The sequence below is a fragment of the Bifidobacterium moraviense genome (genome assembly GCF_012932365.1).
Classification (GTDB): Bacteria; Actinomycetota; Actinomycetes; order Actinomycetales; family Bifidobacteriaceae; genus Bifidobacterium; species Bifidobacterium moraviense.
Genome location: NZ_JAAIIH010000008.1, coordinates 1 through 57,671, shown reverse-complemented (window position 1 = coordinate 57,671; position 57,671 = coordinate 1). Strand labels below are relative to the sequence as shown.

General features: G+C 67.8%; 40 protein-coding genes and 4 tRNA genes. 17 read left to right on the top strand and 27 right to left on the bottom strand.

Going from position 1 to position 57,671, the window contains the following annotated elements:
- Positions 1 to 107 precede the first annotated feature (107 nt).
- On the top strand, positions 108 to 1,541 hold the full coding sequence (locus G1C96_RS06220) for an FAD-binding oxidoreductase (protein WP_169275786.1): 1,434 nt from the start codon (positions 108 to 110) through the stop codon (positions 1,539 to 1,541).
- A 1,456-nt stretch (positions 1,542 to 2,997) separates the two neighbouring features.
- Here G1C96_RS06220 and leuD read toward each other — a convergent pair.
- On the bottom strand, positions 2,998 to 3,684 hold the full coding sequence (gene leuD, locus G1C96_RS06215; protein ID WP_169275785.1) for a 3-isopropylmalate dehydratase small subunit: 687 nt from the start codon (positions 3,682 to 3,684) through the stop codon (positions 2,998 to 3,000).
- 73 nt (positions 3,685 to 3,757) lie between these two features.
- Positions 3,758 to 5,161, bottom strand: coding sequence for a 3-isopropylmalate dehydratase large subunit (leuC, locus tag G1C96_RS06210; protein ID WP_169275784.1), 1,404 nt, complete (start codon positions 5,159 to 5,161; stop codon positions 3,758 to 3,760).
- Positions 5,162 to 5,446: 285 nt separating this feature from the next.
- Here leuC and G1C96_RS06205 point away from each other — a divergent pair, with 285 nt between their 5' ends.
- Entirely contained in the window at positions 5,447 to 6,265 is an 819-nt protein-coding gene (locus G1C96_RS06205; RefSeq protein ID WP_169275783.1) for an IclR family transcriptional regulator, read from the top strand.
- Between the two features lie 358 nt (positions 6,266 to 6,623).
- Here the strand turns inward: G1C96_RS06205 and G1C96_RS10220 are convergent, their stop codons facing one another.
- From G1C96_RS10220 to G1C96_RS06190, 3 genes are all read right to left on the bottom strand, one after another.
- Positions 6,624 to 8,048: a metallophosphoesterase family protein gene (locus tag G1C96_RS10220; RefSeq protein WP_240945136.1), complete on the bottom strand. Its 1,425-nt coding sequence runs from the start codon at positions 8,046 to 8,048 to the stop codon at positions 6,624 to 6,626.
- A 419-nt stretch (positions 8,049 to 8,467) separates the two neighbouring features.
- Positions 8,468 to 8,542 (bottom strand) — tRNA-Gln (locus G1C96_RS06195).
- Positions 8,543 to 8,580: 38 nt separating this feature from the next.
- Positions 8,581 to 8,653, bottom strand: a tRNA-Glu gene (locus G1C96_RS06190).
- 181 nt (positions 8,654 to 8,834) lie between these two features.
- On the opposite strand from G1C96_RS06190, the gene G1C96_RS06185 reads away from it, so the two are divergent.
- Positions 8,835 to 9,065, top strand: a complete 231-nt coding sequence (locus G1C96_RS06185) for a hypothetical protein (protein ID WP_169275782.1) — start codon at positions 8,835 to 8,837, stop codon at positions 9,063 to 9,065.
- A 264-nt stretch (positions 9,066 to 9,329) separates the two neighbouring features.
- Here the strand turns inward: G1C96_RS06185 and G1C96_RS06180 are convergent.
- Together G1C96_RS06180 and gltX are read right to left on the bottom strand one after the other, a co-directional pair.
- Positions 9,330 to 9,402 (bottom strand) — tRNA-Glu (locus tag G1C96_RS06180).
- A gap of 371 nt (positions 9,403 to 9,773) precedes the next feature.
- Entirely contained in the window at positions 9,774 to 11,303 is a 1,530-nt protein-coding gene (gene gltX, locus G1C96_RS06175; protein ID WP_169275781.1) for a glutamate--tRNA ligase, read from the bottom strand.
- Positions 11,304 to 11,586: 283 nt separating this feature from the next.
- Here gltX and G1C96_RS06170 point away from each other — a divergent pair, with 283 nt between their 5' ends.
- Both G1C96_RS06170 and G1C96_RS06165 read left to right on the top strand, forming a co-directional pair.
- Positions 11,587 to 12,426, top strand: coding sequence for an ABC transporter permease (locus G1C96_RS06170; protein ID WP_169275780.1), 840 nt, complete (start codon positions 11,587 to 11,589; stop codon positions 12,424 to 12,426).
- A 150-nt stretch (positions 12,427 to 12,576) separates the two neighbouring features.
- Positions 12,577 to 13,593 carry a DUF805 domain-containing protein gene (locus G1C96_RS06165; RefSeq protein WP_169275779.1) on the top strand — a complete coding sequence of 339 codons (1,017 nt, stop codon included), beginning with the start codon at positions 12,577 to 12,579 and terminating at the stop codon, positions 13,591 to 13,593.
- 92 nt (positions 13,594 to 13,685) lie between these two features.
- Here G1C96_RS06165 and G1C96_RS06160 read toward each other — a convergent pair whose 3' ends face one another.
- The gene (locus G1C96_RS06160; RefSeq protein WP_169275778.1) at positions 13,686 to 14,558 is read right to left on the bottom strand and encodes a hypothetical protein; all 873 of its coding nucleotides are present in this window, start codon (positions 14,556 to 14,558) and stop codon (positions 13,686 to 13,688) included.
- A gap of 26 nt (positions 14,559 to 14,584) precedes the next feature.
- Positions 14,585 to 15,244, bottom strand: coding sequence for a histidine phosphatase family protein (locus G1C96_RS06155; protein ID WP_169275777.1), 660 nt, complete (start codon positions 15,242 to 15,244; stop codon positions 14,585 to 14,587).
- 163 nt (positions 15,245 to 15,407) lie between these two features.
- Between G1C96_RS06155 and G1C96_RS06150 the strand changes: the two genes are divergently transcribed.
- On the top strand, positions 15,408 to 16,754 hold the full coding sequence (locus G1C96_RS06150; protein ID WP_169275776.1) for an MFS transporter: 1,347 nt from the start codon (positions 15,408 to 15,410) through the stop codon (positions 16,752 to 16,754).
- A gap of 141 nt (positions 16,755 to 16,895) precedes the next feature.
- Here the strand turns inward: G1C96_RS06150 and G1C96_RS06145 are convergent, their stop codons facing one another.
- Positions 16,896 to 17,429, bottom strand: a complete 534-nt coding sequence (locus tag G1C96_RS06145) for a GtrA family protein (RefSeq protein WP_169275775.1) — start codon at positions 17,427 to 17,429, stop codon at positions 16,896 to 16,898.
- 211 nt (positions 17,430 to 17,640) lie between these two features.
- On the opposite strand from G1C96_RS06145, the gene G1C96_RS06140 reads away from it, so the two are divergent.
- Positions 17,641 to 17,988: a tautomerase family protein gene (locus G1C96_RS06140; RefSeq protein ID WP_169275774.1), complete on the top strand. Its 348-nt coding sequence runs from the start codon at positions 17,641 to 17,643 to the stop codon at positions 17,986 to 17,988.
- A gap of 253 nt (positions 17,989 to 18,241) precedes the next feature.
- On the opposite strand, the gene rplI is transcribed toward G1C96_RS06140, so the two are convergent.
- The 5 genes from rplI to G1C96_RS06115 form a co-directional block, all read right to left on the bottom strand.
- A complete protein-coding gene (gene rplI / locus G1C96_RS06135) occupies positions 18,242 to 18,691 on the bottom strand; it encodes a 50S ribosomal protein L9 (protein ID WP_169275773.1) in 450 nt (149 codons plus the stop codon).
- 18 nt (positions 18,692 to 18,709) lie between these two features.
- A complete protein-coding gene (gene rpsR / locus G1C96_RS06130; RefSeq protein ID WP_003810112.1) occupies positions 18,710 to 18,958 on the bottom strand; it encodes a 30S ribosomal protein S18 in 249 nt (82 codons plus the stop codon).
- A 69-nt stretch (positions 18,959 to 19,027) separates the two neighbouring features.
- Entirely contained in the window at positions 19,028 to 19,690 is a 663-nt protein-coding gene (gene ssb / locus G1C96_RS06125) for a single-stranded DNA-binding protein (RefSeq protein WP_169275772.1), read from the bottom strand.
- Between the two features lie 80 nt (positions 19,691 to 19,770).
- Positions 19,771 to 20,067: a 30S ribosomal protein S6 gene (gene rpsF / locus G1C96_RS06120; protein WP_169275771.1), complete on the bottom strand. Its 297-nt coding sequence runs from the start codon at positions 20,065 to 20,067 to the stop codon at positions 19,771 to 19,773.
- A 143-nt stretch (positions 20,068 to 20,210) separates the two neighbouring features.
- Entirely contained in the window at positions 20,211 to 22,400 is a 2,190-nt protein-coding gene (locus G1C96_RS06115) for a DUF4012 domain-containing protein (protein WP_169275770.1), read from the bottom strand.
- 221 nt (positions 22,401 to 22,621) lie between these two features.
- On the opposite strand from G1C96_RS06115, the gene G1C96_RS06110 reads away from it, so the two are divergent.
- Both G1C96_RS06110 and G1C96_RS06105 read left to right on the top strand, forming a co-directional pair.
- Positions 22,622 to 23,971, top strand: coding sequence for an FtsX-like permease family protein (locus tag G1C96_RS06110; protein ID WP_169275769.1), 1,350 nt, complete (start codon positions 22,622 to 22,624; stop codon positions 23,969 to 23,971).
- Between the two features lies 1 nt (position 23,972).
- Positions 23,973 to 25,064 (top strand): ATP-binding cassette domain-containing protein, encoded by a 1,092-nt coding sequence (locus tag G1C96_RS06105; protein ID WP_169275768.1) that lies wholly within the window; start codon positions 23,973 to 23,975, stop codon positions 25,062 to 25,064.
- Between the two features lie 112 nt (positions 25,065 to 25,176).
- On the opposite strand, the gene G1C96_RS06100 is transcribed toward G1C96_RS06105, so the two are convergent.
- The 3 genes from G1C96_RS06100 to G1C96_RS06090 form a co-directional block, all read right to left on the bottom strand.
- On the bottom strand, positions 25,177 to 26,226 hold the full coding sequence (locus G1C96_RS06100) for a LacI family DNA-binding transcriptional regulator (RefSeq protein WP_169275767.1): 1,050 nt from the start codon (positions 26,224 to 26,226) through the stop codon (positions 25,177 to 25,179).
- A 221-nt stretch (positions 26,227 to 26,447) separates the two neighbouring features.
- Positions 26,448 to 28,043 carry an arabinosylfuranosidase ArfA gene (gene arfA, locus G1C96_RS06095; RefSeq protein WP_169275766.1) on the bottom strand — a complete coding sequence of 532 codons (1,596 nt, stop codon included), beginning with the start codon at positions 28,041 to 28,043 and terminating at the stop codon, positions 26,448 to 26,450.
- Positions 28,044 to 28,387: 344 nt separating this feature from the next.
- The gene (locus G1C96_RS06090) at positions 28,388 to 29,131 is read right to left on the bottom strand and encodes an HD domain-containing protein (protein ID WP_169275765.1); all 744 of its coding nucleotides are present in this window, start codon (positions 29,129 to 29,131) and stop codon (positions 28,388 to 28,390) included.
- A 163-nt stretch (positions 29,132 to 29,294) separates the two neighbouring features.
- On the opposite strand from G1C96_RS06090, the gene zwf reads away from it, so the two are divergent.
- The 3 genes from zwf to pgl all read left to right on the top strand — a co-directional run bounded on the left by zwf (position 29,295) and on the right by pgl (position 32,855).
- The gene (gene zwf / locus G1C96_RS06085) at positions 29,295 to 30,818 is read left to right on the top strand and encodes a glucose-6-phosphate dehydrogenase (protein ID WP_240945135.1); all 1,524 of its coding nucleotides are present in this window, start codon (positions 29,295 to 29,297) and stop codon (positions 30,816 to 30,818) included.
- Positions 30,815 to 31,753 carry a glucose-6-phosphate dehydrogenase assembly protein OpcA gene (locus G1C96_RS06080; RefSeq protein WP_169275763.1) on the top strand — a complete coding sequence of 313 codons (939 nt, stop codon included), beginning with the start codon at positions 30,815 to 30,817 and terminating at the stop codon, positions 31,751 to 31,753. The genes zwf and G1C96_RS06080 overlap by 4 nt, the downstream gene beginning before the upstream one ends.
- Positions 31,754 to 32,009: 256 nt before the next feature.
- Positions 32,010 to 32,855, top strand: a complete 846-nt coding sequence (gene pgl, locus G1C96_RS06075) for a 6-phosphogluconolactonase (protein WP_169275762.1) — start codon at positions 32,010 to 32,012, stop codon at positions 32,853 to 32,855.
- A 524-nt stretch (positions 32,856 to 33,379) separates the two neighbouring features.
- On the opposite strand, the gene gndA is transcribed toward pgl, so the two are convergent.
- The 6 genes from gndA to metG form a co-directional block, all read right to left on the bottom strand.
- On the bottom strand, positions 33,380 to 34,849 hold the full coding sequence (gene gndA, locus G1C96_RS06070; protein ID WP_169275761.1) for an NADP-dependent phosphogluconate dehydrogenase: 1,470 nt from the start codon (positions 34,847 to 34,849) through the stop codon (positions 33,380 to 33,382).
- Positions 34,850 to 35,019: 170 nt separating this feature from the next.
- A complete protein-coding gene (locus tag G1C96_RS06065; protein WP_169275760.1) occupies positions 35,020 to 36,426 on the bottom strand; it encodes an MATE family efflux transporter in 1,407 nt (468 codons plus the stop codon).
- Positions 36,427 to 36,774: 348 nt separating this feature from the next.
- The gene (locus tag G1C96_RS06060) at positions 36,775 to 37,632 is read right to left on the bottom strand and encodes a class II glutamine amidotransferase (protein WP_169275759.1); all 858 of its coding nucleotides are present in this window, start codon (positions 37,630 to 37,632) and stop codon (positions 36,775 to 36,777) included.
- 109 nt (positions 37,633 to 37,741) lie between these two features.
- Complete coding sequence (locus G1C96_RS06055; protein WP_335341933.1) at positions 37,742 to 40,243, bottom strand: KUP/HAK/KT family potassium transporter; 2,502 nt, start codon at positions 40,241 to 40,243, stop codon at positions 37,742 to 37,744.
- 191 nt (positions 40,244 to 40,434) lie between these two features.
- On the bottom strand, positions 40,435 to 41,391 hold the full coding sequence (locus tag G1C96_RS06050; protein WP_169275758.1) for a TatD family hydrolase: 957 nt from the start codon (positions 41,389 to 41,391) through the stop codon (positions 40,435 to 40,437).
- A gap of 659 nt (positions 41,392 to 42,050) precedes the next feature.
- The gene (metG, locus tag G1C96_RS06045) at positions 42,051 to 43,928 is read right to left on the bottom strand and encodes a methionine--tRNA ligase (RefSeq protein ID WP_169275757.1); all 1,878 of its coding nucleotides are present in this window, start codon (positions 43,926 to 43,928) and stop codon (positions 42,051 to 42,053) included.
- A gap of 168 nt (positions 43,929 to 44,096) precedes the next feature.
- On the opposite strand from metG, the gene G1C96_RS06040 reads away from it, so the two are divergent.
- Together G1C96_RS06040 and G1C96_RS10120 are read left to right on the top strand one after the other, a co-directional pair.
- Positions 44,097 to 44,975: a hypothetical protein gene (locus tag G1C96_RS06040; protein WP_169275756.1), complete on the top strand. Its 879-nt coding sequence runs from the start codon at positions 44,097 to 44,099 to the stop codon at positions 44,973 to 44,975.
- The gene (locus G1C96_RS10120) at positions 44,972 to 45,649 is read left to right on the top strand and encodes a variant leucine-rich repeat-containing protein (protein ID WP_205832072.1); all 678 of its coding nucleotides are present in this window, start codon (positions 44,972 to 44,974) and stop codon (positions 45,647 to 45,649) included. The genes G1C96_RS06040 and G1C96_RS10120 overlap by 4 nt, the downstream gene beginning before the upstream one ends.
- Here the strand turns inward: G1C96_RS10120 and rsmI are convergent.
- Entirely contained in the window at positions 45,619 to 46,641 is a 1,023-nt protein-coding gene (rsmI, locus tag G1C96_RS06030) for a 16S rRNA (cytidine(1402)-2'-O)-methyltransferase (RefSeq protein ID WP_169275755.1), read from the bottom strand. The two genes, G1C96_RS10120 and rsmI, sit on opposite strands and share 31 nt — an antisense overlap.
- A gap of 267 nt (positions 46,642 to 46,908) precedes the next feature.
- Between rsmI and G1C96_RS06025 the strand changes: the two genes are divergently transcribed.
- The 3 genes from G1C96_RS06025 (at position 46,909) to G1C96_RS06015 (ending at position 50,005) form a co-directional block, all read left to right on the top strand.
- Positions 46,909 to 48,522, top strand: a complete 1,614-nt coding sequence (locus tag G1C96_RS06025) for a dolichyl-phosphate-mannose--protein mannosyltransferase (protein ID WP_240945138.1) — start codon at positions 46,909 to 46,911, stop codon at positions 48,520 to 48,522.
- Positions 48,523 to 48,920: 398 nt separating this feature from the next.
- Positions 48,921 to 49,766, top strand: a complete 846-nt coding sequence (locus tag G1C96_RS06020; protein ID WP_169275754.1) for a DedA family protein — start codon at positions 48,921 to 48,923, stop codon at positions 49,764 to 49,766.
- A 166-nt stretch (positions 49,767 to 49,932) separates the two neighbouring features.
- Positions 49,933 to 50,005: transfer RNA gene (locus G1C96_RS06015), tRNA-Ala, on the top strand.
- Between the two features lie 694 nt (positions 50,006 to 50,699).
- Here the strand turns inward: G1C96_RS06015 and G1C96_RS06010 are convergent.
- Positions 50,700 to 54,734 (bottom strand): hypothetical protein, encoded by a 4,035-nt coding sequence (locus tag G1C96_RS06010; protein ID WP_169275753.1) that lies wholly within the window; start codon positions 54,732 to 54,734, stop codon positions 50,700 to 50,702.
- 1,634 nt (positions 54,735 to 56,368) lie between these two features.
- Positions 56,369 to 57,403: a LacI family DNA-binding transcriptional regulator gene (locus G1C96_RS06005; RefSeq protein WP_169275752.1), complete on the bottom strand. Its 1,035-nt coding sequence runs from the start codon at positions 57,401 to 57,403 to the stop codon at positions 56,369 to 56,371.
- Between the last annotated feature and the right edge of the window lie 268 nt (positions 57,404 to 57,671).

The window sequence follows — 57,671 nt, the reverse complement described above, 5'->3', positions numbered from 1 at the left end:
ACCGGGTCGGCACCGAGTCACCGCAGCACACACGCAGCCGCACAGACACCGTCGCATAGGCATCGCCGCACAAGCATCGCCGCGCAACAACACCAAGGACCGCAATCATGGCAGACATCACCGCAACAGACCCCGAGCACGCAGCAGCCGCGACCGACGCGAACGCGACCGCGGCCACGGACCCCGCCGCGTTCGAGCGCGCGATCGACGAGCTCGCCGCGCAGGTGCCCGTGGACCGCACCCCGGCCGGGCTGGAACGCGCGCGCGTGGACGAGAGCGGCTGGGCCGGCCCCGACCGCAAGCCGCCGCTGGCCGTGGCGCTGCCGGAGAACGTGGCGCAGGTGCAGGCCGTGATGCGCTGGGCCACCAGGCATCGCATCCCCGTGATCCCGCGCGGTGCGGCATCCGGCGTGGCGGCGGCCGGCATCGCCACCGCAGGACAGCTTTCGCTCGACCTGGAGCGCATGAACCACATCCTCGACATCAACGTGGAGAACTCCACGATCACCGTGGAGCCCGGCGTCATCACCAAGGACGTGGATGAGGCGGCGCGCGAGGTCGGACTGCACTACGCGCCCGACCCGGCCTCCTACGCCACGTCCACGATCGGCGGCAACATCGCCACCAACGCGGGCGGCCTGGCGTGCATCAAGTACGGCGTGACCAGCGGGTCCGTGCTGGCGCTCGACTGCGTGCTGGCGAACGGCGAGCTGATCCACATCGGGCACGACTCCATCAAGGGCGTGGCCGGCTACGATCTGGTCCGTCTGATCGTCGGCTCGGAGGGCACGCTGGCCGTGGTGGTGGGCGCCACGCTGCGCCTGCGCGGACTGCCGCGCCATTCCGCCACGCTCGCGGCGTACTTCGACTCGATCGCGGACGCCTCGCACGGCGTCACGGCGATTCTCGGCACCGGCATCACGCCTTCGCAACTCGAGCTCATCGACCACGCCACGCTCGCGCAGGTGGACGCCGTGGCCGGCACCGACTACGCCTCGCGCGGCAACGCGTTCCTGCTCGCGCAGAGCGACGCGCTGGGCGCCGCCGAGGAGATCGCGGTGATGGCGGACGCGATCCGCGGCATCGCGGCGATCGTGGAGACCACGGACGATCCGGACGAGGCGGCGCGCATCACCGCGGCGAGGCGACTGGGGTACACGTCGATCCAGCAGCTCGGGCGCGTGGTCCCGGAGGACGTGGCCGTGCCGCGCGGCGAACTCACCGCGATCATCGACGACATCAACGCGGTGAGCGAACGCAACGGCGTGAAGGTGTTCATCATGGGGCACGCGGGCGACGGCAACCTGCATCCGCTGATCCTCGCGGAGGGCGCATCGCCGGAGGCCGTGGACCGCACGGTGGACGAGATCATGCGTCTGGCCATCGCGCACCACGGCACCATCAGCGGCGAGCACGGCGTGGGACGCGCGAAGCTGCCGTGGCTGGAGCTCGAGCAGGAGCCGCTGGTGCGCGAACTGCAGCGCGGCATCAAGCGCGTGTTCGATCCGTTGGGCATCCTCAACCCGGGGGCGGCGATCTGACGCGACGACGTTCGATGCGGCCTCGCGTGCGGCGTCCATGCGACGTTGCGCGTGAGGCCGCATGTCGTTTGCGGACCACCATGCGACGCCTGCGCGCGGCGGTTTGCACGCAACGGTTTGCGCGCGGCGTGAGGGACGGCCCGTTGCGTGACGTTGGGACGACGTCGTGCGACGGGCAGCGCTGCGCCAGGGGCGCTGCAGTGGCGCCGCGCCACAACGTCGCACGACTGCTGCGCGGTGCCTTGCGACGGCCGCGCGACGCCCTTCGCGGCTCCTTCGCGACGGTCGCTCCGATGGCCCCACGACACATGACGGTGACATCATCGGCGCATCATGATCCCATACGATGACATAATTCATCGAATAACCGATGATTATGCCAAAGATACGAAGGACGCGACACGACGTGAGCGTTCACAAGTTCCTATCATGGCAACCGCAACACGTTGGACCGGCCAAATACCGCCGGTCGATAGATGGAAGCTAAGAAGGAATCTCAATGCTGTACAACGATAGGGACGTGGCTCTGGTCCGCGCCATGGCTGCCTCCAACGATCACGACGGTTACTCCATGACCGACGGCATCGTCAAGCTGATCAAGCGCATCGTGCGCAAGTAAGCTCCTCAAGATTTTCCCAACGGCGAGCCGGCTGCCATTGGCTCGCACCTTGGTTGTTTCCACCCGCATCGCGATTCTCCGCGGTGCGGGTTTTCCTTATCTCCGGCGCTCCGCGGGCAACGGCGAGCGTGCGATCCACCCTTCCCGGGCAAGGGAAGGCCCGGGTTTCACGATGGATCGGCACCATTCTGCCGTCCCGATCGAAAACCCGCCCGTTCCCTTGCCCATCGTTGATCCCCTACGGCAAGCGAAGGGCCAGGTTTCACGATCGGACCGCGGAATATCGCCATTCCCCGAAAAACCCGGTCATTCCCTTGCCTGCGGTCACATCATCCCAGCAAGCGAACGGCCTAGTTTTCGACAGATCGGCACGATACCGCCGTCCCGATCGGAAACCCGCCCGTTCCCTTGCCCATCGCCGATCCTCTACAGCAAGCGAAAGACCGAGTTTCGTCACCGATCGGCGAAACATCACCATTCGTCGGAAAACCCGGTCCTTCCCTTGCCGTCGTTCGCCACAACGTTGCGACGATCGACCATCGAAGACCAAAGCACCCCCCACCAACATGGCCGCATATCGCAACGTTGCGATGCGCACCAATATGCAAGGCGCACAGCGTCAGGACACAAAGCACGAAAGCACACAGCGTCTCCGACCAGAAGGGACGATCCGAAACGACGTCGCACGGAGAATCGCGCCCCCGAAACGACCGAGAGGGAGCGCCCCAACGGGACGCTCCCTCTCGACCATCGTCGTCCTGCCTCACGACGAGGCAGGACGACGTGCGCTATATTCGCCGGAAGCCCACCGGGCTTCCATCCTGTCCGATCGCGCCGCTAGGCGCGCTCGGACACCGGCCCTGCCCATTCGGATTCGTTCTCCGGCTCGCGCGCGGAGACGACCGGCACCTCGGGCAGGTGCCTGGCCGGGATGGTCTTGGGCTTGAACGGGAAGCGCTCGGCGCGCATCTTCTCGTAGGCCACGATGTCGTCCTCGTGCTGCAGCGTCAGATCGATGTCGTCGTAGCCGTTCATCAGACGCCAGCGCACGTAGTCGCCCACCTCGAACGGCAGGGTCACGTCGCCGCACGTTACGGTGCGATCTTCCAGCGAGACGGTCATCTCGCGTCCCGGCTCCTCCTCCAGCAGCTTCCACAGCAGCTCCACGGACTCCTGCGGCATGATCGCCGCCAGCACGCCGTTCTTGGCGGTGTTGCCGTAGAAGATGTCGGCGAAGCTCGGCGCGATCACCACGCGGAAGCCGTAGTCGTGCAGCGCCCACACGGCGTGCTCGCGCGACGAGCCGATGCCGAACTCCGGTCCGGCCACGAGGATGCGCCCCGGCGCATACTCCGGGCGGTTGAGCACGAAGTTCGGGTCGCGGCGCCACGCGTAGAACAGCGCGTCGTCGAAGCCCGTCTTGGTGACGCGCTTGAGGAACACGGCCGGAATGATCTGGTCGGTGTCGACGTTGGAGCGGCGCAGCGGCACGCCCACGCCGGTCAGGGTGGTGAGTTTCTCCATAATCACAGGTCCTTACGTCTTGGGGAACGTCTCAGGGAACGTCTTGGGGATTGGGCGTCGTCCGAGCGCCCGGTCACAGGTCGGCGGGCGACGAGATGGTGCCGCGGATGGCGGTGGCGGCGGCCACCTGCGGGGAGGCGAGGTGCGTGCGCGACCCCTTGCCCTGGCGTCCCTCGAAGTTGCGGTTCGACGTGGAGATCGAACGCTCCCCCGGCACCAGCTTGTCCGGGTTCATGCCCAGGCACATCGAGCAGCCGGCGTTGCGCCATTCCGCGCCGAAGTCCTTGAAGATGCGGTCGAGGCCCTCCTGCTCCGCCTGCAGGCGCACGCGGGACGACGCGGGCACCACGAGCACGCGGTGGATCGACTTGGCCTTGTGGTGGCCCTTCATGATCGCGGCGGCGGCGCGCAGGTCGTCGATGCGGCCGTTGGTGCAGGAGCCGATGAACACGGTGTCCACGGGGATCGACTTGATCGGCGTGCCCGGCTTGAGGTCCATGTACTTGAGCGCGCGCTCGGCGGCGGCGCGCTTGGTGGCGTCGGCGATGTCCTCCGGCACCGGCACGTTCGCGGTGATCGGCAGGCCCTGGCCGGGGTTGGTGCCCCAGGTGACGAACGGGCCGATCTCGCTCGCGTCGATGTCCACGACCTTGTCGAACACGGCGTCGTCGTCGGTCTTCAGCGTCTTCCAGTAGGCCACGGCCTGATCCCACAGCTCGCCCTCCGGCGCGTGCGGACGGCCCTTGAGGTACTCGAACGTGGTCTCGTCGGGCGCGATCATGCCGGCGCGGGCGCCCGCCTCGATGGACATGTTGCACACGGTCATGCGCTCGTCCATCGTCATGTTGCGGATCGCCTCGCCGCGGTATTCGATCACGTGCCCCTGGCCGCCGCCGGTGCCGATCTTCGCGATGATCGCGAGGATCACGTCCTTGGCGGTCGCGTCCGCCGGCAGCGTGCCGTTGACGTTGATGGCCATGGTCTTGAACGGCTTGAGGCTGAGCGTCTGCGTGGCCATGACGTGCTCCACCTCGGACGTGCCGATGCCGAACGCGAGCGCGCCGAACGCGCCGTGCGTCGACGTGTGCGAATCGCCGCACACGATGGTCATGCCCGGCTGCGTCAGGCCCAGAATCGGCGCGAACGCGTGCACGATGCCCTGGTCCGCGTCGCCGAGCGGGTGCAGGCGCACGCCGAACTCCTTGCAGTTCTTCTCCAGCGTGCTCAGCTGCAGGGCGCTGGTCTTGTCCGGGTTCGGGCGGTCGATGTCGACCGTGGGGGTGTTGTGGTCTTCCGTGGCGATGAGCTGGTCCAGATGACGCGGCTTGCGGCCGGCCAGACGCAGGCCCTCGAACGCCTGCGGGCTGGTGACCTCATGCATGAGCATCAGGTCGATGTACAGCAGATCGGGCGCCCCATCGCTGCCCTTGCGTACCAGATGATCGGCCCAGACCTTCTCGGCCAATGTCGTTCCCATGCGGGGACCTCCTCGAATTTGTCTCGCTTTGTTTGGCGCGAGGTATTGTCTTCGCGCCTGCGTTGTGCTATACAGCGTAAGGATCGGCCCATGGGGCGATCCGTTTGCGGCCGTTATATGAGATGGCGGAACACCGCCCGCCGCGCCCTTCATTGGTATTGCAACGATTGCGGGGACGTCTCCGCTTCGTGGACATTGACCGCATGGCGAAACCTCATATTTTCTCGCTTGATGGACACTTCAGCGAATTTGCATTTCGAAATATGAGATGGCAGAATGCACCTCATGACTTCCGAAGAACCCGAAGAGACCAAGGCCGCACCGCGCGCCGCGGCGGCACGCCCCGCCGAGACCGCCGACACGCACGACGACGGTGAGATCCACTCCGGCGTAGGCGTGCTCGACAAGACCGTGAAGATTCTGGACGCGCTCGAATCCGGCCCCTCCACGCTCGGGCAGCTCGTGTCGGCCACGGGCCTCGCGCGCCCCACCGCGCACCGTCTGGCCATCGCGCTCGAACGCCATCGCTTCGTGCTGCGCGACGCCCACGGACGCTTCGTGCTCGGCTCGCGCTTCGCCGAACTGGCCGCGGCCGCCGGCGAGGACCGTCTGCTCACCGCCGCCGGTCCGATCCTGAGGACCTTGCTCGACCGCACCGGCGAATCCGCGCAGATCTACCGCCGTCAGGGCGACCAGCGCGTGTGCATCGCCGCCGTGGAGCGCGCCTCCGGTCTGCGCGACTCCATCCCCGTGGGCGCCATGCTGTCCATGCAGGCGGGCTCCGCCGCGCAGATCCTGCTGGCGTGGGAGGACAGCGAACGCATGCATCAGGGCCTGCGCCACGCCAAGTTCACCGCCACCAAGCTCACGCAGGTGCGCAAGCGCGGCTGGGCCGAATCGGTCAACGAACGCGAGGACGGCGTGTGCTCCATCTCCGCGCCCATCCGCAACGCCTCCGGCCAGGTGATCGCCGCCATCTCCATCTCCGGCCCCACCGGCCGCATGGGCGTGCAGCCGGGCCGCCACTACGCGCCGCTCGTCATGGCGGCGGGCAAGTACCTCACCGACGCGCTCATCAAGGCGTCGACCGTCGGCGCGATGTGATCGCACCGGTCGCACCGAATCTTCGCCCCGCAGATCTTGCATGCCCGATTCCCCGGGATCGCGAGATCCGCGGGGCCTTTCCGTATCCGTGGGCGTCCGTCGCAACGTTGCGACAAGTGACCATCCCAGAGCGCTCCGGCACCCCGCACGATGGCCTATCATCACAACGTTGCGACGATAGGCCATCGTGCGAGCCACGACGCCCCTTAACTTGGTCGATCATCGCAACGTTGCGACGATGGGCCGTCCTGAGACCGTCAGTCATCCCATAGTCCTCCCATACGGTGGTCGATCATCGCAACGTTGCGATCGCGGACGCTATCGTCCCGCTGCCCCACGGCAGACGCGACACCGCCCGCTATCGCCGTCTGGGACGCATGGCGTTCAGCGCCGCCACCACACCGGCCGCGACGCCAGCCGCAGTGGCAAGCACGCCCGGCTTGCGCAGCAGGTTCACCGCGTCGCCGGCGGACGTGGGCACGTGGCTCAGCGCGAACGTATACGCCTTGTTGCCGCTCGGCTTGCCCACCAGCTCGCCGAACTCCAGCAGCTGCGTGCGCGGCTCGTACGGATGGCGGATGTCGAACTCGATGAGACGCGCGGCGCGACGCGCGGGGGCGGGACCGTACGCCTGGAACCCGGACGTGGGCGTGGCGCCCAGCAGCAGGCCGTCCACGGTGCCCACGAACCCGTTGCGGTGGTCCTGTCCGGCGAAGAGCCCCACGTATCCGCCGGACGTGCGCAGGACGTCGAACTCGCCGCTGTCGCGGTCGGGGCAGCTGACGCCCTCGCCCAGATAGCTGCCGGGCAGCGTCTTCGACTCATCCAGCACGTAGCAGTGCTGGTCGAACGCGCGGTACCCCTGAATCGCGTACGCCGTGGTGGACGGCACCTCCCTGAGCAGACGGTAGAACTGCGGCAGCGGCGTGTGCTGGAACACCAGCGATCTGGCGCCGACGAGCGTGGGCACCTGCGCCAGGAACGCGAGCGCCGCGTCGCTGGGCCTGCCGTAGCCGCCCTCGCGCGCATAGTCGCCGGAATCCACCAGCACCAGGCCGAGCGCGTTGGCGGTGCCCTCCATGTTGCGCACCGGCAGCGCGAACGTGCCGGGCTCGCACGCGTAGATCGGCTGGTCCGGCATGCCGCAGCCCGGCTGGGTGCGCGGCGTGGTGGGGCTGGCGGCCGTGGACTCGGGGTTGATGCAGCCGGGGAACTCGCGGTAGATCGCGTCGAGCTCGGCGTTGCTCAGGCCGCACTGGAAGTCGTGGATGCCGTACGTGACGGCGAACGGGACGCCGCGGTCGATGAGCGGCTGCAGCATCTGCGCCGCACCGCGCCGCACCAGATCGCGCGTGTGGGCGAGGGCGCGTGCACGGGCCTCGTCACGCTTGGCCTGCGGCAGCTCGGGGGCGGCGGTGATGGACTGCAGGGCGCCGCCGACGAGCGTGCCCACGGAGCGGCCCGCCTCGACCATGCCGTCCCAGCCGGTGTCCCAGCGACGCTTGCGGTAGGTCTTGGAGTAGGCGGAGTCGTAGCCGGCGATCTGGTCGCCGGTGAAGATCACCAGATCGGGGCGCGAGGCGTCGAGCGCGGCCGCGATGAGCCGCACCGTGTCCTTGGCGATGACCGGACCGTCCTGGATGTCCGCGAGCTGCAGCACGCGGAACTTGCCGGACGCATGAAACTGCAGGCGTCCCAGTCGGGCGGCCGACACCGAAACCGGGACATCGTCGTTCGTCGGATCATGCGGGCGGATGCGCGCGCGGGTGGACTGAGCATGCATAGCCACCACCCTACCGCAGCGACCTTGATGGCCCGCCGGAGCGGTTCCTTGGGACGGTTCCCCGGGGCGTTCGTGCGCCCGCGCGGCGTGCGTCGTCGCGTCGATCGTCGCAACGTTGCGATGAACGACCAAGTTGTTGGGCATCCCGCTGCCGCAAAGTGGCCGATCATCACAACGTTGCCGCACAAGGCCACCGACGATGGTCCGGAGGCATCGCACGATGGCGCATCGTCGCAACGTTGCGATGAACGACCAAGTTGTTGGGAATCCCGCCACCGCAAAGTGGTCGATCGTCGCAACGTTGCGACAAATGACTGCGGTGCGACGGTCTGCGGCACATGGCCCGCGGTTCGCGATCTGCGGTTCGCGATCTGCGGCGGATAACAAAAAATCCCCGCAGGAAAACCTGCGAGGATCCTTGGCTGGGGTGCCTGGACTCGAACCAAGAATGGCTGAACCAGAATCAGCTGTGTTGCCAATTACACCACACCCCAATTTGGCTGGCGTAGCAACTCGGAGGAGCTGCTCGTCGTACCCCCAACCGGATTTGAACCGGTGTTGGCGCCGTGAGAGGGCGTAGTCCTAGACCGCTAGACGATGGGGGCTTATTCAGTTTTCACTGGCTGCTCGGCGAACCGCGCAACGAGTGATTAATATACGCGAATGCCCACAGGGGCGCAAATCACGGCGTGTCGCGCGAGATTCCGGCGTTTTGGGGGCTGGCTGCGGGTCAAGGATCCTTCGACTTCGCGCTGCGCGCTGCGCTCAGGATGACGAAGAAAAGTCATGAGCGACACCCAGGATGACGGAGGAAAAACGTGCACGGTACTCGGGATGACTGAAAAGCCGTGCGCTCTGCTCAGGGCGACGGAGAAGACCCATGCATCGCATAGGGATAACGGAGAAGACCATGTTGTTGCTCAGGGGGACGAGGACGATGCTGACGGCGCGGCGGGCAAGGCATTTTTGCAGGTCAAGGATCCTTCGACTCCGCGCTGCGCGCTTCGCTCAGGATGACGAAGAAACCATGCGCTTTGCTCAGGATGACGGAGGAAAGCCACGCACGACCTCAGGATGACGAAGGAAAGCCACGCACGACCTCAGGATGACCGAAAAGCCATGTGCCCTGCTCAGGGCGACGGAGAAAACCCATGCGTGATGTCCAGGATGACGGAGGAAAGCCATGTGTTGCGCGCAGGGTGACGGAGGAACCATGCGCAGAGAACGGGGGTGGCGGGGAACGCAAAAGGCCTCGGCGGGTGCCGAGGCCTTTGGAAGTCGTACCCCCAACCGGATTTGAACCGGTGTTGGCGCCGTGAGAGGGCGTAGTCCTAGACCGCTAGACGATGGGGGCTTGAGTTATCCGCCGCAGCGAGAACCGCGACGAATTCCATAATTTACCGGAGATCGCGCGCCCGCGCCACTCCCGGCGTGTCGCGACCGATCGGACACGTCGTGACGCGCTGCGAACGCATCATGGACACGTCGCGAACGCCCCGCAGACATCCCGCGACCACAGCGGACGCGAAACGACGAACGGGCGCCCATCCCATCGGATGAGCGCCCGTCGGCACATCATGCGACCGCGACAGCGATCATGACACCGCACAGTCGCGGCACTATGCAGCCGCAGCACACGAAGCCACGGACACGTCAATCACGGCATGCGGCGACCACGGCACCGCCGCAACCGCCGCGCCGCCGCAACCGCCGCGCGGTCAGGCATCACAGATGCTCGCGCAGGCCCTTGAGACGGGCGACGGTCAGATCCTTGCCCAGGATCTCCATCGACTCGAACAGCGGCGGGGAGACGCGACGGCCGGACACGGCCACGCGCACCGGGCCGAACGCCAGACGCGGCTTGTAGCCGCCCTCCTCGATGAGCTTGACGTTGAGCAGCTCGTGCAGCGGCTCGGCCTTCCACTCGGACTCGTCGGCGCCCTCGAGCGCGGCGATGGCCTTGTCCAGCACCTCGGCGGCGGAGTCCTTGAGCGTCTTGCGCGCGTCGGCATCGGGCTCGATGTAGCCCTCCTCGCTCAGCAGGGAGCCGACCATGCCGGCCACCTCGCCCAGCAGGCGCACGCGCGGCTGCACGAGCGGCGCGGCGGCGGTGAGGATCGTGCGCTCGCGGTCGGTCAGCGCATCCCACGCGTCGGCGGAGACCACGCCGTCACGATGCAGGTACGGCACGGAGCGACGCAGGAAGTCGTCGGCGTCGAGCATGCGGATGTGCTCGGCGTTGATGGAGATGGCCTTGTCCAGATCGAAGCGGGCCGGGTTGGCCTTCACGTCGCGCACGTCGAACTTGGCGATCATCTCGTCCATGGAGAACACGTCGCGGTCGGGCGCGATGGACCAGCCGAGCAGCGCGAGGTAGTTGAGCAGGCCCTCGCGGATGAAGCCGGCGTCGCGGTGGTTGAACAGGTTGGACTCCGGGTCGCGCTTGGAGAGCTTCTTGTTGCCCTGACCCATCACGTACGGCATGTGGCCGAACAGCGGGGTCTGCTTGGCGATGCCCAGCTCCTCGAGGTAGCGGTACAGCACGATCTGGCGCGGGGTGGAGCTCAGCAGGTCCTCGCCGCGCAGCACGACGTTGATGTCCATCATCGCGTCGTCCACCGGGTTGGTGAGCGTGTACAGCGGGTCGCCGTTCGGGCGGACGATCACGTAGTCCGGCACGGAGCCGGCCTTGAACTCGATGGTGCCGCGGATCAGGTCGTCGAACGCGATGTCCTCGTCCGGCATGCGCAGGCGCAGCGCGGGCTTGCGGCCCTCGGCGCGGAACGCCTCCTTCTGCTCCTCGGTGAGGTTGCGGTCGTAGCCGTCGTAGCCGAAGGCCTTCGGGCGACCGGCGGCCACGTTGCGGGCCTCGATCTCCTCCGGCGTGGAGAAGGACTCGTAGGCGTAGCCGGCCTCGAGCAGCCTGGCGGCCACGTCCTTGTAGATGTCGGTGCGCTCGGACTGGCGGTACGGGCCGTGCGGGCCGCCCACCTCGATGCCCTCGTCCCAGTCGATGCCCAGCCAGCGCAGGGATTCGAGGATCTGGTTGTAGCTCTCCTCGCTGTCGCGCGCGGCGTCGGTGTCCTCGATGCGGAAGACGAGCTTGCCGCCGGTGGCGCGGGCCTCGGCCCAGTTGAACAGGGCGGTGCGGATCATGCCGACGTGCGGCGTGCCGGTGGGCGACGGGCAGAAGCGCACGCGCACGTCCTTCGGCAGTTCGGGTTTGGTGTTCTTGCTGTTTTCGGCTTCAGTCATAGGCTCCATTGTGCCGCGCAAGCGGGACGTGGGGGCGGCGTCGACGCGTGCAATCATGCCCACAATTGGCACGGATATTGCGATCGTGGGCGAATCCGCACGTCAGCGGGCGTATTCGGCCTCCGCGGCGTGCATATCCGCCAATTGTTGCAATATTCATGCCAATTGTGGGTGAATCGGCATGCGCGCGAGCGCCGGCAGGGGTGAGACCGGCGTTCTTTATAATGGAGCCGCCAAGTCCTGCGGGCTCCTCACCTTACCGCGGGCGGAAAGCAAGGTGATCATGGCCTCTCAGGCACGCATACGCACGAATTCGACTACCGCGGCGCGAACCGGTCTGTGCGCATGGGCGGCGGCGCGCTGCCGTCGCTGGCTGCCCACGCTCGTGGCGGTGGTGACGCTGCTCGTCGCATGGGAGCTGTGGGTGGACTTCGGCCACGTGAACCGGCACGCGTTCTCCGCGCCGAGCGAGATCGTGCAGGCCACCGTCGACGTGTGGCCCAAGATGTGGGCGGCCACGCAGGTGACGATCCAGGAGGCCGTGGCAGGATTCGTGCTGGCGGTGGCGCTGGGCATCCTGCTCGGCGTGCTGTTCTACTGCTCGCCGATCCTCAACGCGGCGTTCTTCCCGCTGCTCACGGCCGCGCAGACCATGCCGCTCATCACCATCGCACCGCTGTTCATCATCTGGTTCGGCTTCGAGATCTCCGGCAAGATCGCCATCGTCGCCGTGTTCAGCCTGTTCCCCATCGCCGTGCAGACCATCCGCGGCCTCATGGCGGTGCCGCAGTACTACGAGGACGTGGCGCTCACCTGCGGCGCCACGCGCTGGTGGACGCTGTGGCACGTGAAGCTCCGGGTCGCGGCGCGGCAGATCTTCGGCGGCATCCGCATCTCGGCGTCGTACCTGTTCGCCACGGCCACCACGGCCGAGTACATGGGCGCGCGCAAGGGTCTGGGCATCTGGCTGCAGATGGCGTACAACTCGTTCCGCACGCCGCTGATCTTCTGCGCGACGTTCATGATCGTGGCGCTGACGGGCGTGGTGCTGCTGTGCGTGGGTGCGGCCGAGCGGCTGCTGCTGGGCGACGACGACGCGACGGCGCTGGACGACGGCGACTGACGGGACGATCGACGGAGGCGGTCGACGGGGCTGCCGACGGCGGATGACCGTCATGCCGACGACGACCGCGCGCGGCGGTCCTTGCGGCGACGCGGCGATGCTGGAAAGATGGGGATCGAGCGAGTGATCGCGTCCACGAAAGGGGCAATGATGACCGATCCCAATCCGCAGCAGCCGTCCGATCCGCAGAATCCGCAATACCAGCAGCAGGCGGCGCAGCAGCCCACACAACCCACACAATCCGCGCAGCCGCAGGCGGCATATCAGCAGCCGCAGCCCGAGTATGGCGCCTACGCCTCGCAGTATCAGGCGCAGTACCAAACGCCGCAGTATCAGACCCCGCAGGGCCAGCAGCCCGCACAACCGCAGCCCGAATACGGACAGTACGCGCCGCAGAACCAGCAGCCCCCGTATCAGCAGCCGTACCAGACGCAGTACCAGCAGCAGCCGCCGCAGTACGGCCAGCAGTACGCCCAGCCCGGCGCGAACCCCAATCCCTTCGCGCAGCAGAACGCGAACCCGTACGCGAACCCGAACCCCTATGCACAGGGAACGCAGGGAACGTACGGCGCGCCGCTGCCGCAGGGCGCCCCGGCCGCGGCGTACATGACCGAGCCGCCGCTGAACATGCCGTGGTACGGCATCGGATTCGGCGAGGCGATCAAACGCCTGTTCCAGAAGATCGTCGTGTGGAAGGGCCGCGCCTCCCGCGGCGAGTTCTGGTGGGCGATCCTGTTCCTGTGGCTGGTGGGCTTCGGCATCGGTTTCGTCGGATCGTTCCTCGGCGATCTCTCCACCGGCGTCAGCGCGGTCTGGAACATCGCCTCGTCGCTGATCCTGCTGCCCATCGCCATCCGCCGTCTGCACGACACCGACCGCTCGGGCTGGTTCGTGCTGTTCTACGCGGTGCCCACGGTGCTCAACTGGGTGGTGGGCGCCACGACGGCCCGCCCGCTGATGCATGAGCTCGAGAACGCGGCGCCCAGCCTGATGTCGATCCAGTCGGAGGCGCAGCTCGAGGCATGGATCATGAACCTGATGGAGCAGTATGCCAACACGTTCGTGCTGATCGGCCTCATCTCGCTGCTCAGCCTCGTGGGCACCATCGTGATGATCGTGATGCTGGCGGGACGCACCAAGCCGGAGGGCGCGCGCTTCGACGTCTGAGCGCACGCGCACCCCACAACGAACGACGGCCGGCATGCACTCCGCATGCCGGCCGTCGTTCGTTTCCTTGCGAGCCTCGCGGACTCCGCGGACTACAGCTCCACGTGCTCCTTGCCGGGATCGTCCTTGACGTGCGCGAACTTGGCGGCGAGCGCCTCCTTGTTGCGCTTCTCGTCCTCCTCCTTGGCCTTCTTCTTGGCCTCGTCGGGGTCCCACAGCACGTCGTCAAGATGCTTCTTCCATTCGGCGGCGGCGAGCGGCGCCACGAACTCGGCGACGGCGTCCAGCGCGGCAGCGGGGTCGGCGGCCTCGGCGCGACGCGCCAGCAGCGCGGCGAGATCGTCGCGGCCCAGCATGAGGCGCGGCAGCGCGATGCGCTCGTTGATCTCGTTGACCGCCAGCAGCACCGGCAGGGCGGCGCGCAGGGCGGCGTCCTCGTCGGCGGATTCGGCGGTGGCGGCGGACAGCAGCGCGTCGGCGGCCACGAGCGCCAGCGCGAAGCGCGAGGCCACGTCGTCGCCCTGCACGTCCGCGTCCACGCCGTGCAGCACGTCGGTCACCCTGGCCTTGACGGCGTCGGACCAGCCGGCCTCCACGGCGTCGGCGGCCTCGGTCACCAGCGACGCGTCGGCGTCGTCGGAGTAGTCGGACACGTCCTCGTAGGCGTCGTTCGCCTCCAGCAGCGCGTCCACGATGTTCTGCGGACGGCCGGGGATCTCGTCGGCGCCCTCGTACACGAACTCGGCGTCGGGCACGGTCACGTCCTCGCCGGTCATCACCTGCGCGAGGGTGCGCGTGATGCGCACCTGCAGGTTCTCGGCGTACTTGACGTCGTTGTCCATCTGCAGGGCAACGGTCAGCGGCCACAGCGACACCAGCTCCTCGCCCTGACGAGCGGCCTGAACGACGGCGGGAAGCCCCGCGACATGCGCCACCGTGGCGCGATCAAGCGTAAACGTTGTCATATCGCCCATTCTAATCGCCGCGGCGTTCACGCCACGTTGGCCGCCGGATCCACATATGTGATGCTCATCACCTGATGGCTGTCGCAGTCGAACGTGATGGACGTGACCGAGGCGAGCGCGGCGTGGCGCAGCAGCATGTTGTGCTCGGGGCGACCGGTCTCGAGCAGGTGGCGGAACGTCCAGATGGGCGACTCGTGGGTGACGACGATGATCTGCCGGCCGCGGTATTCGTCGATCTTCTCGGAGGCGAACGCGCCCACGCGCTCGGCGATGTGGCGGTAGCTCTCGCCCCAGCTGGGCTTGTAGAGGTTGCTCACCAGCTTGAGGTTCTGCGGCTTCCACAGCGCGCCCTCGCCATGGCCGATGCGCTTGCCGCGGAATTCGTTGCCTGCTTCGATGAGGCGCTCGTCCGTGTTGAGCTCGAGCGTCGGCTCGCCGCGGTCGATGCGCGCGGCGTTGAGGTGGCTGAGGATGATGTCGGCGGTCTCGCGCGTGCGGTCGAGCGGCGACGCCCACACCGCGGCGGCCGTGTTGGTCTGCGGGTTGGCGGTGAGGTAGCGGCCCGTGGCGTCGGCCATGCGTCGGCCGCGCTCCGAAAGGTGGAATCCGGGCAGACGCTCGTACAGCACGTGGTCGGGGTTGTGGACTTCGCCGTGACGGACGAAATGGATCGTGGTGGCACTCATGCCTCACAATGTATGCCGACCAATGTACTCGCCGCGGCATAGCATGACTGAGAGCGAACATCGGCGCAGACGTGCGGCTCCGGCGGTACAACCTTGTCGTAGAACGTTTTTACCGCGCCGTCGCGCACCCATCCCAACGAGGAGACGGAGGAGACACCAACCCATGGCCAGCACAGCGATCGACGGCTTCAGGGACGTCATGTCACGGGTTTTCGGCGGCTACGCCGAGCTGCTGCGCATCCCGCACACCGCGCGGTTCTCGATCGGGTCGGTCATCGCGTGCATGCCGTTCCCCATGGTCGGCATGACCATCACCATCTCCGTGCAGTACTACTACGGCAACTACTCGCTCGCCGGCGCGCTCACCGCCGTGCAGGCCATCGCGCTGGCCATCGCCACGCCGCTGCTCGGCAAGCTGGTGGACAAGTTCGGCCAGCGGCAGGTCTCCATCCCCACGATCATCGTGTGGATCGTGGCGGCCACCGCGCTCACCACGGCCATCACCAACCGCGCGCCCGAATGGGTGCTGTACCTGCTCGCGCCGTTCCTCGCCGCCATCCCGCCGTGGGGCGCCATGAGCCGTGGCCGCTGGACGCACCTGCTCAAGGGCGACCGCGTGCGCACCGACCGTGCGCTGAGCCTGTGCGGCGTGTTCGACGAATGCATGTGGGTGGTGGGCAACCCGCTGTCCTCCACGCTGGCCGTGATCTCCGGCCTGCTCGCCTTCTCCGTGACCGGCATGTGCGTGGTGGTGGGCGCACTGATGTTCCTCACCGAGCTCTCCACCGAGCCGCCGTCGCAGTCGCAGCTGGCGCGCGAGGCCGGCATGACCAGACGCGAGTACCGCGCGCGGGAGGCGGCCAAGGCGGCGGCGCTGCAGGGCGCCGCGGGCAAGGCGGATGCCAGGGCGCGCAAGGAGTCGATCTGGGGACCGGGCCTGATCGCCGTGTGCGTGACGTGGTTCAGCCTGGGCGCGTTCCAGTCGGCGGCCAGCATCTCCATCATCTCGTTCGCCACCGAGCAGGGCGTGAAGCAGTACACGGGCTTCGTGTTCGCGTGCTTCTCGTTCAGTTCGCTCATGGGCGCGCTCGTCTACGGCGCGAAGAACTGGGCGATCCCGCTGTGGAAGCGGTTCTACGTGTGCCTGGCAGTGGTGAACATCGGCGTGAGCATGTTCCTGTTCGCGCACAACCTGTGGACGATCATGATCATCTATCTGGTCATCGGCGTGTGCCAGGCGCCCACGTGGATCAACGGCAACCAGCTCATGCTGCATCTCGTGCCGCCCACGCGCCTCACGGAGGGCATGGCGTGGATGGGCGCGATGAACTCGATCGGCGCCTCCGCAGGATCGGCCATCGCGGGCCAGTTCATCGACCGCATGGGCTCGCACGGCGGTTTCCTCGTGGTGACCACGCTGGCGATCGGTTCGCTGGTCATCGCGCTCGTGGGCTTCAAGCAGATCAAGGACGGCACCGAGAAGCCGCTGCTGCAGGAGGTCACGGTCTGACCGCATAGGCGGCGGCACGGCAGCACAACGCAATGCGGGCCGCTCGAACCGATTCCCGGTCCGTGCAGCCCGCATTCGTCGCATTCGGCACACTCAGCGCGGTCATCCGCCGGACATGCGCCAGCGCCGTTCTCAGAAGGCCTACTTCGGCCAGCCCTTGGGCGTGTGCGCGAGCGACCAGACGCCGAGGCGGTGCGAGAAGCTGCGCTCCCACTTGGCCTCGAGCTGCTCCGGCGTGAGGCGCTTGTCCGCCGACTTGAGGCGGTTCATGGCATTGGTGTGCGTGTCGTCCAGCAGCCACTTGCGGATGACGAAGTTCCAGACCATCACGATCGCGGTGGCGACGAGCTTGCCCACGTTCGTCCAGATGACGTACTGCGTGTGCATGGTGTACATGGAGTCGTGCGGCATCCACGAGGTGCTGAGCCAGACGATCACCTCGTTCATGATCCAGCCGATGAACGACGACACGAAGAAGATCGCGATCTCCATCCAGCGCGCCATGTCCGGACGATGCTTGAACACGAACTTCATGCTCGCCAGATAGTTGAAGATCAGCGAGACGAAGAAGGAGATGGACGTGGCGAGCACGTTGTGCATGTGGAACATCAGCAGGATGTTCATCAGGCCGTAGTCGATGACGAACGCGATGACGCCCACGATGCCGAATTTCATAAGCTGTTCGATCAGTTTTCTCACGAGGGAATTTATACACAGCCACGCTGACCGGCGGCGGGACGTCGGCTGGATCTCCCCACAATCCCCGCTGCGCGTACGCCGGACGCCCGTTGCGGGCGGGTACGGGCGGTGACACAATGGCCGCGTAGCCGCGGCGCGCGTCGGCGGACCGCGGCGCGACGATACGCCAGCCCGTCAAGGAGGAATCATGCCCGTCATTCACACCCACGTCAGCGTCTCCACCACCCCGGAGCAGCGCGAGGCCCTCAAGGCCGCGTACGGCAAGGCGATCACCGCGGTGCCCGGCAAGTCCGAAGGCTGGCTGATGTGCCCGTTCGAGGACAACATGCCGATCTATTTCGCCGGCGACGACTCCACGCCCGCCGCCTACGTGGAGGTCAACGTGTTCGGCCGTTCCGTGCCGAAGGGCGCATGGGAGAAGCTCACCGAGCAGATCATGGCCGCGCTCAACGGCACGCTCGGCATCCCGGAGGACCGCACGTACATCCGTTACACGGCCACCACGGACTGGGGCTGGAATGGTGGCAACTTCTAGTTGCCACCATTCCTTCGCAGCCTTGGCGGCCGCTCACCTCGCCTACCGGCAGTCCACCGGACTGCCGGCTTAACGGCTCAGGGCGGCAACTTCTAGCCCACCGTTCTCTTTCTAGCCACCGTTCCTTCGCGGCCTTGGCGGTCTGGCGGCGCCGGCCGCCCGCGCGTACGACCGCACAACGAGCGAGCCCCCGCACCGGGAACTTCCGGTGCGGGGGCTCGCTCTGCTTAAGCTCAGGTCAGCGAACCGAGATTCACTCGGCGACGACCTTGACGGTGAAGTTGGCGGCGATCTCCGGGTGGAGCTGGACCTTGGCGGCGAAGTCGCCGGTGGTCTTGATGGTCTCCACGGTGATGGTGCGGGGATCGACGGCGGCCTTGTCGGCCAGGGCCTTGGCGATCACGTCGGTGGACACGCCACCGAACAGCTTGCCGGACTCGGACACCTTGGCGGCGATCTCGACGACGGCGCCCTCGATGGCGGCCTTGGCGGCGACGGCATCCTCGCGGGTGGCGGCGGCCTTGGCGAGGCGGGCGCGGCGCATGGCCTCGATCTGGGAGGCGGCGCCCTTGCTCCACGCGAAGGCGAGGCCCTGCGGGATCAGGTAGTTGCGGGCGTAGCCGGGCTTGACGTCGACGACGTCACCGGAGTGACCGAGGTTGGCGACGGTCTTGGTGAGGATGACCTTGGTTTCCTTTGCCATTTCTAATCGTCCTCCCTATCAGCGACCCGAGGTGGCGTACGGCAGCAGGGCCATCTCGCGGGCGTTCTTGATCGCCTTGGAGATCTCGCGCTGCTCCTGCACGGTGACGCCGGTGATGCGACGGCTGCGGATCTTGCCGCGATCGGAGATGAACTTGCGCAGCAGCGCGACGTCCTTGTAATCGATCTCGGTGACCTTGGCGGCCTTCAGCGGGTTCGGCTTCTTCTTGAACGGCTTGACCGGCGGTTGCGGCCTCTTGCGTGACATTGTTGATGTTCTCCTTGAACTAAGCGTGCTGATGATTGTCGGTAAGACCTACGGGTGCGGGGGCGCGGCTCAGAACTCGGGCTCGTCGCCGTTGCCGCCGAAGTCGCCGGATCCCCCGAAGGATCCGAACGAGCCGCCGGCGGGGGCGCTGGAGCCCCACGGGTCGGCGCCGGTCTGCGGCGCGGACGCGGGAGCGGACTGGGCGGGCGCGGCGCCGAAACCGGTGGACGCGCCGCCGGAGTAGCCGCCGAAGCCGGACGACTGGCCGGCGTTCTGGCCACCGTTGTAGCCGCCGCCGTTGAATCCGCCGTTGCCGCCGAATCCGTTGCCGTCGTTGCGGCCCGCGAAGCCGCCCTGGCTGGTCTGGCGCGTCACCTGCGCGGTGGCGCGGCTCAGGGCCGGGCCCACCTCGTCGACGCGCAGCTCCACCACCGTGCGCTGGGTGCCGTCCTGCGCCTGATACGAGCGCTGGGTGAGGCGGCCCTGCACGATGACGCGCATGCCCTTGGACAGGCTGCCGGCGATGTTGGAGGCGAGCGAGGTGCGCGCGGTGTCCCATGCCGAGCAGTTCATGAACAGCGTGTCGCCGTCCTGCCACTGGTTCGTGTTGCGATCGAACGTGCGCGTGGACGACGCGACCGTGAAGTTGACCACGTTGCCGCGGCTCGTGGAACGCAGTTCCGGATCGCGCGTGAGATTGCCGATGACGGTAATGACCGTTTCGCCTGCCATGACGTTACCTTCTTACCTGTCGCCCCGGCCCTGGGCCGAGGTCTTGCCTCGTGCTGGTTCGGCGGGATGCCGAGCGAAGCTTACTTGGCGTCCTTACGAAGGATCTTCGTACGGATCACGGACTCGTTGAGGTTGAGGACACGGTCCAGCTCGTCGCTGGTAGCGGGCTCGGCGGTGTAGTTCACCACGACGTAGTTGCCCTCGGACTTGCCGGCGATCTCGTAAGCGAGCTTGCGACGACCCCAGTAGTCGGTTCCATCCACGGAACCGCCCTCGTTGGTGACGATCTCGAGGTACTGCTCGGTCAGCTTCTTCAGACCGCGCTCGTCAAGCTCAGGATCAGCGATGAACATCAGTTCGTACTTATGCGCAGACATCACCCACCTCCTTCGGACTATTCGGCCGCGGACGTTCCGCGACAGGAGTGTGTATGCGTGTGCTGGCGGGCGCGAGCCCGCACAACTTTTCCGACAGTACGCCCCGGGCTGGACTACGTCAACGTCCGGCCGAGGCGCGCCGCCTACAGCATCGCCTTCACGTCCACCGGGCAGCTGAGCTCGCCGCGCAGCTTGTCGAGCGAGTCGAGCGCGCCGGCGGAGGACGTGTCGGCGCCGCTCTGGTCGTCGATGATCGTGGTGGGCGCGTCCGTGGGCGTCGCGTCCGACGACGAGGACGACGAGGCGGACGGGGAGGCCGGGTCGGATGCGTCGGCGGAGGACGAGGAGGACTGCGGGGACGCGGCGGCCGAAGAGCCGTCCGTCGACTGGTCGGAGCCCTCGGCGGCGCACTTGTCGGTCACCTGGCCGTTGGTGCCGGTGTACGTGCCGTCGGCCGTGATGATCGGCGTGGTGACGACGTTCAGCGGCGTGGACGCGTCCTTGGCCACGCGCACGGTGAACGCCACGGTGACCGTCTCCTCCGGGGCCAGGCCCTGCGGCAGGCGCAGGTTGACGAACTGGTGGCCGTCGAGCACGCCGTTGGACACGAAGTCGCCGGACTCGTAGGCCAGCGAGGTGATGGCGCCGCCCGTGGGGCCCATGAGGAACAGGCGCGGCTGCATGGTGCCGCTGCCGTCCTCGCCCACCACGAACGTGGGCATGAGCGAGGCCTGCTCCTTGGAGAGCATGTTGTGCAGCGTCACCTCCACGGTGTACTCGTCGCCGAGCGTGCTCGAGTCCACGGCGGAGATCGCGGTGGAGCGCGGGCGCGCGTCCACGGCGTCGCTCAGGCGGCGCTTCGTGGCGGCCAGCGTCTTGCCGCACGTCCGGCTCACCTGCACGTCCACGTCCAGATACCAGTCGAGCTTGCTGGCCACGGCCTCGGTGAAGTAGACGCCGGCAGTGGGCGTCTTGGGATCGCTGGGCAGCACGCCGGCCACGTTCGCGTCGAACACGTTGGTGCGCACCAGGGCGGCCAGCTCGCGGTCGTCGTTCATCCACGCCTTGAAGTGGCCGCTGGACGAGGACGACTTGACGGCGCGCAGCACCGCGGAGGCCGTGGACGCGGAGACGTTCGACATGACGGACGACATGATGCGCTTCGAGGACTCGTTGGTGAAGTTGTTCTGCTCCACGAAGTCGGGGTGCTTGGTGTACAGGTCGCTCAGGAAGAAGGAGACGGCGTTCTGCCCGTTGAGCACGGTGCCGTCGGAGAGCGTCACGTCGCCGGTGGCACCGATGAGCGCCTGCATGAACACCGGATCGAGCGCGAAGACGCCGGCCACGTCGGTGTTCCGGTTGCCTTCCTGCGCCTGCCAGAGGTTCTTGAGCGTGACGGCGGCGCGCTGGAAGTTGGGGTTCACGGTGGTGGTCTGCGGATACGCATACACCTGATTGCCGAAGATCGCGGCCTCGAGCGCGCCCTGCTTGTCGAACGGCTGGTCGGCGTACTGGTAGTCGGTGGTCACCACGAAGTCGCCGATGGTGACCCTGCCCCGGTCCGCCGTGACCGCGGCGATGTTGCCCACCATGCCGCCGCCGGAGCGCAGCTCGGCCGGGTTGTAGATCGCCACCAGATACGTGCGCGCGCCGTCCGCGCCGAGCAGCGAGGGGATCAGGGACACCAGATCGTCGTACTGCGTGAGCAGGGAGTCCACGGATTCGAGCGCCGAGCGCCCGGACTCCACCACGCGTCCCACGGCGGTGATGCGCGGCTGGCGCAGCTCGCCCAGCGCCCGCACCTCCTGCGCGATGTCCGCGTGCACGCGCTGCACGATGTCCGGCACCTGCAGCAGCGCGCTCACGTCGATGGTCTTGTCCTCCATGGAGAAGCCGGAAAGGCTGCCGGCCAGGTTCATGAGGTCCACGAACGGACCGTCCACGAGGTCGCCCACCGCGTTGAGCATGGTGCGCACGGCCGTGATGTCGTTGCCGTAGGCGGTGTGGTCGCGCACCAGCGTCCACTTGACGGTGTCGAGCTCGTCGCGCAGCTTGCCGGCGGAGTCGACCAGATCGTGCGAGGCGTCGGCGAAGTTCACGTCGCCGCCGCAGCCCAGGGCCGCGTTGGCGAGGTTCTGCGCGGAGCCGATCATGCGGTCCGCCTCGTACGTCATCCTGACCACCGAGCTGCCGTAGACGATCACCGTGGACAGCAGCAGACCGGCGAACGACGCGAACACCACGTACAGCACCTTGGCGACCAGCGTCCAGCCCTCCGGCACCGTCAGGTTGCGTCGACCTTTTCTGCCGGTATGGCGCGGGATCTGATGCATGGCCACCCCTCTTGCGGTGCGATCGTCGGCTGAACTGCTACAACAGTGTAGCGCCGCACAGTGAACTTCCGTCCGGCCCCTCCCCCGTCCGCACCCCGCGCTGCCAGCGTTCTTTCAGACTCCTTGCAGTACTACTGTAGGGATCGACAAGAAAACGTTGACGCCTCGCGCCCATAGTGAGGTACGCACGAAGAACGGAAGAAACGACCGGAGCAAGCAGTATGTTCGTCCTGAAAAACGCCTGGACCGCGATGATGCGGCACAAGACCCGCACCGTCCTCATCCTTCTGGTGAGCCTCATCGTATCGGCATGTTCGATGTTCGGCATGTCGGCCCGCTACTCGTACGAGAGCGCCGTGGGCCCCATCTACCAGGCGCTCGCCCCGAACGCGCAGGTGTCCGTGGACCGCGCACGCGTGATGGCGTCCAAGGGCGTGAGCGACGAGAAGCAGGTGGACTGGAACGAGTACAATATCTCGTGGAGCACATGGTCCAAGTACGCCGAGGCGCTGGACGGCGTGAACGTCTCCTTCACGCCGGAGTACGACGAGACCGCCGTGGTGCCGAGCGCCGAGGGACAGCTGCAGCCGGTGAACGGGTCGAACTTCACGGTGACCGGCTTCTATGACGCCGGCTCCTCGCAGAACGGCCCGCTGGGCGCCTACACCGTGGTGGACGGCGAGGATCTGGGCTTCGACCAGACCACGCTCACCAACGCGCTCATCCCCAAGTCCATGGCGGACAAGAACGGCACCAAGGTGGGCGACACCATCAACCTGGCCATCCCCTCCGACACCTCCAAGACGTTCCCGCTCAAGGTGGTGGGCATCTACACCAACAACACGGACGCCTCGCAGGCCACGCCGCTCACCGGCAACGACATCGACCCGGACAACGCCATCTACGTGAGCTACTACACCTTCGGCACCGCGGCCCTCACCCCCACGGACGAGACCAACAACCAGAACGCGCTGAACATCACGTTCAAGCTCAACTCGCTGGCCGACTACGAGACGTTCAAGACCACGATCCGCCAGGCCGGCCTGAGCGACGACTACGACATCGCCGCCCCCAAGGTGACCGCGTACGAGAACGACATCCAGCCCCTGAAGGCGCTGGGCGAGAAGCTCACGCCGGCGCTGATCGCGCTGTGGAGCGCGGGCGGCGTGCTGCTGGCGCTGCTGCTGGCGTGGACGCTGGCGCGCCGCGGCGAGGAGATCGGCTACGACATCACGATGGGCGTGAGCAAGCCGCGCATCGGCTGGCAGTTCGCGCTGGAGATGCTGCTGCCCGGCCTGGTGGGCGTGCTCGTGGGCTATCTGGGCGCCGGGTTCGGCACCGCGCCGATCGTGGCGAAGCTGACCACGCAGGTGCACGGATGGCCGCTGGGCAACACGATCTGGCCGTGCATCTGGGGCGCGCTGGGCGTGATGTGCGTGGTGGCGATCGTGTGCTGGTTCCGCTCCGGCCTCTACCGCACTTCGACGCTGCTGGCCGCACGCGACGGCTCGGCCGCGCAGACGTCCGCCGACGCCACGTCCGATGCCGGCTCTGACGCCAAGGAGGCCTGAGATGACCGACGAACGTGACCAGCACGAGCAGCCCGAACCGACCGAGAAGACGGAGCAGACCATGAGCGACGATCAGAACACTGATCAGCACGACGACGATCAGACGAACGCCGATCAGACGAACGCCGAGACCACGGACCAGACCACCGCCGACGCCGACGACAACGCCGAGACCGACACCGAGACGAAGGACGCCGCGACGCCGATGCCCATCGACATCGTGTACGACGACGAGGAGGACGCGCCCGCGGACGCCGCCGACGCCGGACACCGCCCCGCGCTCGACCAGACCGACGCGCTGATCGCGTCGTTCCTCGGCACGGACGCCCCCAAGGACGCCGCCGGCGCGAAGCCCGTCTCCGCGGAGAAGCCCGCCGAGGCGGCGCCGGTCATCATGGCGTCGCGCATCGACCGCGAGATCACGGACGCCGACTCCACGGTGTTCGCCACCTACCCCACGCTGGCGTTCAAGCGCGTGGAGGTCGCCGCGAAGCAGGGCGGGTCCCCGTTCCCGGAGCCGCTCGACCTGGCGTTCTACGACCGCCGCGTCTATGTGGTGACCGTGTCCTCCGAGGCGCAGCGCATGGCGCTCATGGGTCTGCTGACCGGCATGACGCGCCCCGCCGGCGGCCACGTGATGTTCAAGAGCAAGGACATGCAGGAGCTCACCGGCACCGAGTACCGCAGCCACTACGTGGGCCTGATGCTGCAGCGGAACACCCTGCGCGCGGACCTGAGCGCCATCGACAACGTCACCAACGCGATGGAGGCCTCCGGGCGCAACTTCCTCAAGCCCAAGCACATCATCGCCGAGGAGCTGCTGCAGCGCGTCGGCCTGCCGTCCGAGCTGCACGAGACGCGCGTGGCCAAGCTGCCGGAGATCCACCGCCGCCGCGTGGCGCTGGCCAAGGCGCTGTGCTGCGAGCCGGCGGCGGTCATCGCCGACGATCCGGTGGCCGGCGTCGACGAACCGGTGCGCGGGCAGCTGCTGGGCGTGCTGAAGCAGGTGGCGCGCAAGGAGAACAAGACCGTCGTCATCGTCACGACCGACGCCTCGCTGGCGTCCGTGGCGGACAAGACGTACGCGCTGTGACGTCGTGCCGCAATGACGTCGTCGTGACGCCGCGCGGCGCATGACGCCGAATGTCCGGTCCCTTCGCCAAGGAGGGGCCGGGCATTCGCATACGGGCGCAGGCGCGATCGCGTCAGCGCGTGGAACCGCGCTCCACGATCGCATAGTCGGTGACGCGCGTGCGCGCCGGACCGTCGAACCCCTCGATGCGTTCGATGAGCATGTCCACGGCGTAGCGCGCGTAGTCGGCCACCTTCGGATCCACGGTGGTGAGCGCCGGCGTGGAGAACTCGGATTCGGGCACGTTGTCGAACCCCGTGACCTGCACCTGCGCGGGCACCTGCACGCCCTCGCGCTGCAGTTCGGCGATCACGCCCAGCGCCGAGGCGTCGTTGAGGCACATGATCGCGTCCGGCAGCGGCAGCCCGGACGCCAGCAGATGCCGCACGCCCTGCGCGCCGCCCGCGCGCGACCACGCCGACGGGGTGTCCATGTAGCGCCAGTCCGGCTCGAGGCCGCGGTCGTGGAACGCCTGCACGAACCCGCGCACGCGCTTGGCCGTGGCGCCGTCCACGCGCTCCAGCAGCCGCCGCTGCTCCGCCTCGGTGTTGCTCGGCAGACACGTGCCCATGAGCGCGATGGTGCGCGCACCACCGTCGAGCAGGCGCCCGGTGAGCGCGCGCATCGACTCGGTGTTCGGCATCGTCACCCAGTCGGCCAGACTGCCGGAGGGCGCGGGGTCGAAGTCGCCGAGCGTCACCACGGGGTACGGCTGGTCGAGCACGCGCTCCCCCGCACGGTAGCCGTGCGCGGCGAAGAACACCCAGCCGTCCGCGCCGAGCCGGTACGTCTCGTCGATGATCTCCTCGATCGGGTTGTCGCCGTAGGTGTCGGTGATGACGCCGTAGCCGCGGTCGCGCGCCGCCGCGATGACGCTGTCCGCCAGATACGGCATGAACGGCTGGTCGAAGCCGCCCAGCGCCAGGCCGATGAGCATCGTGCGCCCGGCCTTCATCGCGCGCGCGGACACGTTGAGACGGTATCCCAGGTCGCGCATGGCGGCCTTGACGCGCTCGCGGGTCTCGGGGCGCATCGAGCCGGTCTCGTTGAGCACGTTCGACACGGTCTTGATGGAGACGCCGGCCTCGCGCGCCACGTCGGTGATGGTGACTCGTTTGCTCATGGTTCGAGTGTATCCGGATCTCGTCCGATCGACGCGGGGTCACAAGATTTCCGGGTGCTCATCTTGTGACCCGGAGGACATGTTCGGTTTCCGCCGGCAATGGCGGAACGACGCCGATCCGCCATGTTCGCATCCGTGCGGATGCGTGCGGTCATGGGTCACCAGATGACGGCCCCGTCATCTGGTGGCCCGCTTGCGGCCCGTGCGCCCCGGATCCAAGCTCAGCGCACCTCCACGGCGGTCCACGAGACCGGCGGCAGCGTCACGCGGACCGTGGGCGCAGCCTCCGGGGAATCGCCGGCGAACGCGGCGGTCGGGTTGGTTCGCGGGATCACGCGGTCGGGGTGTTCGAGCGTGTTCGCTGCGGCCATGTCGTCCTCATGCAGCGTGAGGGCGCCGACGGCACGGTATCCGGCGCCGCCGGCCTGCCCCGGCAGCGTGATCTCGAAGTCCGCCGCGGCGTCCTGCGAACGGTTCACGGCGAACACCGCGATGCCGCCGTCGGCCCTGCGCACGGCCACGGCGTCCACGCCCGGCACGTCGCCGTAGCGGTCGGTGTGCACCGCGTCCGAGCTGATCTTGGGCGTGAACACCGTGCCGCCCCTGGCCAGACGCGCGGTGAGGGCGAACGGGTGGAACGTGGTCTGGCGCCACGCCGGGCCGCCGGGGGCCGTCATGATGGGCGCGATGACGTTGACGAGCTGCGCGAGGCTGGCGGCGTGCACGCGGTCGGCGTTGGCGAGCAGCGTGATCATGAGGTCGCCGAACACCACGGCGTCCAGCGCCGAGTAGACGTCCTCCAGCAGATGCGGCGCCACCGGCCAGTTGCCGATGCCCTCGGGCACCTTGCTCGGCTCGCAGCCCTGGTACCACACGTTCCACTCGTCGAAGCTGATGGCCACGTCGTGGCCGGACTTGAGTCGCGCCTTGGTGGCGTCGATCGCGGCGCCCACTTCGCGGATGAATCCGTCCATGTCCACGCCGGAGGCGAGGAAGCTGGCCACGTCGCCGTCGTGCGGCTGGTAGTAGGCGTGGCAGGAGACGTAGTCCACGAGGTCGTAGGTCTTGGCGAGCACGGTCTCCTCCCATTCGCCGAACGTGGGCATGCCGTGGCTGGAGGATCCGCACACCACGAGCTCGACGTCCGGGTCGATCTGGCGCATGCCGCGGGCCACGTCGGCGGCGAGCGTAGCGTAGTCGTGCGCGTTCTTGTGCCCGAGCTGCCAGGTGCCGTCCATCTCGTTGCCGAGGCACCACATGCGGATGTTGAACGGGTCCTCGGCGCCGTTGGCGCGACGCCGGTCGGACAGCGCGGTGCCGCCGGGGACGTTGGCGTATTCGAGCAGGTCGAGCGCGTCCTCCAGACCGCGCGTGCCAAGGTTCACGGCCTCCATGAGCTCGTTGCCGCCGGTCTTCCTGAGCCATGCGGCCATCTCGTGCAGGCCGAACTGGTTGGTCTCGGTGGAGTGCCATGCGGTGTCGAGGCGGCGCGGGCGGCGGTCCTTGGGGCCCACGCCGTCCTCCCAGCGGTAGCCGGAGACGAAGTTGCCGCCCGGGTAGCGCACGGTGGTCACGCCCAGCTCGCGCACCAGCGCGATGACGTCCCTGCGGAAGCCGTCCTCGTCCGCCTCGGGGTGGTCCGGCTCGTAGAGTCCTCCGTACACGCAGCGGCCCAGATGCTCGACGAACGAGCCGAACAGCCGGTCGCGCACGGGGGCGAGCTCGAACGCGGGGTCGACGGTGAGGTGCGCGGCGAGGTGAGGCGCGGATGCGGCCGGCGAAGCGGATGATGTGACGGATGCGGCCTGAGCGACCATGGCAGGTCCTTCCCGGTTGCGGGCCATAGGCCGGTACAACCTTGTACTTATGTGGTACGGACCAATCTAGCACGCCGTCCGACATCGATACAACCTTGTACTTGCGGGGTGCGGCCAATGCGCGCTGCGCCCGTCGCGCGCATGACCGCCGACGGCACGCGTGCTTCCCTCTCCCGAGACTCGACCCGCTCAATCCACGGAGGCCGATTCGCGGAAAGAGCAGGATCAGTTCCGGACGACGCCCTTCAGGGCTCCACGGAATCGAATCCGCTCATTCCGCGCGGCAACGGGACTCGATCTGCTCGATCTGCGAAAAACGATCAGGCCGATTGGCCGCCCCCGGATCAGATGATCCGCATGTTGTAGCGCCTGGCCAGCGCCGGCACGTCCGGCACGCCCCAGCGCGCCACCAGATCGAGCCACTCGCGACGGTTGGACTCCCCGAACCGCTCGGCGCGGCGCGTGTAGGCGTCCACCGTGAGGAACTTGGGCGGCACCGACTTGCTGTGGAACTTGTCGGCGTACATCACGATCTCCTGCTCGAGGTTCACCGGCACGTAGTCATCCGGCGGCAGCGGCAGCCCCTGCGCGATCACCGCCTCGCGCGTGAGCCCCACGCCGGTGTGGTTACGTGCGAACTCGGCCACCGACTCGTCCACGCCCTCGTCCAGCAGCAGCCGGTAGCCGTTGAGGCCGTGCAGGATGTACCGCTTGCCGCTGAACTTGAGCGGTTCGCCGTCCGTGCCGTCGTGCTTGAGCACGGTGTAGGTGCCGATGTCGTGCAGCAGACCGCCGATCACCACGCGATGCTCGTCGACGAGGCGCGGCGGCACCACGCCGCCGGTCACGGGGTCGTCAGGCACGCTCGCCGCCGGGGCGCGACCCTCGCCGTAGTCGCCGGTGCGCTCGGGGGCGTCGGCCGGCAGCGTGCAGCGGCGCACGAACAGCGCGTTGGCGTGCCGGGCGATCTGGCGCGCGATCGTCGCCACGATCACGCAGTGGGTGTGGATGAGGTCATAGGCGTCGTCGCTCGGCGCGTACTTGCGGTGCAGCTCGTCGATCTGCTCGACGGTCGGAATCATGCCCATGCCGCCCATCCTAGCCGCGCGGCCGCACGTCCGCCCCGTCTGCGGCCACCTCACGCCCACAGCAAGATTCGGCATATCCCGGGCAGGAATCGGCAAGCGCCCGTAGAATCGTCGGTAGCGTGTGGGGCGCATGCCCCCGCACAGGACTTTTCAAGGAGGGGATATGGCCTGGACCAACCCGCTGCGCGATCCGCGCGATCTGCGCCTGCCGCGCATCGCCGGCCCGTGCAGTCTGGTGATCTTCGGCGTCACCGGCGATCTGGCGAAGAAGAAGCTGCTTCCGGCGGTATACGATCTGGCCAACCGCGGCCTGCTGCCGCCCGGGTTCGGTCTGATCGGCTTCGGCCGGCGCGAGTGGAGCAACGAGCAGTTCGCGAACTTCGTGGAGGAGCACGTGCGCGAGCGCTGCCGCACGCCGTTCAACGAGGACACGTTCGCGCAGCTGAGGAAGGGCCTGCGGTTCGTGACCGGCACGTTCGACGACGCCGCCGCGTTCGGCCGGCTCTCGGACACGGTCTCCGAACTGGACCGCGATCTGGGCACCCGCGGCAACCACGCGTTCTACATGTCGGTGCCGCCGCGCGCGTTCCCCGTGGTGTCCCGCCAGCTCGCGGCCTGCGGTCTGGCGCACTCCACCGAAGGCGCCTGGCGCCGCGTGATCATCGAGAAGCCGTTCGGGCACGACCTGGCCAGCGCCAAGGAGCTCGACCGCGTGGTCTCCGAGGTGTTCGCGCCCGAATCGGTGTTCCGCATCGACCACTACCTGGGCAAGGAGACCGTGCAGAACCTGCTGGCGCTGCGCTTCGCCAACACGATGTTCGAACCGATCTGGAACGCCAACTACGTGAGCCACGTGCAGATCACCATGGCCGAGGACATGGGCGTGGCCGGACGCGCCGGCTACTACGACGGCATCGGCGCGGCGCGCGACGTGATCCAGAACCACCTGCTGCAGCTCATGGCGCTCACCGCCATGGAGGAGCCGGTATCGTTCACCGCCGCGGACCTGACGGCGGAGAAGACCAAGGTGCTCTCCGCGATCCGGCTGCCGCACGATCTGGCGGCGCACACCGCGCGCGGCCAGTACGCGGCCGGATGGCAGGGCTCCGAGCGCGTGGTGGGCTATCTGGACGAGAAGGGCATCGACCCCGCCTCCACCACGGAGACGTACGCGGCCATCCGCCTCGACGTGGACACGCGCCGCTGGGCCGGCGTGCCGTTCTACCTGCGCACCGGCAAGCGACTGGGCAAGCGCGTCACGGAGATCGCCGTGGTGTTCAAGCGCGCGCCGCACCTGCCGTTCGAGACGACCGCCACCAAGGAACTCGGGCACAACGCGGTGGTGATCCGCGTGCAGCCGGACGAGGGCGTGACCATGCGCTTCGGCTCCAAGGTGCCGGGCACCGCGATGGAGGTGCGCGACGTGAGCATGGACTTCAGCTACGGCCGTTCGTTCACCGAGGCGTCGCCGGAGGCCTACGAGCGTCTGATCCTGGACGTGCTGCTCGGCGACCCGCCGCTGTTCCCCACCACGCGCGAGGTGGAGCTGAGCTGGGAGATCCTCGACCCGATCGAGGAGTTCTGGTCCACGCTGGGCCAGCCGCAACCGTACCGTTCCGGCACATGGGGCCCCGAGGAGGCCGACGCCATGCTCGCCCGCGACGGACACCACTGGAGGATGCCATGATTCTGGAACTGCCGGACACTTCGACCGGCGCGATTTCGCGCAAGATCGACGAGCTGCACGAGGAGCGCGGCGAGGCGGCGCTGGGACGCGTGCTCACGCTGCTCATCGTCACGGACACCGCGCATCTGGAGGAGTCGCTCGAGGTGGCGAACGCCGCGAGCCGCGAGCATCCGTGCCGCGTGATCGCCATCGTGATGGACGGGCACGTAGCCACGGACATCTCCGACCACAGCTCCACGCTGGACGGGCAGATCCGCTTCGGCGCGGACGCCGGCGCCGGCGAGATCATCGTGCTCAAGCCCACCTCCGCGCTCACGCGCCATCTGGACACGCTGGTGATCCCGCTGCTCGTGCCGGACGCGCCCGTGGTGGCCTGGTGGCCCACGCGCGCGCCGGAGAACCCGTCCGCCGATCCGATCGGCCGCATGGCGCGCAGCCGCATCACCGACGCGATGCACGCCCCCAACCCGGAGGCCGCGTTCACGGCCCTGCGCGCGCACTACAGCGATCAGGACGTGGACCTCTCGTGGACCCGCCTCACGATCTGGCGCGCGCTGCTCGCCACGATGCTCGACCAGCCGCCGCACCTGCCCATCACCGGCGTGCGCGTGGTGGGCCCCACCAACGACATCCCCACCGAACTGCTGGTCTCGTGGCTGGCGCTGCGTCTCGGCGTGCCGGTGAGCGTGGAGCGCGACCCGGACGCGAACGCCGTGCAGGGCGTCTACTTCCGGCGCGAGGACGGCGAGGTGGCGCTGCTGCGTCCGGCCGACGACCAGGCGACGATCCGCCAGCCCGGTCAGGCCGACCAGACCATGTCCATGCCCGCGCGCCCGCTCGAGGACTGCCTGAGCGAGGAGCTGCGCCGGCTCGACCCGGACGAGATCTATGCCGAGGTGATCACCAAGGGCTGGGCGCTGGTCGATCACGAATAGACGCCGACGTCCCGAACCCGTCCCCGGTCATCCTGAAGAGGGCCCGGTCGCTCCGAACCGTCCCCGGTCGACCCGAGCCCGCTCCCCGGTCATCCTGAGCCCGCTCCTCCGGTCGGTCTGAGCCCATTCTCCGGTCGACCTGAACCCGTCCTCCGGTCATCCTGAGCGAAGCGAAGGATCCTTCGCCACCCCACGGCCCGCGCTCAGGACGACCGGAGGAGCCACGTCCGCAACCACATCCCAAGGAGCCGCAATCATGCCTTCGTCCGCATCCGCCACGACGTCCGCGCCCATCGCGCCGCGCACGGTCGTCGTCTACCCTGACCGCGCCACCCTGCACCGGGCCGTGGCGTCCCGTCTGCTGCTGGCGCTGTCCGACCGCCTCGCCGTGGCCGACCGCGCCGACGTGGCGCTGACCGGAGGCCGCGACGGCAACGCGATTCTGGCCGCGCTGCCCGCGCATCCGCTCAACGCGATCGTCGACTGGTCGCGCGTCCACCTGTGGTGGGGAGACGAGCGCTTCGTGCCCGCCGACGATCCCGACCGCAACGCCGTGCAGGCGCGCGAGGCGTGGTTCGGCGCGCTCGTGGACGCCGGCGTGATCCCCGCATCGCACGTACACGAGATGCCCGCGGACGTGCGGTCGGCCGCGGAGATCACGGCGGCCACGGACGAGGAGAACGACGCCGTGCTGGCGCGCGCCGCCACCGACTATCAGGCGGAGATCGGGCGCGAACTGAGACCGGACGGCGCGTTCGACGTGGCGATGTTCGGCATCGGACCGGACGGCCACTTCGCCTCGCTGTTCCCGGATCATCCCGAGGTGCTGGCGGACGATCCGGCGGTCAGAGCGATCGGCGTGAACCACTCCCCCAAGCTCCCGCCGCTGCGCGTGAGCCTCACCGTGCCGTTCATCCATGCGTGCCGCGAGGTGTGGATGCTCGCGTCCACCCCCGGCAAGGCGGACGCCGTGGCCGCGGCGCTGGCGCAGCCCGACAATCCGCATGTGCCGAGCTCGTTCGCGGCCGGCGCGGACAGGTCCCTGTGGCTGCTGGACCGCGACGCCTTCGCCAACGCCACAACCAACGTCAAGCGGGACTGAACGAGTCCGTCGGCCTGCGCGACGGATACCCCAGACCCGTGGCCGCGGGCGTCCCATGGCCGTAGGCGCGCCCGCTCGCACGGTCCGCATGTCCGGAGTCACTGCCGATTGCCGAATCGGATGTGATTCCGGACTCATACGCGCCCTTCCGCGTCCCGATGCACATCCATTGTCGGAATCGGATGTGGATTGGGACGCGGAAGGGCTTTTTCGCGTCCTGAATCACCGCCAAAGTCGGCAATGGCTGTGATTGCGGACAACAATGCCCCTCGCCGTGTCCCGATGCACATCCGTTGCTGGAATCGGATGTGCATCGGGGACACCGGCGAGGGGCATACGGCAACGGTCGGCGACGGGGCCGGGCAGACATCCCGACGGACAGACACCTCGACGGGCAGACATCCCGACGGGCAGACGGCCCGACGGACAGACATCCCAACGGGCAGACATCCCAACGGACCGGACGGTCGGCTGCCAACCCGGCAACAGCCGCCCCGGCAGCCGACCGTCCGTCGTCAAACCGCTCAGGCCTGCTTGATCTCCTTGCGGCCGGGCTCGGCCCACAGCGTGTGGAACACGCCGGGCTCGTCCACGCGACCGTAGGTGTGCGCGCCGAAGAAGTCACGCTGGCCCTGGATCAGCGCGGCGGGCAGACGCTTGGAGCGCAGGCCATCGTAGTAGGCCAGGGAGCTGGAGAACACCGGCACCGGGATGCCGGCCTCGGCGGCGCGGGCCACCACGCGGCGCCACGACGCCTGGGCGCCCTCGACGGCCGCCTTGAAGAACGGGTCGAACAGCAGCGAGCCGAACTGCTCGCCGGAGTCGTAGGCGTCGGAGATGCGGTTGAGGAACTTCGCGCGGATGATGCAGCCGCCGCGCCAGATGCGGGCCACGGCGCCGAGGTCGATCTTCCAGTGGTATTCCTTCGCGCCTTCCTCGATCTCGTTGAAGCCCTGCGCGTAGGCGACGATCTTGGAGGCGTACAGGGCCTGACGCACGTCCTCGATGAACGCGGCGCGCTCCTCGGGGTCGGCGGCGATGGCGCTGAAGGCGCCCTGCGGCTCGGGGCCGGCAAGGCCCTTCTCCTGCGCTTCGGCGCGCAGATCCGCCTCGGAGGACAGGCCGCGCGCGAACACGGCCTCGCCGATGCCGGTGACGGGCGTGCCGAGCGCGAGCGCGGTCTGCACGGTCCACGTGCCGGTGCCCTTCATGCCGGCGCGGTCCACGACGACGTCGAGGAACGGCTTGCCGGTCTTGGCGTCCTTGTGGCGCAGTACTTCGGCGGTGATCTCGATGAGGTAGGAGTCGAGATCGCCCTTGTTCCACTCGGCGAACACGTCGGCGAGCTCGTCGACGCTCAGGCCGAGGCCGCGGCGCATGAGGTCGTAGCTTTCGGAGATGAGCTGCATGTCGGCGTATTCGATGCCGTTGTGCACCATCTTGACGAAGTGGCCGGCACCGTCGGCGCCGATGTGCGTGACGCACGGCTCGCCTTCGGCCTGCGCGGAGATGGTCTTGAGGATCGGGCCGAGGGTCTGCCAGGATTCCTCGGTGCCGCCGGGCATCATGGACGGGCCCTTGAGCGCGCCCTCCTCGCCGCCGGACACGCCGCAGCCCACGAAGTGCAGGCCGCGCGCGCGGATGGCCTTCTCGCGGCGGATGGTGTCCTTGAAGTACGCGTTGCCGGCGTCCACGATGATGTCGCCCGGCTCCATGAGGTCGGCGAGCGCGTTGATCATCTCGTCGGTGGGCTCGCCGGCCTTGACCATGATGATCGCGGTGCGCGGCTTGGCCAGCGACGCCACGAACTCCTCCAGCGTCTTGGACGGGACGAACTTGCCCTCGTCGCCGTGCTCGTTGATGAGCGTCTCGGTGCGCGAGTAGTGACGGTTGTAGACGGCCACCGTGTTGCCGTGATGCGCGAGGTTCCGCGCCAGGGACGCGCCCATGGCGGCAAGACCGACCACGCCGATGTTTGCGAGTGCTTCAGCCACAGCTTTCACCTTTCGTGTTGACTGCTGTTCGATTGCTCCGGTCCTAGTCTAGAAGAGCTGCCATATATTGGGAAGGTCGCATTCCGAGGAGCGAAGCGCCACGGCCGCGTATGGGCCCGCGCACAGGTCCTCGCACGGGCCGCGCGCCGATCGCGCGGATCACGCGCTGGTCACGCGTCGCGCCCCACCAGATCGTGCTGCGCCCACCGCCCGGTGCGGTAGCGCAGGTAGAACAGCAGCGTGCGCACGCCCCACTCGGTGAGCCACACGGCCCACAGCCCCACGATCTGGTAGTTCAGCGTCACGCTCACGAAGTAGCCCAGGCCGATGCGGTAGATCCACATCGAGCTCAGCGAGCAGATGGTGGTCCACTTGCCGTCGCCGGCGGCGCGCAGCATGCCCGGCAGCACCGACTGCGCGGAGAACAGCAGCGGATAGGCCACCACGTTCATCCACATCAGCATCCACAGGATGCCGTAGGTGGCGGGGTCGGCGTGGTAGAACGACGTGAGCGCCCACGGGAACACCGCGGCCAGCGCCAGTCCCATCACGGCGGAGACGAGGGATCCGGTGATGATGAACGTGCGCGTGATCTTGCGCGCGTAGGCCACGTCGCGCGCGCCGAGGCTGGCGCCGGCGATCGGCACGATGGCGGTGCACAGCGTGCGCGGCACGATCTCGATGAGGTGCACCCACGACCCGATGATGCCGTTCGCGGCGAGCTGCAGGGTGCCGAACGGCACGATGAACATCTGGATGATGAGCTTGCCGCCGTTGAAGAACAGGTCCTCGAGAATGAACGGCAGGCTCACGGACAGCACGGTGCCGATGCGACGCGCGTCCACGTGCAGCAGCATCGCGCGCGTGACGTGCAGCTCCGTCGAGTACGCGCGCAGCAGCCGCACGCCCATCGCCGCGCCCAGCACCTGCGAGATCACCACGGACCACGCCAGCCCGGCCACGCCCATGTGCAGCCCCATCACGAACGCCACGTTGAGCACCATGTTGGATCCGTTGGCCACCACGGACAGCGCCAGCGTGACCTTGGTGCGCCCGATGCCGCGCAGCGCGCCGGCCACCGCGGTGTAGAACCCGCGCAGCGGATAGCTCACCAGCAGGCCGAACAGGAAGACGCGGATGTTGGCGAAGACGTCCGGCTGCGCGGCGCCGAAGAGCAGCGTGATGACCTGGTCCTCGAAGGCGAGCACGAGCGCCGAGTAGACGACGGTGACGGCGAGCATGCCGTGGACGGCGGCGGCGGTGACGCGTCCGATCTGCTCGCGGTGGCCGGCCCCGAAGTGCTGCGCGACCAGCACGCAGGTGCCGAGCGCGATGGAGTTGAACGTGCCGAACATCAGCCAGTGCACGGCGTTGGCGGTGTTGACCGCACCCACGGACGCCGGGCCGTCGGAGCTGATGATGCCGGTGTTGCAGAACTCCACGAGCGCCATGAACACGGTGTCCACGAAGATGGGCAACACGAGGTCGTACACGGCGCGCGCGGAGTAGTGGCTGCCGCGGAACGCGTTGAGCACGTGCTGGTAGTGCACGTTGGAGGCAAGGTCGGGCCGTTGCATGCGGAAGGGACGCTCCTTCTCGGTGGTCTGCTGTTCCTCGGGAGGGTCTCGGGGCCGCTCGGGCCGGGCACGAGGCTCTCGTGTCGTCATCGACTGCACGCCTGCCTGAAAGGCTTCATCGAACGGGATCCATGATAGTACCTACGGTGGTACAACGTTGTCGTCGGTGCGGCGGACGGTCCGGTCGTCCCATTCTGCCGATCCTTGGCATCGATTTCGCAGGAGTTGGCAGAATGACGTCGTACCGGACCGTTTCGGCGCCCTCAGAACGCATTTCTGCAGATCCTTGCGAAATCGATGCCAAGGATCGGCAATAATGCACCGGGAAAGCGATCAGAACCGGCGGCCTCACAGCGTGCGCAGACGGAACTGGCCGGTGCGGTTCGACGCCACGATCATGTGGTCGTTCGGCAGCTCGGTCCAGCCGTACTCGGCGGGCTGGTCGAACCCGGAGGACGCGGCCACCACGCCGCCGGTGTTGAGCCTGCGGTAGCGGATCACGCGGTAGTCGTGCGCGTACTGCTCCATGCCGTAGGACTCGTACAGCTCGATTACGCGCGGCGAGACCGTGGTGCGGGTGCATGCGCGCAGCACCACGAGCTCGTTCTCGCTCTGCAGCATGCAGTTGTAGGAGCTCAGCGGGTACTCGCGGCGTAGCTGGGCCACGGCCTGCGAGACGGACTCGGCGAGCGTGCAGCCGCGGCGCACACGTTCCAGGATGAGCGCGAAGTAGATGGCGGAGTCGCTGCGGCCGCCGGTCTCGGCCAGGATCTCGCGGTCCACGGGGAAGTCGCGGTTGGTGACGATGTTGAGCCCGGTCTCCTCGGAACTGATGTCGCCGTTGTGCATGAAGCTCAGGCCGTCGCAGAAGAACGGCTGCTGGTTCTCGATGATCAGCGGCAGGCCGGAGGACGCGAGGCGCAGATGGTAGATGCCGCCGCGCGCGCCCTGACGGGAGACGAGCTGGTAGATCTGGTCGAAGCGCGCCGCGACCGTGGACTTGTAGACGCGGGTGGCGGTCTCGGGCGTGCGCGCGCCGCCGTCGGAGAAGTGGCGGGTGACGGTGGGCTCGGTGATCAGGGCGCAGCCCCATCCGTCGTTGTGGATCATGGACTGCTGACGGTACTGTTCGGCCAGCCGCGTTCCCAGCACGTCCTGCAGGCTGAGATTGCGGCCGGAGGTGGCGTATCCAAGCAATCTGCACATGATTATCTACTGTAACGAGCAGGCGCGCGGCAAACACGCGCCGGGTTATAACAATCTCCTATAGCGAACGATCGACGCGCATCGCGCACGCGCACGCCGCATCGCAACGTCACCGCTGCGCCGACTGCTGCGATCGCGCCGCCACGCGCTGCAGCCGGGGCACGCGCCTCGTGGAGACGAACAGCGGCTGCGTCTCCACCAGCGGGTTGTACGGCGCCAGACCGAACCACTTCACCGGCGAGCCGGCCACGTGGCGGATCGCGTACTTGATCTGCAGCGAGAGGGCGCCGCGCGAGGAGATCTTCGACTCCGGCATGAGCGCCTTGTGGATCAGCACGTAGCGGATCGTGCCGATCTGCGGATCGGCGTCCACCTTGGGGTAGATGGACTTCTGCTGCGGCAGCTCGCCGGACTTCGAGAGGTCGTGCATGATCTGGTGCAGGTAGGCGGGGATGGACTGGTTCACCTTGAAGCCCAGACGGATGCGCACACGGAACAGGTAGCTGGTGCCGAAGTTCTCCACCGAGTACTCGCGCGTGAACGGCTCGTCGGTGGTCTGCACGGACACGGCCCACCACGCGCGGGCGCGCTTGGGATGGTCGGCGAAGATCGAGAAGAAGATGTCCGTGTCCAGCCGCTTCATGTCCGCGTCGGACGTGAGGTAGACGATGTTGTCCGCGAAGTACGGGATGCGGAAGTCGCCGTGCAGGCGCTCCAGCGCGGGCAGGCAGTCCTTGGGCGCCATGTGCCGCCGCTGCGCGCGCTCCAGCCGCGTGCCCTCGTTCCACGTGTACATGATCGTCAGGATCGCCACCGTGAGCAGCAGCGTGAACCAGCCGCCGTGCAGGAACTTCGCCATCGACGCGATGAAGAACATGATCTGGACGGCCAGGAACACCACGGTGAACACGATCGCCCCGAGCCTCCGCCCGCTGTGCCAGATGTACACGGCGAGCAGCACGGTGGTGGTGATCATCGTGATGGTGAGCGCCAGACCGTACGCGGCGGAGATGTGCTCGGAATCGCGGAAGATCGCCAGCACCACCAGCGTGGCCGCGCACAGCACGACGTTGATGGCCGGGATGTACAGCTGGCCGCGCGTGCGCGCCGGGTAGCGCACCTGCAGATGCGGCATCCAGTTGAGGCCGGTCGCCTCGGACACCATGGTGAACGCGCCGGTGATCAGCGCCTGCGAGGCGATCACGCCGGCGGTGACGGACAGGATCACGGCCACGTAACGCACGTTCGGCGTCATCATCTGGAAGAACGGGTTGAGGCCCTTCACGTTGATGAGGTCGGCGTTGCCCTGGTTGCGCAGGATCCACGCGCCCTGCCCGAAGTAGTTGAGCACCAGCGCGATCTTGATGAACGGCCACGTGAAGTAGATGTTGCCGCGCCCCACGTGCCCCATGTCCGAGTAGAGCGCCTCGGCGCCGGTGGTGGACAGGAACACCGTGCCCATGAGCGCGATGCCCGCCGCGTTGTGCGGGCTGAACAGGAAGCGCACACCGTACACGGGATTGAGCGCCGCGAAGACGTCCCAGTCGCCGTCGATGTTCGCCACGCCCGCCACCGCGAGGAAGCTGAACCACACCAGCACCAGCGAACCGAACACCTTGCCGATGCTCTCGGTGCCGCGCGACTGCACGGCGAACAGCGCCACGATGATCACCACGGTGATCATGAGCGTGAGGTTCTCGTTCTCGTCGAACAGGTGCGTGAGCGGCGGCAGGGTGCGCAGGCCCTCCACGGCGGACGATATCGACACGGCCGGCGTGAGCACCGAGTCGGCCAGGAACGCCGCGCCGCCCAGCATGGCGGGGATCGCCAGCCACGCGCCGTGGCGGCGGATCAGCGAGTACAGCGCGAAGATGCCGCCCTCGCCCTTGTTGTCGATGCGCATGGCGATGAGCACGTATTTGACGGTGGTGATGAGCGTGATGGACCAGAACACCAGCGAGAGCATGCCGTACACGGCCTCCTGGCTCGCGTTGGCGATGCCGCCCTGCCCGGCGAGGAACGTCTGCGCGGTGTACAGCGGCGAGGTGCCGATGTCGCCGTACACCACGCCGAGCGCCACGATGGCCATGGCGGCCGTGACACGGTCGGGACCGGACTGCAGGCGCGCCCACCAACGCGAGACCGGACCGCCCTGACTCGCCCGGGCCAGTCGCTCGGACTCCCTGCGCCGGCGCTCCTCCTCCACGGCGAGCTCGGCGCGCTCCTCCTTGGTGAGTACGCGGCGCGACACCTTGGGCGCCTTGGTGAAGTTGCCGCGCGGCAGGACGACGGTGTCGTCGATGCGCTGCTGGGACGGTCTGGGCTGCGCGGCCTTGGACTGCGCCGCCTTGGATTGCGGGGACTGGGGCTGCGGCAGCGGCTGCGCGGGCACCGGCGGCTGCGTCACGCCGGACGATCGCGCCTGCTCCTGCGCCTGCTCGCGCGCACGCGCCTTGGCCTGCGCCTGCGCGGCCTGCTGCTGGAGCACCGGAAGCACTAGCGTGTCGTCGAGCTGGGCCTGCATGGCCGACCGAACCGGTCGTCCGGGCTCTCGCTGCGGTTCCGTCGTCGCGCGACCGGCCTCCGGCGCGCGCTGATCATCGTGCGACATGCTCTTCCCCCTCGGCTTGACTCCGTCTTCGCTGTGTCCCCGTCTTCACGGTACGCACACATCTCTTGCAGTGCGTTACGTTAGTCCCATTCGGCGCACAGGGGAAATCCGCCGGATGAACGATAGACGAACATGGGGGCGATCGTACGGATCACGCGGTGCCGATCATGCGACGCCACACGCCACACGCGTCACACGCCATAGACGTCGTGCGTCACGCGGCGCGTGGCGGCGGCCACCGTGGTCAGCGGCAGATCCATCGCGTCGGCGAGCGCGCGCAGCGTGTACGGGATCATGTACGGTGCGTTGGTGCGGCCGCGGTACGGCATCGGCGTGAGGTACGGCGCGTCGGTCTCCACCATGACGTGGTCGAGGCCCACGATGCGCGCGGACGCGCGGATGCCCTCGTTGCCCTTGTAGCTCACGGTGCCGGAGAAGCTCAGGTACCAGCCCTGCTCGCGCGCGATCTCGCCCATCTCGGCGTCGCCGGAATACGAATGGAACACCGTGCGCTCGGGCGCGCCGTCCCTGAGCAGCGTCTCGATGACCTCGCGGTGCGAGTCGCGGTCGTGGATCTGCATGGGGAGGTTCAGCTCCTTGGCGAGCGCGATGTGCGCGCGGAACGCCTCGCGCTGCAGCTCCTTCGCGCCTTCGCCGGTGCGGAACAGGTCCATGCCGGTCTCGCCGATCGCCACGACCTGCTGCGGGTAGGCGACGGCAAGACGATGCACCTCCGCGAGCGCGTCCTCGAACGGCGTCTCGTGCCAGGGCTTGTACTTGAGTTCCAGACCGTCCGGCCCGGGCACGCCGCGGTGCCCGTGGAGCACGGATTCGTTGGGATGGATTGCGAGCGCCGCATGCACAAGACCCGGGTGATCGACGGCCATCTGGACGGCGGTCATCAGGTTCGGCAGCTCGCAACCCACGTCGATGATACCCGCAATGCCGACAGCCTGCGCCTGCGCGAGCAATTCGTCCACGCCGTACACGGGGACGGGGGGCTGTCCCTTGACCTCGGCCTCGTGGCTCATGGCGCGCGCGAACGGCACGACGGACGCCACGTGCGTGTGGTTGTCGATGGTCCACGCCTCGCGCGGCAGCGGTTCGGGGGCGGGGGCCCAGCTGCGGTCCCGATGATGCTTGCTCATGGGGCCCAGTGTACGTGCGGGGCGGGCGATGCCGCGGCGCGATGCGGAGGCGCGGGGCCGGGTGCGGCACTGACCGCGGGCGAGGAGCGGGAAAGAACGCGCAAAAAGCGCGCGGGCAAAGAGAAAGCCGGCGGTGCGGGCCGCCGGCTTGAGAGAGAAGAGAGAAGAAGGGTTCAGTTATGGGGTTCTGCAGGAACCTCGCCTGCGGTGCTGCCCGCTGACATGTTCCATGTAAGCGCCGCTTTCTTGGTGAAACGATGCGGCAACCTCAAAAAATCCTGAGACCTGTGTGCCGATGCTGTGCGCGCCGCGTCACACGGAGCGTGCGGTGCGTCACGCGGAGCGGACGTCACGTGGAGCGCGTCGCCCCAAAACCGCACCATTCCAAGGATCTCCGGCACACCGTCACGCGGAGCGGACGGACCGCGTGACGCGATACCCGCTCCGCGTGACGCAGTCGATGCGGGACCGCGAACGTACGGCAGACAGGGCACGTACGGGGGCAGGCACGCACGGGGGCAGGCACGCACGGGGACGACGTGCGAAGGGACCGACCCGGACGTATCCGAATCGGCCCCTGGCAGCGGCCCATGCCGACTCCACGTCAGCGGCAGCCACAGACAGCTTCTGCCGCTCTGCGCCGCCTTGTCACGCCTGCCCTACTTGCCCTGCTCCTCCTCGGCGAGCTTGGCCTTCTCGGCGGCCAGACGCTCGGCCTCCTTCTCGCGGCGGGCGGCAAGCGCGGTCTCGAAGCGGTCGAGCTCCTCCTGCACGGCCTCCTGCGGGATCTTGGCGAAGATCGGCGCGGGCTTGGCCACCGGGGTGCCGGGCACGATCTCCTCGCGCGCCCACGGGTGCACGTTCACGCCCATCTGGTAGTCGCCGGTGATGATCGGGTAGTGGAAGCCGGGCTTGTCGAGATCCTCGACCTCCTCGATGCGCGGCAGCGGCGAGAACGTGCCGGTGCCGCCCAACGCCTCCCACACCTTCTGCGCGGAGTGCGGCAGGAACGGCGCGAGCAGGTGGTTCGCGTCGCTCACGGCCTGCGCGGCCACGTGCAGCACGGTGCCCAGACGCGCCGGGTCGTCCTTGATCTTCCACGGCTCGGTGGCGGAGATGTACTTGTTGATGTCTCCCACGAAGCGCATCGCCTCGCCGAGCGCGGCCTTCTGGTGGTGCGTCTCCAGGAAGCGGCCGGCAACATCGAACGCCTTGAGGCCCTCGTCCAGCAGCGCACGGTCCTCGTCCGTCAGCTTGGACTCGTCCAGCGCCGGGATCTCGCCGAAGTTCTTGTTGATGAGCGTGGCCACGCGGTTGACGAGGTTGCCCCAGCTCGAGGCGAGCTCCTCGTTGTTGTGGCGCACGAACTCGGCCCACGTGAAGTCGGAGTCGGAGGACTCGGGGCCGGCCACGGAGATGTAGTAGCGCACGGCGTCCACCGGGTAGCGCGACAGGATGTCCTTGACGTAGATCACGATGCCGCGCGACGACGAGAACTTCTTGCCTTCCATGGTCATGAACTCGCTGGCCACCACCTGTTCGGGCATGTTGAGCGGGCCGAGCGGGCCGGCCTCGCCGCCCTTGGAGCCCTGGCCGTTGTAGGCGAGCATCTCGGACGGCCAGATCTGCGAGTGGAACGTGATGTTGTCCTTGCCCATGAAGTAGTAGGCCGGGGACGACGGATCGTTCCACCACTTGCGCCACGCGTCCGGGTCGCCCTTGCGGCGCGCCCATTCGATGGAGGCCGACAGGTAGCCGATCACCGCGTCGAACCACACGTACAGCTTCTTGTTCGGGTTGTCGATCCAGCCGTCCACCGGCACCGGGATGCCCCAGTCGATGTCGCGCGTGATGGCGCGGGGCTTGACCTCCTTGAACAGGCCCTTGGAGAAGTTGATGACGTTGGTGCGCCAGCCCTCGCGGGTGTTGAGCCAGGCGAGGTTGGCCTCGGCGAGCGCGGGCAGGTCGAGGAAGAAGTGCTCGGTCTCCTCGAAGCGCGGGGTCTCGCCGTTGATCTTGGACACGGGGTTGATGAGCTCGTCCGGGTCGAGCTCGTTGCCGCAGGCGTCGCACTGGTCGCCGCGCGCGCCCTCGGCGTGGCAGATCGGGCATTCGCCCTCGATGTAGCGGTCCGGCAGCGTGCGGCCGGTGGACGGGCTGATGGCCACTTGCTGGGTGCCCTTGTAGATGTAGCCGTTCTTCAGGCACTGCTTGAACAGCTCCTGCACCACGTGCTCGTGGTTGCCGGTGGTGGTGCGGGTGAAGAGGTTGTAGCTCAGGCCCAGATCGCACAGATCCTTGGCGATGACGCGGTTGTAGCGGTTCGCGAGCTCCTGGGCGGTGACGCCCTCCTTCTCCGCCTCCACGAGGATCGGGGTGCCGTGCTCGTCGGTGCCGGAGACCATCAGGACGTCGTTGCCCTTCATGCGCTCGAAGCGCGCGTAGACGTCCGAAGGCACGCCGAAGCCGGCGACGTGGCCAATGTGGCGGGGGCCGTTGGCGTACGGCCATGCAACGTTCACAAGAATATTCGTCATAAGGCCCGATTATCGGGCGCGGTGACGACACTCCGGGACCTTGGCGACGACCGCCGGTTGCGCACGCGGTTATCCACGGCGAAGGGCCCGCGACGCGAGTTGTCCACTTATCCACGGTCGGCGGGCGGCGACTGGAGACGCGGGCGCGCCTCGCCTACGGTCGGGGTCATGAACGCAACGCAGCATCTCTCCCCCATCATCCCGTGCAAGGACCTGCCCGGACCGCTCAGCGTCGCCAGTCTGGCGCGGATGGGCGCGCTGGTCCCGCTGGACGCCACCGGCTGCTATCTGGCCAACCGCGCCGGCACCGTGCCCGGACGCGCCTCCATCGTGGAGCGCATCGTGCCTCCGGACGCGACCGCCTGCGCGGCGCTGGCGCTGTGGATCTGGACCGGCGGCGCGTTCCCGGGCACGCTCACCGTGATCTCGCACACGCACTTCCGCGCGCTGGTGTACGGCCGGCGCATGCGCGCGTACGACCGTCGGCTGGCCGCGGACGAGCGATCACGCCTGGGCGGCGTCTGGGTGACGTCGCCCCTGCGCACGGCCTGCGATCTGGCGTGCAACGACGATGGGTCGCCGCTGCCGGACGGGCGCGTGACGGCGGCCGGGATCATCGAGCTCATGGAGGACTTCGACTTCACCCCGGACGACTGCATCGCGCTGCTGCAGCGCAACCCGCGATGGCCCGGGCGCCGGCGCGGGCTGGAGACGTTCATGACGCTGCGCGGGTCGTACGCGCCGCCGGGGGCCGACGCCGAAGCCGACGCGTTCGGGCTCGCGGAGGACTGCGGCTTCGCGGGCGACCGGGGATTCACGGACGACCGTGGCTTCGCGGACGGACGCAACTTCGACGTCGCCGCGTTCCCGATCTCCTCGGGAACCACCGGCGCCCCGCACCACGACGCGGCGCACCGCAACGCGATGTATCGCAACAACGACGCGCATCGTCGCGCCGACACGCACCCGCACACCGCATCCCGGCACAACGCACCCCAACACACCACATCCCAACACACCGCACACCACGAAGAGGAGCACCCATGAGCATCGCAATGCCGCAGAACGTCGCCGCACCGGCGCGATCCCTGACCGTCCCGCCGCTGGAGATGCCCCGCCTGTGTCTGGGGCACCGGGCGCTGCGCGGCAGGCACCGGCGTCTGCGCAACGTCGAACGCCCCGAGAACCGGCATGACGCCGGGGACGACCGGACGGCGAACTGCAGGAACGCGCCGCCGCCGGGCCGCCGCCGCGGGCTGATCCGGCACGCCGCGCGGAGCAACGCGCCGGACGCGTCGGACGCGCGGCTGGAGCATCTCGCCGCCATCGGCACGAGCACGGCGCGCGCAGGCACCGAGGCCGGCGCGGGACCGTACGACGCGCCCACCGCCGTGGCGCTGCGTCATCCGCCGAAGCCGCCGGTCAAGCTCACGCCCGCTTTGGCGTGCGATCCGAACACCGAACTGGAGATCCTATGGCACATCGCGCGCAACGCCCCGGAGCTGCGGCGCTGGCTCGTGGCCAACCCGCGGTCCGGCGCGGAACTGCTGGAATACGTGGCGCAGGCCGGCGGCCCCGGCGTGCACGAGACGATCGCCGTGCTGCTCGATCTGCTGGACCGGCAGCAGCGGCCGCACGCAAGACGGCGACGACGCGAGGGAGGTGACGCTACGGCGGGAGCGGGAAGCGCTCAGGCCTTCATCTCCAGCACCGCGGCGTAGACCTGCTTGCGGTTGGCCAGCGAGCCGTCCGGCAGCGGATGCTCCTCGATCACCTGGCTGATGGCCTCCTTGATGCGCAGGCCGTCCTCCAGCGCACGGTCGATGGACAGCACGGCCAGATCCTCCACGCTCAGCGCGCTGGGCGCGGCGGCCTGCGCCTCGTCGGCCGAGGCCCCGCCGATCACGAGCACCATCTCGCCGCGCGGCGGGTCATTGACCACCGTCTCGCGCACGGAGGCCACGGTGCCGCGGCGCACCTCCTCATAGTCCTTGGTGAGCTCGCGGCACAACGCCATCGGACGGTTCGGACCGAACGCCTCGAGCAGGTCGTCCATGGAGTCGGCGATGCGGTGCGGCGTCTCGTAGAAGACGATCGTGCGCTGTTCCGACTGCAGCATGCGCAGATGCTGCACGCGCTCGGAGTGCTTGCGCGGCAGGAAGCCCTCGTAGCAGAAACGGTCCGTGGGCAGGCCGGAGATGGCGAGCGCGTCGAGCACGGCGCTCGGACCGGGGGCGCACGTCACCGGCAGGCCGCGTTCGATGGCGCGACGCACGATCGCCATGCCCGGGTCGTTGATCGTGGGCATGCCGGCGTCGGAGACCACGAGCACGCAGGCGCCCTGCTCCACCTGGTCGAGCAGGGAGTCGGACTTGGCGCGTTCGTTGTGGTCGTGGTACGCGATCACGCGCCCGTTCACGTGCACGCCGAGGCGGTTCGCCAGATCGTACAGGCGGCGCGTGTCCTCGGCGGCCACCACGTCGGCGTCGGCGAGCAGCGCGATCAGGCGGGCGGAGGCGTCGCCGGTGTTGCCGATCGGCGTGGCCGCCAGCACCACCGTGCCGCGCGGCACCGCCACGCCCCGCACGTTCGCGGCGAGCGCGGACTGCGGCGTCCCGGAGTCCTGCGGCGCCGAGGCGGGGTCGGTCGCCGGATCGGGCGCGGTCGTCGGATCGCCAGAGATTTGTGTGGATTGGTCGCTTACGGTCTGCATACGTCCCAGTATCCCCTAGTCTGGGCCCTGATGACGGTAGGGTACGTAAATTCTCGGGAAATGACGGGTATGACGGAGCCGGACGCGGCGATGCAGAACACGGTCGCAGCCGTGACGGACGCCACAGACACCACAGACATCACAGATGCCGCAGACATCGCGGACGCCGCGCAGCCGGCGAAGGCGTCGCGCCCCGGTCCGTTCGCGCGTCTGAGCCTCGCGATCGGCACGCGCGTGGGCGTGCGTCTGCTCGGCTGGATCCTGCCGATGCTCATGGCGCTGTTCGGCGGTCTGCTGCGCTTCATCCGCCTGGGCGAGCCGCGGTCGATCGTGTTCGACGAGACGTACTACGTCAAGGACGCGTACACGATGCTCATGACCGGCGAGCCGCGCAACTGGCCCAAGGACGTGGGCACGGCCGTGACCGGCGAGAACCAGGTCAACGCGCTGTTCGCGGCCGGCGACACCGACCACTGGCTCACCAGCGCCGAATACGTGGTGCATCCGCCGGTGGGCAAATGGTGCATCGCGCTGGGACTGAAGCTCTTCGGCGGCGCCGGCAACCCGTTCGCGTGGCGGGCGGCCACCGCGATCGCCGGCACGCTGGCCATCCTCGTGCTGTGCCGCGTGGCGCTGCGCCTGTTCCGCAACCTGCCGATCGCCGTGATGGCGGGCTTCCTCATGAGCGTGGACGGCGTGGGCATCACGATGAGCCGCACCGGCCTGCTCGACAACTTCATCATGATCTTCACGCTGGGCGCGCTCTCGCTCATGCTCATCCACCGCGACTGGGCGCGACGGCGCCTGCGCGACGCGTTCGCGGTGGACAGCCGCGCCCGCACCGCGCGCTGGATCCCCGCGGCGCCGGCGCGATTCGGGCGTCGCGGAGGGCGAGGCGGCCACGATCTCTCCGGCAGCGGCACCCCGGGCAACGCCTCGGTGCGCTGGGTGCTCGACGCGCGCGGCCCGTTCGTGGCGTTCTCGTGGTGGCGCGTGGGCGCGGCCGTGCTGCTGGGCCTTGCGACCGGCGTCAAATGGTCCGGCACCTACTTCTTCGCCGTGTTCTGCGTGATCTCGGTGGTCTGGGACGCGTGGGAGCGCCGGCAGGCCGGCTACCGCGGGTGGCTCGGCACGGGCATCTGGAAGGACGGCCTCGCCGCCGCGGCCTACATGGTGCCGATCTACGCCGCCACGTATCTGGCCGGATGGACCAGCTGGTTCATCCACCCCGATTCATACATGCACGACTGGGCCGCCAAGCATCCCGGCGAGGGCATCCAGTGGCTGCCGGAGGGCCTGCGCTCGTTCGTGCAGTACCACGTGCAGATGTGGCAGTTCCACACCACGCTCACCGCGCACCACGACTACATGGCCAATCCGCTCACCTGGCCGTTGCAGGTGCGTCCCACCAGCTTCTACTGGCAGGACCATCTCGCCGGCGCCCCGGGCCTGTGCTCGCTCAGCCCCGGCGGCCGATGCATCGCGGCGGTCACGTCCATCGGCAACCCGTTCGTGTGGTGGATCGGCACGCTGTGCGTGGTCATCGGCATCATCGTGGCGGCGTTCGTGCGCCGCGGCGACTGGCGCATCTGGGCCGTGCTGGCGGGGCTGCTGGCCGGATGGCTGCCGTGGGCGCAGTACCTCAACCGCACCACGTTCACGTTCTATTCGATCGTGATCCTGCCGGCCATGATTCTCGCCATCTGCTACGTGGCCGATTGGCTGCGCGAATCGGTCTCGCCGCGCGCCTACCACGTGACGTGCGGCGTGACGCTGGGCGTGATCGGGCTGGCCGCCGCGTACTGGTACCCGATCTGGACCGCCATCCCCGTGCCGTACGAATTCTGGCTGTCGCATATGTGGTTCGACTCGTGGATCTAGCGATCCACGGAACCACATATGCGACCGTCGCAGGCCACGTCACAGGGAGCGGGCGTCACAGGGAGCGCGGCGTGCGTCACGCGGAGCGCGCGTCACACGGAGCGGGATACCGCAAATCGGCGGAATTCCGCGGTTTTGGCGAAGTGCGTCACAGGGAGCGGACGCTCCGCGTGACGCAACCGGCGCTCCGCGTGACGCGGCGGGCCCCAATCGTACGACGTCTTAGCCAAGCCTTGGCGTTTGTGAGGATTGTGCTTGGTCACCGACCCGAACCCAGCGCAAAGCCGACGAACTGCTAGGGTGGTGTGCGATTACGACATCGACCGGCATCGCCGACGTCGCGCGCCACGCGCCGCGACCGCACCGGCATCCACGGCCGGCATACCTCAAGGATTGTCATGGGATTCGTCAATTTCATCATCGAGCTGCTCAAGGATCCGCGTGCGGCCATCGCCAGCTGGATCGCCATGGGCGTGGCGCCCACGCTCGGCTTCATCTTCCTCATCGTGTTCATCGAGACGGGCGTGGTGTTCTTCCCGTTCCTGCCCGGCGACTCGCTGCTGTTCGCCGCCGGCTTCTTCGCCGCCCCCGACGCGGCCACCGGTGCCCCCGGCTCGCTGCCGCTCATGTTCCTGCTGCCCGTCGTGTGGCTCGCGCCGATCATCGGCGACCAGTGCAATTACTTCATCGGCCACTTCTTCGGCCGTCGCATCATCGCCTCCGGCAAGGTCAAGGCCATGACCCCGGAGCGCATCGCCAAGACCGAGGGCATGATCGAGAAGTGGGGCCCGCTCGCCGTGTTCCTCGGCCGATTCTTCCCGTTCATCCGCACGTTCATGCCGTTCATCTCCGGCATCTCCGGCATGCGCTGGAGCCGCTTCACCCCGTTCTCCATCCTCGGCGGCCTCACCTGGTCCACCCTGTTCACGCTGCTCGGCTACTTCTTCGGCGGCATCCCCGCCGTGCAGGAGCATTTCGAGCTGGTGATCGTGCTGATCCTCGTGATCTCGCTGCTGCCCACCATCATCGGCCTGTGCAAGGCGAAGTTCGGCAAGAAGACGCCGTCCGAGACCACCGACGAGCAGGACGTCAACCCGCAGGACGTCACCTCCGCCGTCGCCGATTCCGAGCTCGACCGCATGGAGACCGGTCTGGAGCAGGCGCAGGCGGCCGACGCCGACATCACCGCCGCGCGCGACACGCTGCACCGCACGCTCGACGAACGCGAGGGCAGCGCACGCTAAGCGACGTGCATCGGGCAGCGTCCGCACCGGACGTCGTCCGGGCGACGTGCGCGCGTTGCCCGAGCCCACCCGAGGCGCGTCGTTTCCGGCGTGTCTCGGGTTTGCCAAAATTCGGGAGACGTACTAGCATGTCAAAAGTTGCTCTGCGAAGCAAGGCAACATCCAAGGGGCTATAGCTCAGTTGGTAGAGCGCTTCGTTCGCATCGAAGAGGTCGTGGTTTCGATTACCATTAGCTCCACGAAGAACCCTCCTGCATTCCACCGCGGGAGGGTTTTTCATTATCTGCGACCCGGCAGCCCGGCAGCCCGGAACGAGGTCATGTACCGAGACGCGCGTCCGACCGGCAAGGGAAGGGGCAGGTTTCCCGTCGCGCCGTTGCGATTCCGCGGTTTCTCCGAAAACCCGGCCCTTCGTTTGCCGAAGATGCGCCCGATAGCTCGATAGCCGTCATCTCAACGGCGCGTTCCCGCCGGGACGCATCCCGACCAAGGCAGGCCATCGACCGAGCGCACAGCCGTTCGTCGCAACGTTGCGATGAACGACCACTGTAGGCACCCACACCATCGTCTACGATGCCCTGCCATAGCAACGTTGCGACGATCGGCCACTTTGGACACGCCCGGGCCACCACCCACGATGGTCGCCCATCGCAACGTTGCGGCAGGCAGGCACCATGAGGGCCATGTCGTCGCATGACGACGGCACGTCATCGCAACGTTGCGATTTCCGGCAGGGAGCGGCATCGCCCGCCCGATTCCGCAGCACACCGCAGCCATGCAAAAGGCGGCCCGGATGGCATCTCAACCATCCGGACCGCCCGGGGAAGTCGCTCGGCAAAACGTTGCGCGTCGGCGGAAACCGATCAATCGGTCACCCGGCAGCGCGGCACGTCATGCCGAACCTCCGTCAGACCGTCGCAGGCCGTCGGCGCATCACTCCTGAGCCATGGCCTTGAACGCCACACCCTCGTACGTCCACTCGCCGCCCGACTGCGACCACAGCGAATCACGCTCCAGCAGCGACGTGGTCCACAGATGCTCGCCCGTGTACGGGTTGTACAAGCGGTAGACATCGACCGTCGCCGTCGGGTTCTCGTAGAACGCGATGTCCTCGTCGTTCCAGCCGTTCGCCAGCAGGTGGTCGCGCTCCTCGGTCGACGTGGTCCACAGATGCTGGTTGCCCGCCGGATCGTACAGGCGATACACCGGCACGCCGGTCTGCGCATCCATCGTGAACGCATCCCCCTCGGTGCCCCAGCCCATGCCCGGCAGGACGCCGGACTCGGCCGCCGAAGCCGTCCACATGTGACGGTTCGCGCCGGCGGAATAGAAGCGGCTCACCACCGTGGAGCCGGAGCGGATCGCGAACTCCATCATCAGCGAACCGTGCCACGTCGGATCCGAGGACGGCACGCTGATCGTCACGCGGTACGTGCCCGCGGCGGTCGGCGCAGCGGCGGACGGACCGTACTTCGTGGTGCCGGAACCGGTGTACGTGATCTCGTACGCACCCTTGAACTCGCTGGTGGCGGTGCCCGCGAAGCCCGCGTGCGGCTGACCATCGAACCACGCGTCGGCCGCGGTCACGCCCGTGATCGTCGCCTGCTTCTTGGAGATGATCGTCGTGCCGCCGCCGTTGCCGCCGGACGTGCCGGCGTCCTTGATCAGCCCGGCGCGGGCCTTCGCGAGCGCGTCGAGCGCGGCGTCCACGGCGTCCTGCGCGGCGTCCTGGTCGGCGATCACCGTCTTCGCGGCGTCCAGTCGCTTGATCAGGTTGTCCCACGACGTGGTCGTGTAGTCGTCGGCCTTCAGCGCGCCCGACGCGATCTCGGCCGCCACGTCGTTCACCTTCTGCTGCAGCGCGGCCTTGTCCACGTCCGGCGCGATGTCGCCGGTGCGTGCGGCCCACACGGCGGCGAGGCGCACGTTGTAGCCGGAATTGCCATCGGTGCCCACGGTCACGTCCACCACGGCGTCCTCGGGGACCTCCACGGACTGCACGACGGTGCGGTTCGCGTCGCTCATGCCGGAGACGACCTTGCGCGCGCCGATCGTCTGGTCGCCGATCGTCACGGTGGAGTACATGCCGTTCGGGTACTTGAGCGGCGACTGCACCGCGCCGATGTCGTACCTGCCGGCGGGCAGCGTCAGATGATAGGTGATCTGGCCGTTCTTGGCGTCGTAGTCGGCGGCGATGAAGCTGTTGCCCCAGTCGGTGGCGGTGGCGGAGGTCACGCCCGCGCCCGTGCCGCCGCCGGACCAGCCCCACGTCGGTCCGTCCGTCTTGCCGTCCCACTGCCGGTCGGCGGCGTCGGCGTTGAGCAGCTGGTCGCCCAGCGCGGCCTTGACCGCGTCGTAGTCGGGCGTGGCCGTGACGCCGGTCGCGGTGGCGCCGGAGTCCGCGAAGTACACGGTGCCGGCGGGCACGCTGAGCGCGGTGGCGGTCACCGGGGCGCCGGTCTCGGTGGTGCCGGCGATGCCGAGGTCGGCGACCGTGGCGGCGGCGCTCGCGGCGAGGCGCCTGCTCGCGTCGCTCCACGTCACCTTGACGTCCTTGCCGTCGATCGTCACGGTCTCGGGCAGCGCGCCGCCCTTCGTCACGCCGATCGAGCCGAGGCTCTTCGCCTGCTGCGCTACGGTGAGCCAGCTGAGGATCGGGTCAGCCTTGGAGGCGGCCGTGCGCGTCACGGAGAACGTGACGGTCTGCGCCTTGTCGAGCGTGAACGACACGGAACCGGTGGCGTTCTGCTGCACCTTGTTGTTGGTGATGGTCACCGTGTCTCCGGTGGCGATGACGCCGCTCTGGGCGTCGGCGGCCGCGGTCGCGGTCTCGCCGGAGACGCTGAGCTGCACCGTGCGGTTGTCGGTCCACTGCGCCCACCAATCATGGAACCCGGCGGTGATGGTGTACGAACCGGCGTCGAGCGGCAGCCTGTAAGAGATCACGTCGCCGTTGTTGTTGGTGTACAGGCCGGTGTCGTCCTTGCCGTCTCCGGCGTCGTTCTTCGCCACCACGTTCGTGCTGACATAGCCCCACGAGGTGCCGTCGGACACCTGATCGGGCGTCTGGTTCTTCAGCCCCCGGACCGCGGCCTGCACGGCGGCGTATTCGGAGGCGGACGCGGCGTCCTTGGCGCCGGAGTCGATGAAGTACGTGAGTCCCGCGGCGATGACCTGCACCGAGGCGACGTATCGCTCCCCGTCCGCGGTGAAGTTCAGCTGCAGCGTGTCGCCGGCGGACGCGGCGGCGACCTGATCGTCGGCGCCGTCGGCCCACGTCACGGCCACGTCCTTGCCGCCGATGCTCAGCGTGGACGGCAGCAGCGATCCGCGCTCCAGCACGAGCGAACCGTAGTTCTTGGGCGCGGCGTACAGCGAGTCGTCGAACGGATTCCACGAGGCGCGTCCGGAGATCCGGATCGGCGCGGAGTCGTCGTCGGTCAGCTCGATCGGCAGCCAGATGAGCTTGGAGTTCTTGCCCGCGGAACCGGTCTTGGAATCCACCACCCAGCGGTCGCCCATGTAGATGAACTGGCCCTTCTCCTGATCCTTGGCGATCACGTACGTGGGCTGCGAATCGTAGCCCATGGACGGGTTGTCGCCGGTGAACGGGTTGCCGAGCTTCTCCCAGACGGCGTCCTGCAGCACGCTCTTGGCGCGGTAGTAGATCACCGGCGTGGAGTTCCAGCCGTTGGTGCCGGAGGTGATCATGTAGTACCAGCCGTCCCAGTAGAACAGCGCGGATGCCTCGCGGGAATTGTCCGGCAGCACGCGGGAGCGCCACGTGTGGTCGCTCTCGGGCTCGGAGTTGCCGTCCGCGATCGGACCCGTGTAGTCCTTGTTGAGCAGCGAGATGTACATCTTCGCGTTCATCTCGGACGAGTACACGGCGTACGCGTCGTCCACGCCGTCGTTGTTGACGTCGTGCCCGTAGTCCACGAACACGGTCATGTCGCGCGATTCGCCGAAGCGGGTGGCGTGCAGCGACTTGTCGAAGTTCATGCGCGTGGAGTTGACCATGCGGAACGGGCCGAACGGGCTGTCGGAGACCGCGTAGCCGATCTGCGCGCGCGAGTAGCGCGAGCCGGTGTTGCCATTCTGCGCGAAGTATTCCTTGCCGCCGGTGGCGCCGAGGCCGGAGTTGGTCAGACCTTCGATCCAGCTGATGCGGTCGCCGTTGGCGTTGGTGGCGCCGTCGGAGTGGAAGATCGCCACGAACTGCTTGGTGGCCTTGTTGTAGACGACCTTCGGGCGCTCCACGATGTTGTACATGCCGTACAGGTATTCGAAGCCGAGCCTGAGGTCGTCCTCGTAGTATTCGAGGGCCTTGCCGTTGGCGTCCCTGGTCTTGACGTACGGTTCGACGAACGCCTTGGCGGACTTGGCGTCCTCGGTGTCGGCGCCGGAGTTGGCGAGGTCCTTGAGCTCCTGCAGGTTCGCCTCGTCGAGCACGGTGTACTTCTGGGAGCCGGCCGCGTAGGAGGTGGTCTTGCCGTCCTGCGAGATCTTGTGGTCGGCGAAGTACTGCTGGGAATCGTAGTCAGTGTACGACTGGTTGCCGGTGATGGTGATCACCTTGTCCGGCAGCACGTTGTGCGTCCTGAGCACGTTGCCCATGTAGTGCCAGTGCTCCAGATCGGTGGACCAGTAGCCGTTGATGCCGTCCACCGGGCGCGTGGCGTTGGTCTTCTTCTCGCCGTAGAGCAGGTAGACGTCGTCGTCCGTGTCGCCGTCGCCGGTGACGTCGATGCCGAACTCGGATTCGTTGTACTTGTTGGCCGCGCCGCCGTGCGCCTCCACGATGTTGCCGTCGACGTCCGTCCACGAGGGACCGACCTGAATCTCCGAGGAGGCCGAGGCGTCTCCTCCCGTGCCGGTCGCCGCCGTCGCGGGCGCCGCGGCGGCCAGCCCCGCGCCCAGCGTGGCGATCGCCGCAAGCGACGCCACGAGTCTCGTCCGTGTGGTCATGTGTCCTCCAGCTTCCTTGCTTTCCCGTCCCGGTTGCCCGGTCCTTCCTGTACGCCCATTGAACGTTTCAAAGACCTCGCACGGCAACCCGCCGCCGATGTCTCGGCCCGCGTCTTCCTTGAGTTTCCTAGCCTCACCGCTTGCGTTCAACGACCGTCAGCGACTGCGATCGACGAAGACCGCAATCAACTTCGGTCAGTATAGAACGTTTCAGATCAGTGACGCAACCTTACGGGGTGCCGAAGTGCCTCGCCGCACAGGCGATGCAACGACACAGACGCGGCATATGCGGTCTTGCTGGGTATGCGGACGGGCGCGCGTCGGTCAGGTGCACGTCGGCCAGGTGCACGTCGGCCGGGCGCGCCGGTCGGGCGCGGGTTGCACGTAGATCGCCGGGCGCATGCAGTCTGACTGCGCGCAACCAGCCGCACGCCATATGGCCGCATGCAAACCCGGCTGCACCTCAAACAATCGCACATCAAGCGGCCGCACGTTGTCTAGTTGCCCAGCACCGAACCGCACGTCGCACGACAATCTGCAAAACGGCCGCATCTCAAACAATCGCGCACCAAGCGGCCGCACGTCGCCTGATTGCACGTCGCCCGGCCACACGCTGCCCGTTTGCACAGCACCGGGCCGGCATGTTGTCCGACAATCCGCAGAATAGCCGTAGCGCAAACAAGCGGCCGCACACCATATGGCCGCATTGCATCCAGCCGCACGCTGCTCGGCTGCGGGGCCGTCCGGTCGCGCGCAGCCCGACAGTACTCCGATTGCCCGCGTGATGTCCGGTTGCACGGCGCCGAACCACACGTCGCCCGACAATCTGCGGAACGGTCGCGCCTCAAACAGTCGCGCACCAAGTGGCCGCACGCTGCCTGATTGCACATACCCCAGTCGCATTCCGATTGACCGCACGCCGCATGGTCGCACGTTGTCCGACGCTTCGCGGAACGGCCGGCCTTCGAACGGCCGCGCATCAGATGGCAGCACACCATCTGGCTGAAGTCCGGCAGTCGGCGCCGTCCGATCGCGGATTGGATGACCGATCTCCCCGCACTCCACCGGCACACACCGCACACCGGCGTAGATTTGGCAGATCTGACCATCCGCACGCTGCCTTGGTTCGCAGATTTGGCGGAAGTGACCCCGGAGAGACCCGAAAACGTCGCCCCGGGGTCACTTCCGCCAAATCTGCAAACCACGCAATTCCGATGATGGTCAGATCCGCCAAATCTGCGCGACCGAGACGACGAACGAGGCCTTCAGCAGCCCGCCGCGAGCGTATCCGGACGCACTCAGAAGAAGGGTCCCTTCTTCTGAGTGTCCATCGCCGGAAGCGAGTCCCAACCCGCCAAACTGACCATCCCCAAAACGGCGGAATCAAGCCAATGTGCACAGCGGCAACTACGAGCGAACGGACTTATTACCCGAGACGCACACTCAGAAGAAGGAACCCTACTTCTGAGTGTCCACCCACAAAGCAACAACAGGTAGTTTCTGCGCTTCTAAGCACTCCAATTATCCGAAGCGAACAAATCGGAGCAAGCAACGCGAACATCGGGCAGCCCCGCGCCGCCGAACGCGCTCCGGAGCCCCGGCCCGCCGCACGGCGCCACGCGGCGGTACGCCAGCTACGCCTCGGGCGAGGACGCGCGGTAGACGATGCTGTGCGGCACGTGCTCCACGCTCGCGGGCGCGCGCGTGCCGGCCTCGATCTGGCCGATCACCGAATCGACGGCCTTGATCGCCACGGTATCCGCGCTCTGGTCCACGGTGGTGAGCGACGGGATGGCGAAGCGAGCCTCGTCGATGTTGTCGAAGCCCACCACGCGCACGTCGCCCGGGATCGCAAGCCCCAGATCCTTGAGCTGGCGCATCACGCCGAACGCCAGATGGTCGTTGCAGGCCAGGATGCCGTCCGGGCGGATGCCGTCGTCGAACAGCGCGGTCACCGCACGCGCGCCGCCCAGTGCGTTCCAGTCGCGCACCTCGCGGATCAGCTCGTGGCGCACCGGGATTCCCGCCTCGCGCAGCGCCTCGCAGTAGCCGCGCATACGCGTGGTACGGCTCGACTCCTCGCCGCCCTCCGCGCCGCCGATGAGCGCGATGCGCGAGCAGTCGGCCTTGATGAGATGCGCGGTGGCGTCGTGCGCCGCCTGCACGTTGTCCACCAGAATGTGGTGGCACGGCGCGGTGAACGGCTGCACGCCCAGCATGACCAGCGGGTAGTCGCCCTCGAACGCCGCGGCGTCCCCGGCGCCCATGCACGCGGGGCTGGTGATCAGACCGTCCGTCATGCGCCGGCGCACCGAGTCGATGCTGCCGATCTCGCGGTCGCGGTTCAGGCCGGTCGATTCGATCATCACGCCGTAGTTGCGGTAGCGCGCGGCCGCGATGATGCGCTCGGCCAGTTCGGCGAAGTACGACTGGCGCAGGTCGGACACGGACAGGGTGAGCAGTCCGGTGCGGCCGGTCTTGAGCGTGCGCGCGGCCGTGTTGGCCACGTAGCCCAGCTCGTCGATCGCCTTGCGCACGCGGTCCTTGGTGGACTGTCGCATGTACGGGTAGCCGCTCAGGTAGTTCGAGACCGTGGTGACCGAGACTCCCGCCGCGGCCGCCACGTCGTGCAGTGTGGCGCGTCCGCCGCCAACGTTGCTTCGTACCATGATTGCGCTCCCAACCCGTCGTCGCGCCGCATTCCGCTGCATCGCGCTGTAGTTCGCCGTTTTCTCTGTATCGCGAACGATCGTATCGTTTCACGATTGCGAAGATTGACCTTGATTGTAACAGCGGGAATGTGCGACCGCAGTCCGACATGCGCAGTGGTCCAAAATTGTGCGAACCACCCCAGCGAGAGAACATGCCACCTAACACGACATGGCAGCGAGGTATGAGTAGATGGAGATGCCTGGTACAGCAACCGTGCCAGTGGAC

Bases quoted from the DNA above. Each gene is read 5' to 3' on its own strand.
- G1C96_RS06105 (WP_169275768.1), top strand. From the start codon at position 23,973: ATGACCGACGAACGTGACCAGCACGAGCAGCCCGAACCGACCGAGAAG.
- G1C96_RS06170 (WP_169275780.1), top strand. From the start codon at position 11,587: ATGGCCTCTCAGGCACGCATACGCACGAATTCGACTACCGCGGCGCGA.
- G1C96_RS06165 (WP_169275779.1), top strand. From the start codon at position 12,577: ATGACCGATCCCAATCCGCAGCAGCCGTCCGATCCGCAGAATCCGCAA.
- G1C96_RS06065 (WP_169275760.1), bottom strand. From the start codon at position 36,426: ATGCAACGGCCCGACCTTGCCTCCAACGTGCACTACCAGCACGTGCTC.
- G1C96_RS10120 (WP_205832072.1), top strand. From the start codon at position 44,972: ATGAGCATCGCAATGCCGCAGAACGTCGCCGCACCGGCGCGATCCCTG.
- rplI (WP_169275773.1), bottom strand. From the start codon at position 18,691: ATGGCAAAGGAAACCAAGGTCATCCTCACCAAGACCGTCGCCAACCTC.
- G1C96_RS06115 (WP_169275770.1), bottom strand. From the start codon at position 22,400: ATGCATCAGATCCCGCGCCATACCGGCAGAAAAGGTCGACGCAACCTG.
- G1C96_RS06005 (WP_169275752.1), bottom strand. From the start codon at position 57,403: ATGGTACGAAGCAACGTTGGCGGCGGACGCGCCACACTGCACGACGTG.
- ssb (WP_169275772.1), bottom strand. From the start codon at position 19,690: ATGGCAGGCGAAACGGTCATTACCGTCATCGGCAATCTCACGCGCGAT.
- G1C96_RS06050 (WP_169275758.1), bottom strand. From the start codon at position 41,391: ATGAGCAAGCATCATCGGGACCGCAGCTGGGCCCCCGCCCCCGAACCG.
- G1C96_RS06060 (WP_169275759.1), bottom strand. From the start codon at position 37,632: ATGTGCAGATTGCTTGGATACGCCACCTCCGGCCGCAATCTCAGCCTG.
- G1C96_RS06090 (WP_169275765.1), bottom strand. From the start codon at position 29,131: ATGGGCATGATTCCGACCGTCGAGCAGATCGACGAGCTGCACCGCAAG.
- G1C96_RS06140 (WP_169275774.1), top strand. From the start codon at position 17,641: ATGCCCGTCATTCACACCCACGTCAGCGTCTCCACCACCCCGGAGCAG.
- leuC (WP_169275784.1), bottom strand. From the start codon at position 5,161: ATGGGAACGACATTGGCCGAGAAGGTCTGGGCCGATCATCTGGTACGC.
- G1C96_RS06080 (WP_169275763.1), top strand. From the start codon at position 30,815: ATGATTCTGGAACTGCCGGACACTTCGACCGGCGCGATTTCGCGCAAG.
- rsmI (WP_169275755.1), bottom strand. From the start codon at position 46,641: ATGCAGACCGTAAGCGACCAATCCACACAAATCTCTGGCGATCCGACG.
- G1C96_RS06185 (WP_169275782.1), top strand. From the start codon at position 8,835: ATGAGCGACACCCAGGATGACGGAGGAAAAACGTGCACGGTACTCGGG.
- G1C96_RS06040 (WP_169275756.1), top strand. From the start codon at position 44,097: ATGAACGCAACGCAGCATCTCTCCCCCATCATCCCGTGCAAGGACCTG.
- G1C96_RS06100 (WP_169275767.1), bottom strand. From the start codon at position 26,226: ATGAGCAAACGAGTCACCATCACCGACGTGGCGCGCGAGGCCGGCGTC.
- G1C96_RS06025 (WP_240945138.1), top strand. From the start codon at position 46,909: ATGCTCATGGCGCTGTTCGGCGGTCTGCTGCGCTTCATCCGCCTGGGC.
- G1C96_RS10220 (WP_240945136.1), bottom strand. From the start codon at position 8,048: ATGCATGCTCAGTCCACCCGCGCGCGCATCCGCCCGCATGATCCGACG.
- arfA (WP_169275766.1), bottom strand. From the start codon at position 28,043: ATGGTCGCTCAGGCCGCATCCGTCACATCATCCGCTTCGCCGGCCGCA.
- G1C96_RS06145 (WP_169275775.1), bottom strand. From the start codon at position 17,429: ATGAAATTCGGCATCGTGGGCGTCATCGCGTTCGTCATCGACTACGGC.
- G1C96_RS06205 (WP_169275783.1), top strand. From the start codon at position 5,447: ATGACTTCCGAAGAACCCGAAGAGACCAAGGCCGCACCGCGCGCCGCG.
- G1C96_RS06055 (WP_335341933.1), bottom strand. From the start codon at position 40,243: ATGTCGCACGATGATCAGCGCGCGCCGGAGGCCGGTCGCGCGACGACG.
- G1C96_RS06010 (WP_169275753.1), bottom strand. From the start codon at position 54,734: ATGACCACACGGACGAGACTCGTGGCGTCGCTTGCGGCGATCGCCACG.
- G1C96_RS06020 (WP_169275754.1), top strand. From the start codon at position 48,921: ATGGGATTCGTCAATTTCATCATCGAGCTGCTCAAGGATCCGCGTGCG.
- rpsR (WP_003810112.1), bottom strand. From the start codon at position 18,958: ATGTCACGCAAGAGGCCGCAACCGCCGGTCAAGCCGTTCAAGAAGAAG.
- G1C96_RS06220 (WP_169275786.1), top strand. From the start codon at position 108: ATGGCAGACATCACCGCAACAGACCCCGAGCACGCAGCAGCCGCGACC.
- zwf (WP_240945135.1), top strand. From the start codon at position 29,295: ATGGCCTGGACCAACCCGCTGCGCGATCCGCGCGATCTGCGCCTGCCG.
- rpsF (WP_169275771.1), bottom strand. From the start codon at position 20,067: ATGTCTGCGCATAAGTACGAACTGATGTTCATCGCTGATCCTGAGCTT.
- gltX (WP_169275781.1), bottom strand. From the start codon at position 11,303: ATGACTGAAGCCGAAAACAGCAAGAACACCAAACCCGAACTGCCGAAG.
- G1C96_RS06155 (WP_169275777.1), bottom strand. From the start codon at position 15,244: ATGAGTGCCACCACGATCCATTTCGTCCGTCACGGCGAAGTCCACAAC.
- G1C96_RS06150 (WP_169275776.1), top strand. From the start codon at position 15,408: ATGGCCAGCACAGCGATCGACGGCTTCAGGGACGTCATGTCACGGGTT.
- pgl (WP_169275762.1), top strand. From the start codon at position 32,010: ATGCCTTCGTCCGCATCCGCCACGACGTCCGCGCCCATCGCGCCGCGC.
- leuD (WP_169275785.1), bottom strand. From the start codon at position 3,684: ATGGAGAAACTCACCACCCTGACCGGCGTGGGCGTGCCGCTGCGCCGC.
- metG (WP_169275757.1), bottom strand. From the start codon at position 43,928: ATGACGAATATTCTTGTGAACGTTGCATGGCCGTACGCCAACGGCCCC.
- G1C96_RS06160 (WP_169275778.1), bottom strand. From the start codon at position 14,558: ATGACAACGTTTACGCTTGATCGCGCCACGGTGGCGCATGTCGCGGGG.
- G1C96_RS06110 (WP_169275769.1), top strand. From the start codon at position 22,622: ATGTTCGTCCTGAAAAACGCCTGGACCGCGATGATGCGGCACAAGACC.